55 protein-coding genes and 1 tRNA gene (1 of these 56 only partly in view) are annotated in these 56,283 nt (G+C 70.5%); 41 read left to right on the top strand and 15 right to left on the bottom strand.

The features are described from left to right. Nucleotides 1–73: 73 nt before the first annotated feature. Nucleotides 74–991, bottom strand: a complete 918-nt coding sequence (locus GGE06_RS16925) for a hypothetical protein (RefSeq protein WP_184931172.1) — start codon at nt 989–991, stop codon at nt 74–76. 545 nt (nt 992–1,536) lie between these two features. On the opposite strand from GGE06_RS16925, the gene GGE06_RS16920 reads away from it, so the two are divergent. From GGE06_RS16920 to GGE06_RS16910, 3 genes are all read left to right on the top strand, one after another. Next, on the top strand, nt 1,537–1,833 hold the full coding sequence (locus GGE06_RS16920; RefSeq protein ID WP_184931171.1) for a hypothetical protein: 297 nt from the start codon (nt 1,537–1,539) through the stop codon (nt 1,831–1,833). After that, complete coding sequence (locus GGE06_RS16915) at nt 1,833–2,924, top strand: LPO_1073/Vpar_1526 family protein (protein WP_184931170.1); 1,092 nt, start codon at nt 1,833–1,835, stop codon at nt 2,922–2,924. Before GGE06_RS16920 ends, GGE06_RS16915 begins: the two co-directional genes overlap by 1 nt. 168 nt (nt 2,925–3,092) lie before the next feature. After that, nucleotides 3,093–3,626, top strand: a complete 534-nt coding sequence (locus GGE06_RS16910) for an NUDIX hydrolase (RefSeq protein WP_184931169.1) — start codon at nt 3,093–3,095, stop codon at nt 3,624–3,626. On the opposite strand, the gene GGE06_RS16905 is transcribed toward GGE06_RS16910, so the two are convergent. Next, a complete protein-coding gene (locus tag GGE06_RS16905) occupies nt 3,604–4,950 on the bottom strand; it encodes an NsdA family TPR-like regulatory protein (RefSeq protein ID WP_184931168.1) in 1,347 nt (448 codons plus the stop codon). The genes GGE06_RS16910 and GGE06_RS16905 overlap by 23 nt on opposite strands. Nucleotides 4,951–5,072: 122 nt before the next feature. On the opposite strand from GGE06_RS16905, the gene GGE06_RS16900 reads away from it, so the two are divergent. The 6 genes from GGE06_RS16900 (at nt 5,073) to GGE06_RS16875 (ending at nt 8,912) form a co-directional block, all read left to right on the top strand. Further along, nucleotides 5,073–5,273, top strand: a complete 201-nt coding sequence (locus GGE06_RS16900; protein WP_184931167.1) for a hypothetical protein — start codon at nt 5,073–5,075, stop codon at nt 5,271–5,273. Continuing rightward, nucleotides 5,273–5,602: a hypothetical protein gene (locus GGE06_RS16895; RefSeq protein ID WP_184931166.1), complete on the top strand. Its 330-nt coding sequence runs from the start codon at nt 5,273–5,275 to the stop codon at nt 5,600–5,602. The genes GGE06_RS16900 and GGE06_RS16895 overlap by 1 nt, the downstream gene beginning before the upstream one ends. 193 nt (nt 5,603–5,795) lie before the next feature. Continuing rightward, nucleotides 5,796–6,920, top strand: a complete 1,125-nt coding sequence (locus tag GGE06_RS16890; protein ID WP_184931165.1) for a radical SAM protein — start codon at nt 5,796–5,798, stop codon at nt 6,918–6,920. Next, nucleotides 6,917–7,081, top strand: a complete 165-nt coding sequence (locus tag GGE06_RS16885; RefSeq protein ID WP_184931164.1) for a hypothetical protein — start codon at nt 6,917–6,919, stop codon at nt 7,079–7,081. Before GGE06_RS16890 ends, GGE06_RS16885 begins: the two co-directional genes overlap by 4 nt. An 88-nt stretch (nt 7,082–7,169) precedes the next feature. Then, nucleotides 7,170–8,036 carry a GNAT family N-acetyltransferase gene (locus tag GGE06_RS16880; RefSeq protein WP_184931163.1) on the top strand — a complete coding sequence of 289 codons (867 nt, stop codon included), beginning with the start codon at nt 7,170–7,172 and terminating at the stop codon, nt 8,034–8,036. A gap of 144 nt (nt 8,037–8,180) precedes the next feature. Next, a complete protein-coding gene (locus GGE06_RS16875) occupies nt 8,181–8,912 on the top strand; it encodes a hypothetical protein (protein WP_184931162.1) in 732 nt (243 codons plus the stop codon). 1,444 nt (nt 8,913–10,356) lie between these two features. Here the strand turns inward: GGE06_RS16875 and GGE06_RS16870 are convergent. Continuing rightward, nucleotides 10,357–10,944: a GntR family transcriptional regulator gene (locus tag GGE06_RS16870; protein ID WP_184931161.1), complete on the bottom strand. Its 588-nt coding sequence runs from the start codon at nt 10,942–10,944 to the stop codon at nt 10,357–10,359. A 174-nt stretch (nt 10,945–11,118) separates the two neighbouring features. Here GGE06_RS16870 and GGE06_RS16865 point away from each other — a divergent pair, with 174 nt between their 5' ends. The 9 genes from GGE06_RS16865 to GGE06_RS16825 all read left to right on the top strand — a co-directional run bounded on the left by GGE06_RS16865 (nt 11,119) and on the right by GGE06_RS16825 (nt 18,259). Continuing rightward, complete coding sequence (locus GGE06_RS16865; RefSeq protein WP_184931160.1) at nt 11,119–11,526, top strand: SCO3933 family regulatory protein; 408 nt, start codon at nt 11,119–11,121, stop codon at nt 11,524–11,526. Next, nucleotides 11,526–11,771: a hypothetical protein gene (locus GGE06_RS16860; protein ID WP_184931159.1), complete on the top strand. Its 246-nt coding sequence runs from the start codon at nt 11,526–11,528 to the stop codon at nt 11,769–11,771. Before GGE06_RS16865 ends, GGE06_RS16860 begins: the two co-directional genes overlap by 1 nt. Further along, on the top strand, nt 11,768–12,172 hold the full coding sequence (locus GGE06_RS16855) for a hypothetical protein (protein ID WP_184931158.1): 405 nt from the start codon (nt 11,768–11,770) through the stop codon (nt 12,170–12,172). Before GGE06_RS16860 ends, GGE06_RS16855 begins: the two co-directional genes overlap by 4 nt. Next, nucleotides 12,169–13,575: an FtsK/SpoIIIE domain-containing protein gene (locus GGE06_RS16850; RefSeq protein ID WP_184931157.1), complete on the top strand. Its 1,407-nt coding sequence runs from the start codon at nt 12,169–12,171 to the stop codon at nt 13,573–13,575. The genes GGE06_RS16855 and GGE06_RS16850 overlap by 4 nt, the downstream gene beginning before the upstream one ends. Nucleotides 13,576–13,626: 51 nt before the next feature. After that, nucleotides 13,627–14,388: a DUF2637 domain-containing protein gene (locus GGE06_RS16845; RefSeq protein ID WP_184931156.1), complete on the top strand. Its 762-nt coding sequence runs from the start codon at nt 13,627–13,629 to the stop codon at nt 14,386–14,388. A 137-nt stretch (nt 14,389–14,525) separates the two neighbouring features. After that, nucleotides 14,526–15,995, top strand: a complete 1,470-nt coding sequence (locus GGE06_RS16840) for a replication initiator (protein ID WP_184931155.1) — start codon at nt 14,526–14,528, stop codon at nt 15,993–15,995. A 20-nt stretch (nt 15,996–16,015) separates the two neighbouring features. Beyond that, nucleotides 16,016–16,189, top strand: a complete 174-nt coding sequence (locus tag GGE06_RS16835; RefSeq protein ID WP_184931243.1) for a helix-turn-helix transcriptional regulator — start codon at nt 16,016–16,018, stop codon at nt 16,187–16,189. Next, nucleotides 16,183–17,577, top strand: a complete 1,395-nt coding sequence (locus GGE06_RS16830) for a tyrosine-type recombinase/integrase (RefSeq protein ID WP_184931154.1) — start codon at nt 16,183–16,185, stop codon at nt 17,575–17,577. The genes GGE06_RS16835 and GGE06_RS16830 overlap by 7 nt, the downstream gene beginning before the upstream one ends. 97 nt (nt 17,578–17,674) lie before the next feature. After that, nucleotides 17,675–18,259, top strand: coding sequence for a hypothetical protein (locus GGE06_RS16825; RefSeq protein ID WP_184931153.1), 585 nt, complete (start codon nt 17,675–17,677; stop codon nt 18,257–18,259). 198 nt (nt 18,260–18,457) lie between these two features. On the opposite strand, the gene GGE06_RS16820 is transcribed toward GGE06_RS16825, so the two are convergent. After that, nucleotides 18,458–18,547: transfer RNA gene (locus GGE06_RS16820), tRNA-Ser, on the bottom strand. Between the two features lie 162 nt (nt 18,548–18,709). Between GGE06_RS16820 and GGE06_RS16815 the strand changes: the two genes are divergently transcribed. After that, entirely contained in the window at nt 18,710–19,555 is an 846-nt protein-coding gene (locus GGE06_RS16815; protein ID WP_184931152.1) for an MHYT domain-containing protein, read from the top strand. 44 nt (nt 19,556–19,599) lie between these two features. On the opposite strand, the gene GGE06_RS16810 is transcribed toward GGE06_RS16815, so the two are convergent. Further along, entirely contained in the window at nt 19,600–21,030 is a 1,431-nt protein-coding gene (locus tag GGE06_RS16810; protein ID WP_116159892.1) for a S1C family serine protease, read from the bottom strand. Nucleotides 21,031–21,227: 197 nt separating this feature from the next. Here GGE06_RS16810 and GGE06_RS16805 point away from each other — a divergent pair, with 197 nt between their 5' ends. From GGE06_RS16805 to GGE06_RS16795, 3 genes are all read left to right on the top strand, one after another. Next, nucleotides 21,228–22,049, top strand: coding sequence for a glycerophosphodiester phosphodiesterase (locus GGE06_RS16805; protein WP_184931151.1), 822 nt, complete (start codon nt 21,228–21,230; stop codon nt 22,047–22,049). 59 nt (nt 22,050–22,108) lie between these two features. After that, nucleotides 22,109–22,756, top strand: a complete 648-nt coding sequence (locus GGE06_RS16800; protein WP_221518128.1) for an ATP-binding protein — start codon at nt 22,109–22,111, stop codon at nt 22,754–22,756. 432 nt (nt 22,757–23,188) lie between these two features. Beyond that, nucleotides 23,189–24,166 (top strand): DUF5926 family protein, encoded by a 978-nt coding sequence (locus GGE06_RS16795; RefSeq protein WP_116159895.1) that lies wholly within the window; start codon nt 23,189–23,191, stop codon nt 24,164–24,166. A 221-nt stretch (nt 24,167–24,387) separates the two neighbouring features. Here GGE06_RS16795 and GGE06_RS16790 read toward each other — a convergent pair whose 3' ends face one another. Next, nucleotides 24,388–24,978, bottom strand: coding sequence for a hypothetical protein (locus tag GGE06_RS16790; RefSeq protein WP_184931150.1), 591 nt, complete (start codon nt 24,976–24,978; stop codon nt 24,388–24,390). 134 nt (nt 24,979–25,112) lie between these two features. Then, complete coding sequence (locus tag GGE06_RS16785) at nt 25,113–25,904, bottom strand: bifunctional DNA primase/polymerase (protein WP_116159896.1); 792 nt, start codon at nt 25,902–25,904, stop codon at nt 25,113–25,115. Nucleotides 25,905–26,408: 504 nt separating this feature from the next. On the opposite strand from GGE06_RS16785, the gene GGE06_RS16780 reads away from it, so the two are divergent. Both GGE06_RS16780 and GGE06_RS16775 read left to right on the top strand, forming a co-directional pair. Continuing rightward, nucleotides 26,409–27,878, top strand: coding sequence for a PP2C family protein-serine/threonine phosphatase (locus GGE06_RS16780; protein WP_184931149.1), 1,470 nt, complete (start codon nt 26,409–26,411; stop codon nt 27,876–27,878). Between the two features lie 130 nt (nt 27,879–28,008). After that, the gene (locus GGE06_RS16775; RefSeq protein WP_116159898.1) at nt 28,009–29,475 is read left to right on the top strand and encodes an aminopeptidase P family protein; all 1,467 of its coding nucleotides are present in this window, start codon (nt 28,009–28,011) and stop codon (nt 29,473–29,475) included. A 67-nt stretch (nt 29,476–29,542) separates the two neighbouring features. Here the strand turns inward: GGE06_RS16775 and GGE06_RS16770 are convergent, their stop codons facing one another. Further along, nucleotides 29,543–30,001: an ATP-binding protein gene (locus GGE06_RS16770; RefSeq protein WP_116159899.1), complete on the bottom strand. Its 459-nt coding sequence runs from the start codon at nt 29,999–30,001 to the stop codon at nt 29,543–29,545. 226 nt (nt 30,002–30,227) lie between these two features. On the opposite strand from GGE06_RS16770, the gene GGE06_RS16765 reads away from it, so the two are divergent. The 9 genes from GGE06_RS16765 to GGE06_RS16725 all read left to right on the top strand — a co-directional run bounded on the left by GGE06_RS16765 (nt 30,228) and on the right by GGE06_RS16725 (nt 39,975). Beyond that, on the top strand, nt 30,228–31,010 hold the full coding sequence (locus tag GGE06_RS16765; RefSeq protein ID WP_184931148.1) for a hypothetical protein: 783 nt from the start codon (nt 30,228–30,230) through the stop codon (nt 31,008–31,010). 120 nt (nt 31,011–31,130) lie between these two features. Beyond that, complete coding sequence (locus GGE06_RS16760; protein WP_184931147.1) at nt 31,131–31,883, top strand: YcnI family copper-binding membrane protein; 753 nt, start codon at nt 31,131–31,133, stop codon at nt 31,881–31,883. A gap of 42 nt (nt 31,884–31,925) precedes the next feature. Beyond that, nucleotides 31,926–32,645, top strand: coding sequence for an SCO family protein (locus GGE06_RS16755; protein WP_181924569.1), 720 nt, complete (start codon nt 31,926–31,928; stop codon nt 32,643–32,645). Continuing rightward, a complete protein-coding gene (locus GGE06_RS16750; protein WP_116159902.1) occupies nt 32,642–33,094 on the top strand; it encodes a copper chaperone PCu(A)C in 453 nt (150 codons plus the stop codon). The genes GGE06_RS16755 and GGE06_RS16750 overlap by 4 nt, the downstream gene beginning before the upstream one ends. A gap of 24 nt (nt 33,095–33,118) precedes the next feature. Then, nucleotides 33,119–35,056, top strand: coding sequence for a copper resistance CopC/CopD family protein (locus GGE06_RS16745; protein WP_184931146.1), 1,938 nt, complete (start codon nt 33,119–33,121; stop codon nt 35,054–35,056). Between the two features lie 5 nt (nt 35,057–35,061). After that, on the top strand, nt 35,062–36,327 hold the full coding sequence (efeB, locus tag GGE06_RS16740; RefSeq protein WP_116159904.1) for an iron uptake transporter deferrochelatase/peroxidase subunit: 1,266 nt from the start codon (nt 35,062–35,064) through the stop codon (nt 36,325–36,327). Between the two features lie 132 nt (nt 36,328–36,459). Next, on the top strand, nt 36,460–37,395 hold the full coding sequence (pheA, locus tag GGE06_RS16735; RefSeq protein WP_116159905.1) for a prephenate dehydratase: 936 nt from the start codon (nt 36,460–36,462) through the stop codon (nt 37,393–37,395). Nucleotides 37,396–37,882: 487 nt separating this feature from the next. Then, on the top strand, nt 37,883–39,172 hold the full coding sequence (gene serS, locus GGE06_RS16730; RefSeq protein ID WP_116159906.1) for a serine--tRNA ligase: 1,290 nt from the start codon (nt 37,883–37,885) through the stop codon (nt 39,170–39,172). Then, a complete protein-coding gene (locus GGE06_RS16725; protein WP_116159907.1) occupies nt 39,169–39,975 on the top strand; it encodes an HAD family hydrolase in 807 nt (268 codons plus the stop codon). Before serS ends, GGE06_RS16725 begins: the two co-directional genes overlap by 4 nt. A 132-nt stretch (nt 39,976–40,107) precedes the next feature. Here the strand turns inward: GGE06_RS16725 and GGE06_RS16720 are convergent, their stop codons facing one another. Continuing rightward, nucleotides 40,108–40,782 carry a rhomboid-like protein gene (locus GGE06_RS16720; protein ID WP_116159908.1) on the bottom strand — a complete coding sequence of 225 codons (675 nt, stop codon included), beginning with the start codon at nt 40,780–40,782 and terminating at the stop codon, nt 40,108–40,110. Nucleotides 40,783–40,817: 35 nt separating this feature from the next. Continuing rightward, nucleotides 40,818–42,221 (bottom strand): dihydrolipoyl dehydrogenase, encoded by a 1,404-nt coding sequence (gene lpdA, locus GGE06_RS16715; protein WP_116159909.1) that lies wholly within the window; start codon nt 42,219–42,221, stop codon nt 40,818–40,820. A gap of 135 nt (nt 42,222–42,356) precedes the next feature. On the opposite strand from lpdA, the gene GGE06_RS16710 reads away from it, so the two are divergent. Beyond that, nucleotides 42,357–43,037 carry a FadR/GntR family transcriptional regulator gene (locus GGE06_RS16710; protein ID WP_116159910.1) on the top strand — a complete coding sequence of 227 codons (681 nt, stop codon included), beginning with the start codon at nt 42,357–42,359 and terminating at the stop codon, nt 43,035–43,037. A gap of 242 nt (nt 43,038–43,279) precedes the next feature. Next, complete coding sequence (locus GGE06_RS16705; RefSeq protein WP_116159911.1) at nt 43,280–44,509, top strand: CynX/NimT family MFS transporter; 1,230 nt, start codon at nt 43,280–43,282, stop codon at nt 44,507–44,509. 15 nt (nt 44,510–44,524) lie between these two features. Here GGE06_RS16705 and GGE06_RS16700 read toward each other — a convergent pair whose 3' ends face one another. The 4 genes from GGE06_RS16700 to GGE06_RS16685 are packed head-to-tail and all read right to left on the bottom strand — an operon-like array spanning nt 44,525 to nt 48,012. Then, nucleotides 44,525–45,244: an ABC transporter permease gene (locus GGE06_RS16700; protein ID WP_184931145.1), complete on the bottom strand. Its 720-nt coding sequence runs from the start codon at nt 45,242–45,244 to the stop codon at nt 44,525–44,527. 16 nt (nt 45,245–45,260) lie between these two features. Continuing rightward, entirely contained in the window at nt 45,261–46,172 is a 912-nt protein-coding gene (locus GGE06_RS16695) for an ABC transporter ATP-binding protein (protein WP_116159913.1), read from the bottom strand. Beyond that, nucleotides 46,169–47,059: an ABC transporter permease gene (locus GGE06_RS16690; RefSeq protein ID WP_116159914.1), complete on the bottom strand. Its 891-nt coding sequence runs from the start codon at nt 47,057–47,059 to the stop codon at nt 46,169–46,171. The genes GGE06_RS16695 and GGE06_RS16690 overlap by 4 nt, the downstream gene beginning before the upstream one ends. Then, nucleotides 47,056–48,012, bottom strand: coding sequence for an ABC transporter ATP-binding protein (locus GGE06_RS16685; protein ID WP_184931242.1), 957 nt, complete (start codon nt 48,010–48,012; stop codon nt 47,056–47,058). The genes GGE06_RS16690 and GGE06_RS16685 overlap by 4 nt, the downstream gene beginning before the upstream one ends. 263 nt (nt 48,013–48,275) lie before the next feature. On the opposite strand from GGE06_RS16685, the gene GGE06_RS16680 reads away from it, so the two are divergent. From GGE06_RS16680 to GGE06_RS16655, 6 genes are all read left to right on the top strand, one after another. Continuing rightward, the gene (locus GGE06_RS16680; RefSeq protein ID WP_116159916.1) at nt 48,276–49,121 is read left to right on the top strand and encodes a M24 family metallopeptidase; all 846 of its coding nucleotides are present in this window, start codon (nt 48,276–48,278) and stop codon (nt 49,119–49,121) included. After that, nucleotides 49,121–50,914: an SDR family oxidoreductase gene (locus GGE06_RS16675; RefSeq protein ID WP_116159917.1), complete on the top strand. Its 1,794-nt coding sequence runs from the start codon at nt 49,121–49,123 to the stop codon at nt 50,912–50,914. Before GGE06_RS16680 ends, GGE06_RS16675 begins: the two co-directional genes overlap by 1 nt. Nucleotides 50,915–50,971: 57 nt before the next feature. After that, on the top strand, nt 50,972–51,937 hold the full coding sequence (locus tag GGE06_RS16670; RefSeq protein WP_116165415.1) for a MerR family transcriptional regulator: 966 nt from the start codon (nt 50,972–50,974) through the stop codon (nt 51,935–51,937). 100 nt (nt 51,938–52,037) lie between these two features. Continuing rightward, nucleotides 52,038–52,580 carry an RNA 2'-phosphotransferase gene (locus GGE06_RS16665; protein WP_116159918.1) on the top strand — a complete coding sequence of 181 codons (543 nt, stop codon included), beginning with the start codon at nt 52,038–52,040 and terminating at the stop codon, nt 52,578–52,580. Between the two features lie 40 nt (nt 52,581–52,620). Then, entirely contained in the window at nt 52,621–53,073 is a 453-nt protein-coding gene (locus GGE06_RS16660) for a hypothetical protein (RefSeq protein ID WP_116159919.1), read from the top strand. A gap of 80 nt (nt 53,074–53,153) precedes the next feature. Beyond that, entirely contained in the window at nt 53,154–54,731 is a 1,578-nt protein-coding gene (locus GGE06_RS16655) for an aldehyde dehydrogenase family protein (RefSeq protein WP_116159920.1), read from the top strand. A 105-nt stretch (nt 54,732–54,836) separates the two neighbouring features. Here the strand turns inward: GGE06_RS16655 and GGE06_RS43430 are convergent, their stop codons facing one another. Further along, nucleotides 54,837–56,283, bottom strand: partial view of a M28 family peptidase gene (locus GGE06_RS43430; RefSeq protein WP_184931144.1) — the 3' portion only. It continues 965 nt past the right edge of the window; the window shows 1,447 of its 2,412 coding nt (coding positions 966–2,412); its start codon lies off the right edge, out of view; the stop codon is at nt 54,837–54,839.

The raw sequence follows: 56,283 nt of genomic DNA, 5'->3' as shown, positions 1-56,283 counted from the left end.
GTGCTCTCCAACGTGGTCCACACCTGGTCCACCGGCTCCAGCGCTACGCCAACAAGGAACAACCGGGTACGTGTCACTTGAACACGGGGCCCGCCGGCCATGGTGTCAGCGATGGCTCCAGCCGTTGAGGCTTCTCTAGGGCTTCGATACGAGAGTTCGCTAGCGGGGTGCAGTAGCTAATTACCCCCTTCGAGATTTCAATAAGAAGGGAAGCAATAATTCTCACATCGTAGAGCGAGTGGACATCCATCTGAATCTCACCATCGGCGTCAATATCATAGATGGAAACATCAACATCTGCACGAAATTCAACAACTGCATCCAGGGTGAGATCTCTAAGCACTCCGGATTCGCCTTCACCACACTCTTCGTCGAGATCAGATGCGGTTCCGATATCCGTCACACTAAGAACCTCGTGCAGATGGCGGAGCGTGACACCGTGAACCTGGAATTGAGCCCCTTGGAGGTCTTCCAAAAGGAAGCTCGGATCCGCATCGAAATGACCGAGATCAATATCTGGCTCCACCCAGCCGTCATAGGTGTTCGCCCGCAGGTCGGAGATCAATTTGGTAAAGTGCAGCGCAATCCTACGAGACAACCCTTCAGGTCCACTCACGAACCGAAAGAGGGTCTTATTTAGGTCATGAATGTTCAGCATGCGCGGTGGATTCACGCGCAGCTCTCTGCATGCCGCCACAACATCCCGATCGCTGCTGAGGAGGACAACGCTCTCAAAGTTTCCCCCGGCCTTGCGCAGAACGTCCCTCAACCAAGCAGAATCAGACGCGCCGGTCTTGACTCCATCCTTGCGGCGTCCCGGCCCAGTTTGAAGTATCTGATCACGCAGCCCTTCGATCGCTGAGTCACCAGTGAGTTTGACGAGAGTGATGCCTGGAACAGCAGCAAGATTCCCAAGGAACTCCTGAGAAATCCCCTCGCCACCCCCCGGGGGCAAAGTTGGCATTTTTGCTTTAAGGCGCCCTTTCTGCATGGTGCGAAATATAGAAGGGACTGTCACACGAAAAGCCTCAACCTCTCGGGACAGATGTTCAGCCCACTCCCATGCCACAGGCTCAGGCACCCACGTCTCAATGCCAACACGGGTAGCCAGATCAGCCAATCGGTGCAGAAGATCTAGGTTGGGTAGCCCCTTACCGAAAGCATTCGCATCAAGAACGATCGCTCGAAGAGAGCCAGGGCTCAACTCTACCGCTGCCGAAGAATTCATTTGCGCATTATTACAGGTAGACGGCGCTCAAGGTGCGCCCTTCTGAAAGTTGGCCTCGGAGGTTCCCCCATCTGCGAATATGGCGGACGACCTCTCAAGCACACTGGCCGCCTTCCCCGCCACAGGGCCGGCACGCCGTGAAACCCTCTCTAGTCCCCAAAGCCACGGGCCCCAGTCGACTTGGTCGTCGCATGCAAGCACCTCACCGACTTGGGGTAACCCAAGAAGGACCGACGCTGAGTGCCAGCCGAGCCCACCTCTTCCATCAAACAGCTGACAAACCACGGGAGCACATGGAGACTTGAAGCATGACGATCACTCAACGGCGGATGCTTTGGGGCGGAACTGCCATTATCGGTATCGGAATCATCGGCCTCAGCGTGTGGCTCGGGTTCGAAAAAGCCTCGATGCTAGGCAGCGTAGTCGGCGCCATCTTCGGCCTTATTGCCGCTGCCATAGGATTTCACCAGCTATTCAGTGCGCGTGGAATTAATGCGCAGAGCGGCCCCACTCGACAGTCGCAGCAAAGCGGTGCGAGTTCCGTAAACATCCAAGCCGGGTCCGACCTTACGATCGGCAATGACAATAGATTTGGCAGTCCGTGATGAGGAAGTGGCTCACTCAGCGGCAATCAAGCGGAGATAAATCGATCAACTTTCAGGCTGGCGGGGGGATCCATCTCGGGATTGGATATCGGGACGCGAAGGACATCGCAAGGGAAACAGCCATGGAGGTGTTTGAAAAGAACTTCACCAGGCTCGCCAATGAGGCTTGGAGAACTGCCCAACTTCGTGCGGGAGAGTTCACCGATCACTTCATTGAAGGGATCTACGGCTGGGACGATCCTCCCCTTGGTCAACTAAATGACCCTGGAATACAGTCTGCGCTGTTCTCCGCCCAGTCAGGTTATGCCAAAAGCGGGGATCCTGAACTTGGCGATGTTTTGATCGAGCTGCTTTCAGAGCGACTGAAATATAGCCAACAGAGAAGCACCGCGCAACTAGCCATCTCCAAGGCGGTAGAACTGGCGGAGAGCCTTTCTGGGCCGCACCTAGCTCTTCTCTCTTGCAATCTCCTGATGAAGCAAATCACGCCAGCACAGGTGAGCAGCGTCAACGAAGTCGCATCAGCAATCGCTGGGATGCTGAGACCATTCACCGACGGCATCGCGTCAATCATGCCATCGGATCTGGATTACCTTGCAGGCTTGGGTTGCCTCATCCCTACCATGGGAACTCTGACGCTGGGCAAGTACACCGGAATGAACCTTCCCGGGCTCTTTAATCGGGGATTCACGAACAAGGAGATGATCGATGCCCACCTTTTGATAGGCACCCCTATCGCTAAATTGAAAGAACCAGACGAGTACCGTTACTCGGTAAACGCCATCACTAGGGTAGACCTCCTAAATCTCCTCGAAGTCCACGGAATGCAAGACCTCGAAGAGACAGCGATGCGTGCACTCATGGGACCAGTTCTCACGGAACACGAGATCGAAAAAATTCTCTCCGCCGAGTCGGCAGAGCTAGCCAATAGCCTTGACCTATGTAACGCTTTGGGCATCCCGGGCTATCTCAACACTGCAATAGGCTCGGCCATCGGCCACGCGAACATGCGGCGAGCAGTTCCAGAATTCGACTTGCCCTTCGAATCTCTCTTGAAGGAGATCCCAAGGGTCAGACCACGTTTCGCCTGATGCTCCGAGGATGTCCGCCAAGCCCAGGCCGGTGTCGAACCGATTCAGCCCCTCGGCCCAGAGAGTAACCATATTAGGCAGCAAATCGGCCCCGTTGACTGCCAGATGACAGTCACAGGGCCCCGCCTGCTCTGCGATGCTTGAGGTCGATCGAGAGGGGCCGTAGCGATGCAGTGGAAGATCCACGGGGAACGTCCGATCTACGAGAACAGCTGGGTGAACCTGTGGCTCACCGACGTCGAGACGCCGGACGGGAACCGCTGGGAGCACCACGTCGTCAAGCTGCGGCACCTGGCCGTGGCCGCCGTGGTCAACGAGCGGCGCGAGGTCCTGATGATGTGGCGGCACCGCTTCATCACGGATGCCTGGGCGTGGGAGCTACCCATGGGCCTGGTCGAGGAGGGCGAGACGCCGGCCGATGCTGCGGCCCGTGAGGTACTGGAGGAGACCGGCTGGCGCCCCGGCCCGGTCAAGCCGCTGATCTACGCCGAGCCGGCCAACGGCATCACCGACTCCCAGCACCACGTCTTCCGGGCCGACGGGGCGACGTACGAGGGTCCGCCGACCGAGAAGAACGAGTCGGACCGGATCGAGTGGATCCCGCTGGCCGACGTGCGGGGCATGATCGACCGGCGCGAGATCGTCAGCAGCGGTTCCCTGGTCGGGCTGCTCTACGTGCTCATGGACGAGGCGATCCGCTGACCTGACGGGGCAGCACTTCCCGGAGCCGGGACTCGAACGCCACCGCGGCCGGTTCCCGACGGAAGGGCTCCAGCTGCTCGTAGAACTCCCGAAGGTGGCCGGCGACTCGTTGCGAGCTGACGGCCGCCGCCGGGGCCAGAGCATCCATGGCGGTGTGGCACGCCTCGTCGAGTTTGCCGCGCTGGAGCTGGGTGCGGGCGAGCCAGAAGGCATGGAAGGCCCGGCCTCGGTGGTTCGACTGATGTTCTCGACGAAGAGCATCCGCGATGAGGGGCTCGGCCAGGGCGGCTTCGCCCAAACGGCCGTGCGCGATGCCGGTGTCCACGATCAACTTCGGCTCGTCGAAATAGGCGACCCAGGCCGGATCCGGATCGCCGGTGCTGATCCGGCCGAACTGGGTGTGGGCTTCCGAGATCGCGGTGTGGGTCGCGCCATGGTTGCCGAGGGTGGCGTGGGCGAAGGCTTCGCGCATCGCGAGCATGGCCAGCACGCGCGGTGTCGTCCCCGCGGCCGTTCGGGCCTGGTCCTGGGCGGCCGTGACGAGTGCGAGGGCGTCGCCGGGCTTATCCTGGTAGGTGGCCTGGAGGCTCATGCAGGCGAGGACGTTGGCCATGAACTGGCGGTCGTCGATGGCCTTGGCCAAGCCGAGGGATTCGGTGAAGTAGGCACGTGCCTGGTTGTACTGGCGGGCGTCGAAGTAAGTCCATCCGGTGAGCCGGGCCAGCTCGGCCGCAATGCTGTGCAGACCGTCCCGCAGAGGAGCCGGCCGCTGCTCCTTGAGGAGATCGACGACGTAGCGGAGCTGGCCGACGACCGCCGGCCGTAAGGTCTCGCCGCCGTGCTCGTCGTCCCGGCGCCAGTAGTCCGCGATCGACGAGTGCAATGCGTCCAGCGTCGACGGGCTGAGATCGCGCTCGGCCGCCAGGGCGAGGATGCTGTCGACGTCCGCCCCCGGTAGTCCGGCGGCCAGCGACTCGACGGCTGAGGCCGGTACCTCGGCCGGTTCGCGGGGCATGGCCGTCAGGCTGGGCGGCGTCTCCCAGGAACGACGGGCAAGGCCGAGCATGTGCCCGGGGATGCGCAGTCCGTCCGAGATCCGTTCGATCACGTCCATGTGCAGCAACTGCCGCCGTCCGGCGATCACCTCGCCCACGCGGCTCGGGGTCAAGTCGCAGCGGCGCGCAATCATCGACGGATAGATGCCTGCTCGTGCCTTGACCAGCTGAAAGATGCGGCCGAAGTCTCTGGCCTGGCATGCCTCGATCATCACTGGGTCCGTGAGCAGGCTGACCGGGAGTTCCTTCGAGCGAGATGGCTCGGGCATCGGGCACGCTCCGGCATGAGGACTACGGATCGCTGCACTTGGTCAACCGAGGGTGATGTTACCCAAGTTGGGTAATCCGCTTGGCCTTTCTGACCGGCCCCGCGAATCGCGATGCTCCTGACATGGCGAACGGACAGGACGACGTACGGATGACGTTGCGGGTCTCCCGCGACTCCGGCCAGACGTGGGGACCTCTCACGGAGGTACGCGTGGGCGAGGACCCGGTGGTCCCGGAGAACCCGGGCCGCTACCCGCCGTGCGTCTGCCCCCGGTGCTCGCAGCAGGCCCGGAATGCCGTCGCGTCCTTCCGGATGGTGTCGTGATGCGTTGCGCGCGCTGGCGCCGGGTGCCCCTCGACCTGGCACGGGAAGCGCGGGAGAAGTCTGCCGCCCCGTACATCGACAGGGCCGTGCAGTGCCAGCTGTCCGCGCACGACGAAGGTGAGCACTTCGGTCTCCTCGCCGACGCCGGCGCGTACGGGACCGCGCTGTGGCTCCGCTGGCACGGGACGGACGAGACGCAGCTCGTCGTACTCCCTGACTGCCCGGTGGCCGCCCCGGGATCCGACGGTGAGGGCTGCTGTCTGTTCGCCAACCACGCCAAGCAGCACACCTGGGAAGACGACCTGGAGGAGGTCTCGTGCATCAGCTGATCGCGAGCCCGCACAAGACCCGGCTCCCTCGCTCGCCTCGCAACGAACAGTGCGGGGACTGCGGTGGCAGCGGCGCCAACTCGTCCGGAAAGACCTGCGGTACCTGCAACGGGCTCGGCGAGATCCACTGCCGAGCCGACCGCCAGGGGCCCCGTTCGCTGTCCCGCTCCGTGATCCGGAAGGAGGGCCACCGATGGCCCACGCTCTGATCGCCTCCCCGTTCCTCGACGGGCACCTTCTCCTCAAGCCGGGAGCAAGGGCCGGCGCCCGCATCTCCGCCGACCACTTCGAGGGTCTGCGCCAGGCCGCCATCGACGGTGAGTCGCTTCCCGCCTGGGCGGTGCAGACCGCCTCCGACGTATGGAGTCTGGACCTGGGCGGCCAGACCGCGCAGAGCACCGTGCTGGTACGCGAGCCGTCCCCGTACGGCTACTGCCGGGCCTCCTGGGAGATCAACCTCGGCTGCAACTTCGGCTGCAAGCACTGCTACCTCGGCGAGCGGCCCTTCTCCGGCCTCGGCTGGGAGGACAAGGTGCGGCTGCTGGACATCATGCGCGAGGCCGGTGTCCTCTGGCTCCAGATCACCGGCGGCGAGCCCACCATGGATCCCCACTTCCAGGGCGCCTACCGGTACGCCTGGCAGGCCGGGATGATGCTCACCATCTCCACCAACGGCTCGCTGCTCTGGCGGCCGGACCTCCTCAAGCTCTTCCGGGACTGCCCGCCCTACCGGCTGGTGGTCAGCATGTACGGGGCGAGCGAGGAGTCCTTCGACACGCTCACTCAGCGCCGCGGGGCGTGGAAGGCGTTCCGGCGCGGCATGGACGCCGCCCGTGAGGCGGGCCTGCCGCTGCGGATCAACGTCGTGGTGACCGAGGACAACGCCTCCGAAGCCGACAAGATGGCCGCCCTCGCCGACGAGTGGAACGTCGAGAACCACGCGTACACGAACATGACGCCCACGATCTACGGCGGCGGCGAGCCGCTGCTCGCCCAGTCCGCCGCCCACCTGCGGCAGCGCAAGCCGTTCGCCGGCTGCAACGCGGGACACACCTTCTTCCACGCCGACCCGCACGCCAAGGTCTCGATCTGCAAGGTCGGCCGCGACGACCAGATCGACCTCATGGCCGAAGGCATCGACGGCCTCACCCGGCTCGGCGCCATCGCCGACCGCCTCATGCTTCGCACCGGTGGGTGCGAGGGCTGCGCCCTGTCCGGCACCTGCCGGGTCTGCCGCCCCCTGGCCAAGCACTACCAGGAGGCGAAGGCGCCGCTGCACAGCTACTGCCAGCACGGAGACAAGGAGAACGCCTCATGACCCCGCCCGTACCGGTGACCATCCTCCCCGGCCCGCCGGCCTCGGCCCGCCGCACGGCCCCGCCCGTCGCAACCGCGTCGATCACCGCCGTCCAGGACCTCGACGTGATCGTGGAGAGCGCGGAGTGCTCCTGCGACGCCGGAGACGACAACCCCCACTGACCGACACGATCCGGTCAACTCCGTTCAGGCCCCGGCGTACTCGCGTCGGGGCCTGAGCCCTGCCCGTCCCACCGCTAGGGTGCCGCTCATGTTCTTCCGCTGGGACTGGCTCCGGCCCCAACTGGCCGCACCGATCGTGCCGACTCTCGGTCCCGTCCACCCCGCCGCCCTGACTGTCGGCATCTTCGAGGACACCCTGCGAGCGGCCGACACCGGGGGCTTCCTGCCCTACGACAAGGACCGGCGCTGGGGCGGCGAGAAGGACGAGAAAGTCCTCCGCGAAGCCGTGGTCCACCAATCCGAGCACACCCTCATTCCCACCCTGACCCGACGCGGACGCGGCACCGTCAAGGTCTTCGCCTACGGGCTCCGCGACAGCGTCGTGGATGAGGCCGCCGAGCTGGCCGCCAAGCTCGCCGCCGCGCACGACGTGGTCAACGCCCGGGTCGTACGCCCCCTCGGCCCCGAGACCACGCACCCGCGCGGTACCCGCATCCAGCTGAAGGACTTCGCTGCCGGCCCCTGCCACGATCCCGGCGGTCCGGTCCGCCCCGTGACCGACTGGCTGGCCACTGTGCAGAACACCTTCGCCCCGTTCGCCGAGGCCATGGCGGGCGATGGCCTGGCCTTCCTCCACACGCAGATGCAGACCGGCCAGTGCGGCCCGGTCCTCGCCGCCGCCATCGAAAACCGCATCGTGGGCGCGATCGGCCCCATGGAAGTACGCCCCGACGCAATCGGCCGCCCCCAGCTCATGCCCCAGTACTTCGCTGTCCTGCCCGAGGCCCGAGGCCAGGGACTAGGTCGCGTCTTGTGGCGGGCCGCGATGCACTGGGGCCAGGCCCACGGCGCCGCCTACCAGCTCCTCCAGACCGAGGTCGACGGCCCCTCTGACCGGCTGTGCCAGGCCGAAGGACTGACCTCCCTCGGCTTCACCCACACCACAGCGGCGTAACCGCCGGTTCCAGGACGCCGCGCGGTCACAACCTGTCCAGTGCCTTTCGGGTGATCCACTCATCACCGCGCCTCGTCACCATCGATCCGTGTGTTGTAGGCGTACGTGATGTACGTCGTCGCGGCCTGAGGGATGATCTCCGTCATGACGAACGGGGCGGCCGGGGCAGGCTCAGGCAGCGACGAGGCCGACGCCTGGCGCGCACGATTGGGCTGGGCGTTCGGCCTCATAGCCGACGATCCCGCTGAGCGACAGGCGGCACTCGCGCATCTGGATGGGGCCCGGAGGAATGCCTGGGCTGCTCTCGACCGATCGAACGAGCTGTGGCATCTCACGAGGCCGCTGGGGCCGGAGGAGCAGTATCAGGAGCCGGCCTTCAAGCGGGCGCGCGAGGTGTACGCAGACATGTGTAGCCATTCCCTGCCCGAAGGACTGTGGGTGGGCGAGGGCGCCCGCGGGCCGAGTCTGCCCTATGCGCTTCTCTTCCTGGAGTGGGAAGCGCGGTTCCCCCGCGAGTGGACAGAGCATGCAAAGGCGTGGGGCACTAAACAGTCGCTCATCCGCCGCATGGCCGTTGCCGACCATGATCAGCCGACCAGGGCGAAGCTCATCGACCTCGTCGAGATCGTCGTCCAGCGGGCCTATCGCTGCAAGGACCGCGAGTACGTTCGCGTCGCACGAGCAGTCGACGGTGAGGATCTCCGCCACAGGCTCGGCACGGCCGCCGCCTCGGACAACCCATGGGCACGCCTTCACGCTGGCTATGTCCTCTGGCTTCTCGATCGCCCTGAGGTGCCGAACACGCGCCACGTTTGGCGAACGTGGGTCGCGGAAGCGTCCGGAAGGCAGCGTGGCTTCTCCGGTCCCTGCGGATAGTTCCGGGCTCCGACACGCACCCGTCCCCCCGTGCTCCCGGCGCCCGCCCTGAGTGTCGGAGTCTTCACGCGCCAACCACCGCCCACGCTCTGGCCGTTCGCTCATGCAGGCGCGGGTTTCCACGCGGCCAGCCGGAGCGGCTTTGGCCGGTGTCCTGTTCGGGTTGGGGTCGGGCATGTTCAGGGGGCCGTACGCTGGCCCGGCAACTCGGGCAGGCTTTGCCCCTGCCCGGAATTTGAACGAGTGGCCCCCTGGACTTGCCCGACGCGGGCCCCGGCCCGAACAGGTGGGTAAAGCCGTGGAGGCCGGCCGCCCCAGCCACAGCTGGTTGAACGGCAATCCACGGTGATCGGTGCGGACTTGGCATGCGTCCCGCTCCTCCTGGCCGCGCTCGCCGTCGGGCGGCTGGCAGGGTTCTTCGCGGGTCTGGCCGCCCGCTTCTCGGGCTTTTGCGGCGCGAGCGGGCGGGGGCCGTCGCAGGCGGTGGCGGAGACATGGAGCCAGCGGCGGCCTGGGGCCGCCGCGCCGCGCGGCCCGCGCCAGCGGGCCACCTTGATCCAGTAAAGAAACTTTGGACAGCTCACCCCTTCGGCGACTTCGGCCGGTAGGGAGTGGCTGTTTGCCATGCTTCGCCCCGATCAGCTCGTAATCAGTCGCTTCATGCCGGTCTGCTCGCGGGATCGCTGAAAGATATCCACAGGCTGACCGTTGCATCGTTATGGCCTGCGAAAAAGTCGACGGCCCACCTGGCGAAATGTGGCTCAGGTCACAACGTGGCGGTGTCACACCGGTAGGGCTTTTCGGCACCTGTCCCCAGTGCAGGGAGCGATTCGTCGCGGCGAAGGTGTCGGCTTTCGATGGCCTGCTGTCGCATGCCATGGAGGGTCCGGAGGCGCTAGACGCGGAAGAGGTGAGAGGTGATCGGCGTCACATTCACTCGGGGTCACACACACCCCGGGAAACCGACCTCTATAGGCGATCCCTGAAACCGGGGCGGCGAAATATAGCCGACGATCGCCGGTTAGCCAAACCGGCGATTCTCCAGACCCTTGATGTGCGAGCCGGACGGCTGGAAGGACAAGCGGCATGAGGACACAGAAGAGGTCCACGCCCGTACGGCGGGACGTGAAGGAAGGTTTCTGCCCACCCGGCGGGAGCGTTGGGCCATGGCCCTCGCACCTGTCCGGTCCGGCCGGTAAACCTGGCTCAACGGCCGCGGTGACGGCTTGCGGCACGGCACGGGCAAGCCCTGATCCGCCGGCGGATCACCGCTGGGCAAACCTCCGGCGGTTGGCCGGCCTCGACACGCAACAACGGCACGACGACGAACGGGTGGAAATGAACGAGCGGGAGCAGCAGGAACTGGCCGGGTATCTGGCTCGGTTGGGCGAGCAAACGGAGCGCTTGGCCCAGTTGGCGGAAGAGGTGGCGAGCGTGCTGGGCGTTATGACGGGTCCGGCTTCTGCACTGCCTCAAGAACCTGCCGGAAAAGCTGCTCAAGCTGGCCGACCTGCTGCGTGAGAGTTTCCACCTGGCGGGCCAGGGCGTTGAACTCCGGGCTGGCGTCCGGGCGGGTCAGCGTTCCCGGCTCGCCGGTGGCCGGCGGTTCCGCTCGCTGCGTGGTCGGCTCGGCCTCGCCGGTGTCCGACTCGCGCCTGAACAGGTCTCGCAGTGAGGGCGGGCTTCCGGGACGGGCCCACACTTCTTTGCGGCCGATCGGCGTTGTGTACCAGGCCGGCGGGGTGTAGCCGCTGGCGGGCTCGCCCGGGCGTTCGGCGTCGCCGGCCTCTTCGGCCTGGGGTGAGAGGACGAAACTGCCCCGGCCCTGCACGGTGTGGATCAGGCCCTCGTCCCGCAGGACGCGCAGTGCGCTGCGGGCGGTCATGTTGGCGACCTCGAAGCGCTCTTGCAGTTCGCGGTGGGAGGGGAGCTGCTGGCCGGGCTTCAGGACACCCCGCTCGATCTCGTCGCGCAGCACGTCCGCCATCCGCCGGTAGGGCGGTCGCGTGTCGCTGGAGGGCCGTTTCGTCATGGTCCCAGGGTAGCGGCCCCTAGCCCAGCTACCCCGTGTTCTGCCAAGTGAAGCCAACCCACCTAGCTATACATAGCTAGGTCGCTCACTTCTATTAACTTGACCCGGCTAGCTGGGCGAGATACTTTCTGCCTCGTCGGGCTCACCAGGGCCCCGAATCACAGGAGTGAACGCATGGCTCGTATCCCGGTCCTCGTCAAGCCGACCGACATCTACATCACCGGTACCGGCGACACCCCGAAGATCAAGAACCCGGAGACGGGGGAGATCGCGACCGACCGCGACACGGGGGAGGTCCTCCACACGGTCACGGTGATGCAGATGTCGGAGGGTCGTGCCGAGATCCTCAAGATCACCGTGCCGGTGTCCGGTGTCCCCGCGGGTCTGGTGCCGGGCGTCATGGTTCGTCCGGTGGACCTGATCGCCACCCCGTGGGCCCGCATCTTCAACGGGAGCCTCTCCGACGGCGTCGCCTACCGGGTCTCGCGCCTGGAGCTGGTCCAGGCCCCCGCCATGGCCGCGCCTGCCGCTCCGGTCGAGACGGTCTCCGAGTCGGCCGCTGCGGTCAAGAAGGTCGCGTAATGGGCGCCACTGCCGGGCGGGGTTCGACCACTCCGCCCGGCGGCGGCGACGGGCCCTCGTCCCTCTCCGCTGACGTGCTGGCTGTCTTCACGGCCCACGGGATCGAACTGGACCCGATCGCCCGGATGCACGTCTCCCGCGCGGTCCATGAGGCCCGGATGTCGGTCTACGGCTACGGGATCTGCGCGGACATCAAGGCGTCCATCGAGGACATGAACGAGCAACGGAAGGGGAGGGCACGATGACTCCGGAAGAGATCAACAACGGCCCCGCTCGGGAGGCCGGTACCCCGGAGGTTCCCGGTTACCCGGTCCTTCTCCCCGAGGAGGGAGACCCCCGGTTCAGCGAGCGGCTGCTGATGGACGTGCACGCTGTGCTGCGGGCGCACGGGTATCCCGAGCTCGGCGATGAGCAGGACCTGGAGCACCTGGAGCTGACGCTCCACTGGTTCCTGTACTCCGAACAGATCAGCGAGCGCACTCGCGCACTGTGGGACCTGCTGCGGTCCGCGTCCGACGGGGCGGGTCTGCCACTGGGATCCAAGCGGCGGGCACTGGCCACCGCACTTCTGGCACGGCTTGAGGCCGGACAGGACATCAGGGTGTCCATCGAGGACGTGAAGAAGAATTCGGGGAGGGTTCGATGAACGTGGAACAGGTCTTCGGCTTGCTGCCGGTGGTGATGGTGGTCTGCGTCGTGCTGCTGACGGCGTGGGCGATGGTCAAGACGGTCCGCTACATGCGGGCGGACAAGGAGATGCGCCGGAGCATCCGGCAGGCCGTGAAGATCCGGATGACGTGGACGCGGCTGGCGAAGATGGCCGGCCTGTCGGTCACCGACCGCACCCCGCCCTGGCTGTCCTCCCTCACCACGGGCACGAACGCTCCGGAGCCCAAGCCGCGCGAACTGGTCCCGGTGATCAAGACGCAGCCGGACCAGTACGGAGTGATCGTCCACGTCAAGCTGCTGCCGAAGGTCGGGATCAAGGAACTCCAGGACAAGGCCCGGTTCCTGGCCGATGCCTGGGGCTGCGTCCGGGTCGCCGTCGAGGCGGGCAAGCCGGGCCTGGCGACTCTGCGGGCGATCCGTCGCGACCCGTTGACCGGCCACATCCAGTACGTGCCGACCGGTGAGCCGCCCGCCGACTTGACGGTGTGGCCGGTCGGCCGGGACGAGTACGGCGCCCCGGTCCACATCGAGCTCAAGAACAAGTCGGGGGCGGTGGTCGCGGGTGGTGTCGGCGGCGGCAAGTCCAACCTGCTCACCGCGCTGGTCTCCTACTTCGGGCCGTCCCCGGCCGTGCAGTTCGCGGTGATCGACGGCAAGGTGTCCGACGCCGCCCACGGTGACTACGCAGACGTACTGCCCCGTGTGTTCGCGCACGCCGGTCATGACCTGCGGGAGGCCAACGCGCTGCTGCGGCGGCTGGTCAAGCTGCTGCACGACCGCGCCACGATGGCCCGGACGGTGCTGGGCACGTCGAACATGTGGAACGTCGGCCCCAGCGAACAGTGGCCACTGGTGTTCGCCGTCATCGACGAGTCGCACACCTTCTTCCACGACCACAAGGGCAGCGACAAGGAGACCCGCGCACTGGCCGCCCTCGCGGCGGAGAACATCCGCCTGACGGGTCTGCTCGTCAAGGGCGGCCGGTCGGTCGGGATCTACACGGTGCCGGCCACCCAGAAGGCGACCGGCGACGCCATCCCCACCTCGATCCGGGACGTGTGCAGCGCCGCCCTGTCCTTCTACCAGCGCACCACCGAAGCATCCGTCGCCGCGCTCGGGGACGACATCCGCAACTGGCCAGACATGGACCCGATCAACCTCCAGGGATCCCAGTACGTAGGCGTCGCCTCCATGGCCGCCGAAGGACGCCCCGGCTTCGTCCGCGTCCGCACCCCCTACCTCGACCCCGCCCACGCCGCCGCCGTCGCCAAGCTCACCGCCCACCTCACCCAGGACCCGACCGAACTGCTGGCCAACCTGACCCCGCCCAGCCTGCGCAAGGACGAGCCTCCGGAGGACGACGCCCCCGCCGCAGCCTGAACCCTGGACTCCAATCCGTACCCAACTCCCTCGGAAAGGAGGTGAATAACGTTGACGGAAGACCGGACGACGCAGCGCACCATCACCGTTGTGATGATCTTGATCGCCGCCCTGGCGTTCGTGTTCTCCTTCGGGAACGTCTGGGCCCTGGCCCTGCGTCTCGGAGTCCCGGCCCCCATCGCTCCGCTGATCGCGCCCATGGTGGACCTGTCGGTGGTCGGGCTCCTGGTCGCACTGCGCTCCCTGTCCCTGCGCAGAGTCCCGGCCGGCGAGCTGCGCTCGGCGACTCGCCTCATGCACCTGTCCGGCCTGCTGACTCTCGCCCTCAACACCGCGCACCCGATCCTGGCCGGACACTACGGACGGGCCGCCCTTGACAGCGTGGCCCCGCTCCTCCTGCTCGGCTGGGGCGCGGTGGGCCCTACCCTGCTGCGGCACTTCCACTCCGTCACTCCCACCGCCCCGAGTCCCGCGCCGGTCCCGGTGGCTGAAACGGTCACGGCACCGGAGCCTGAGCCGGACATCCAGCCGGTCCTGGCCGTGGCGGAACCCGTCGTGGAACCCATCGCCGAACCCCCGGCCCCCCTCGCCGTCCCGGCCCCGGTCGCTATTACCGCACCGGCCCCCATGGTGAAACCCGCACCGGCTCAGGCGGCCCCTGCCGTGCCGGAGCCGCTGATGAACGCGGCCCGCACCATCGCCGCATCCCACCTGGCCGCACACGGCGAACCCATCACCGCAGTCCAGCTCCGCACCCGGCTCGGCATCGCCCTGCCGCTCGCCACCGCCGCACACGCGGCCCTGTCGGCCTGACCCTCCGCGGGCCTCCCGGCACCTTCCCCACCCCTGGCCCACCTGGGCCTGACCCGTCATGCCCTCGGGCAGCACCACCGCCCCTCGCCCGGTGCTGCCCGAGGGCCCTTCCACCAGCGGAAAGGATCCTCCTGCCGATGCCCCGCGACCTCGACCTGCGGCACGTGATCAGCCCCGCTGTCCGGGACCTGATCGAACTGGCCAACCTGGGCGACTTCGACCGCACCCGCGAGCAGATCACCCGCCTGCGCGGCTGCGCCCGACCGATCAACCTCGTCGGCCACACCACCACCCGCGACCACACCACCGGCGAAACGATCCGCTCGTACTCCACCAGCGACGAACCGACCGGACGGCTCCTGACCCCCTGCGGAAACCGCCGCTCCTCCCGCTGCCCCGCCTGCTCCCGCACCTACGCCGCCGACACCTACCACCTCGTCCGCGCCGGACTCTGCGGCGGCAAGAACGTCCCCGAAACCGTCCGCACGCACCCCAGGGTGTTCCTCACCCTCACCGCCCCCTCCTTCGGCCCCGTCCACAACCGGACCACCGACAAGGACGGCAAGTCCCGCGCCTGCCGCTGCGGCACCCACCACCCCGAGGGAGCCCCCGAACTCGGCACCCCGCTGACCCCCAAGGCGTACGACTACACCGGCGCCGTGCTGTGGAACGCCCACGCCGGAGCCCTGTGGGCACGCTTCACCCTCAACCTCCGCCGCGCCCTGGCCGCCCACTTCCGCCTCACCCAGAAGGACATGAAGCAGCTCCTGCGCGTCTCCTTCGCCAAGGTCGCCGAGTACCAGCAGCGCGGCTTGGTCCACTTCCACGCCGTCGTCCGCTTCGACGGCCCCGACGGCCACAACAGCGCCCCGCCGGCCTGGGCAGGCGTGGACGACCTGCGCACCGCCATCGCCACCGTGATCAAGAGCACCACCCTCACCGTGGCCTCCGACACCGTCGGCGACCAGGAGATCAAGTGGGGCAAGAAGTTCAGGGCCGACGAGATCACCGCCCTGGGCGACGGCGAACTCACCGACGCCGCCGTGGCCGGGTACGTCGCCAAGTACGCCACCAAGAGCGCCGAGGACTCCGGCACCGTGGACCGGTCCCTGATCTGCCGGACCTGCTCCGGCCGGGGCACGGTCGGCGGACGGGTGAAGGACCTCTGCCCTGACTGCGATGGCACCCGCCAGGCCGAATCCCTCCGGGACCTGCCCGTGCACCGGCACGTCCGGCAGATGATCCGCACCGCCTGGGACCTGGGCGGCCTGCCCGAGTTCGCGGACCTCAAGCTCTGCAAGTGGGCCCACATGCTCGGCTTCCGCGGCCACTTCTCCACCAAGTCCCGCGCCTACTCCACCACCCTCGGCGCCCTGCGCGACGTCCGCCGCGCCTGGCGGCTCGCCCAGGCCGACGCCGCCCGCGTCCGCGCCGGCCACCCCGTACCCGCCCCGAACACCGTGCTCGTCACCGAGTCCTCCTGGGCCTACCTCGCCTCCGGCTACCGCCCCGGCGAAGAACTCCTCGCCAACCAGACCCGCCACGACATCAACCAGGCCCGCGACGACAAGGAACGGGCCAAGACCGAAGGGGAGGTCTGGCAGTGACCGCCGCACCGACCACCCGCATGCTGACCCTGGGGGAGACCCTGGCAGAGCTGCGCATGTCCCGGGCCGCCTTCTACCGGCTCCGCGCACGTGGAAGCGCGCCCCGCTGCCTCAAGCTCCCCAACGGTCAGCTCCGCATCCGCCGGGCCGACCTCGACGCCTGGTTCAAGGGCTGCGAGGTGTCCGCGTGCTGACGTACGACGTGAAGATCTGGAGCATCCGCAAGCGCCCTGACCGCGCTGCCGCCTACCAGCTGCGCTGGCGGGTTGGTGCCCAGCCGTTCTCCAAGAGCTACAAGCTCAAGGCCCAGGCCGATGGTCGGCGTTCCGAGTTGATGGCCGCGCTGCGCAATCGCGAGCAGTTCGACACCGAGACCGGCCTGCCGGCCTCGGAGGTGCTGGCGGCCCAGTCCCCGACTTGGCTCGCCCACGCTCGGGAGTACGTGGCGATGAAGTGGCCCAACGCCTCGGCCAAGCACCGTGCGAGCATCGCGGACGCCTTGGCCACGGTCACCCCTCGCCTGGTCAAGGACAACCGTGGGGCACCCGCCCCCCGGGTCCTCCGCGCCGCGCTCTACTCCTGGGCCTTCCGCCTCGTCCTCGACCAGGACGGCGAGCTCGTGGCCCGCGTCGACGCCGAGGAAGCGCCGGAACCCATCGTGGCGGCCCTCGACTGGATCGGACGCAAGTCCGTGGACATCTCGGCCTTGAACACACCGGCGGTCGTCCGGTCCGCCCTGGATGCGCTGGCCCGCAAGATGGACGGCACCGCTGCGGCGGACAACACGGTGAACCGCAAGGTGCCCGTGTTCAGTAACTGCCTTCGCTATGCCGTCGAGTTGGAACGCCTGCCGTCGCTGCCACTGGCCAAGGTGGACTGGACTCCGCCCGAGACGGACGACGAGATCGATTTCCGATACGTGCCTGGCCCGGCTCTCGCCAGGAAGCTGATCGATGCCGTAGGAGCACAAGGTGATCGTGGACGGCACCTCAAGGCGTTCTTCGGGTGCATCTACTACGCGGCAACCCGCCCCGGCGAGGCCGTGACGCTCCGGGCGTCCGACTTCACCCTGCCCGAGGAGGGCTGGGGCCAAGTCGTCCTGTCGTCCAGCTCGGCGCGTGTCGGCTCCGGCTGGACCGATTCGGGCGAGTCGTATGACTCCCGCGGCCTCAAGAAGCGCGCCCGGCGCGCGACCCGCGAGGTGCCCATTCCCCCGGTCCTCGTCCGCCTGATCCGTGACCACATCAAGGAGTTCGGTACGGCCGAGGACGGACGACTCTTCCGAGCTGTCCGCAGCGGCGGCCTGCTCAGCAAGGAGTACGGCGACATCTGGAAGGCCGCCCGGGAAGCCGTCCTCACCGAGCGAGAAGCCAAGACGCCTCTCGCCGAGGTCCCGTACGGACTCCGCGCCGCCTGCGTCTCCCTCTGGCTGGAGTCCGGCGTCTCCCCGGCCGAGGTCGCCCGCCGCGCCGGCCACAGCATCGCCGTGCTGTTCCGCTTCTACGCGAAGGCAATCCGCCGCAACCAGCACCACGCAAACCAGCAGATCGAGCGGGCCCTCGCAGAGGCCGACGACCAGTAGTCCAACCAAACAATCAAGGGGTGTCCCATACGGGGCACCCCTTCTGACTTTCCGGAAACCAGATCCACTCGGCGGCGCCTGCCTCCATCCTGCGTTCATGGACCAAGGACTAGTAGCACTGATCACCGCAGGGGTTGGCCTCGTGGGTGCGATCAGCGGCGCCGCCGTCGGTGGCATCGCTGCGGCAAGGGGCGCCCGCCTCGGGGCAGAGACGACGGCACGGGCCACCGCCAGGCAGGTACATGATCAAGGAACGATCAACCACGAGCATTGGCTTCGTGGGCAACGTCTGGAGTCATGTCGTGCCTTACTAGCCGCGTACGACAGGTATGCGATCGCTGCGTCAAACATAAGCCGGGCATTGGAGGGCGAGAGCACAGCCTCAGGCGAGATGGGAAGTGCCATCGGGCAAGCGGTCTCCGATATCAGGAACACCTACTTCCAGTTGCGGCTGTTGGTCTCTGAGGACGTCCTACAGCCTGCCCGCGCTCTCCGGCTCCAAGTGGAGGACCACAAGGAGTGCTTGGACCGCTGGATGGACGCATTCCTGGCCACAGACAGCCAGAGGGTGGCTGCTGAGCAAGCAGACGAGGGGCGGCTCCGCGAGCAGCTTGGTCACGTCCATGGCGAGTTGGTGGAAGCGGCACGACGTGCGGTAGCCGAGCGACCAGCGACCATCTGACCGCCCACATTCCCCAGGGTGACCCCGCGCCGATATACGTGCAGGTCAACGCACTGCGGCCCGGTGGACCGTGGTCCACGCCTGGTCCACACACGGTGATCCAAAGCGGCACACAGGCGATCCAGGGTGAGACAGGACCCATGCCGAAGGGGTGCCCCTCAATCGGGACACCCCTTCTGATCAGCACGTTCTCTGACCTGGCGGTGGGTGTGGGATTTGAACCCACGGTGACATCGCTGCCACGACGGTTTTCAAGACCGTTCCCTTAGGCCGCTCGGGCAACCCACCTTCGCCCCGGCCCACCTGGGGCGGAGCGGGCTACAGCGTACCGGCTGAGGAGGCGGGGCCGCGATGAGCGAGGTGTGGGGGTGATCCAGAACCGGGTTAAAGTCCCTTGTTCACAAGATCTCCACATATGGGTCGCTTGGGCGATTCGCGAAGGGCTGCAGGGTGCACGGCACGATCGACGGCTTCAGTTACGGCATGGTCACCCCCTTGATGGGGTACGTGATGGCCTGCCTCGGAAGCGCACTGGGACTCCGCTGCACGGTCAGGTCCCTCCGTACCGAGCAGCGGCGCAAGCCCGGTTGGCTGGCGCTCGGAGCGGCCTCCATCGGCTGCGGCATCTGGACCATGCACTTCATCGCCATGCTCGGCTTCCAGGTGCGGGAGACCTCGATCGCGTACGACGCCGGACTGACCTTCCTCAGCCTGCTCGTGGCCGTGGTCGTCGTGGGCATCGGCGTCTTCATCGTCGGCTACCGCGGCACCCGGCCCGCCCCGCTGCTGCTCGCGGGCGCGCTCACCGGGCTCGGGGTCGCCGGCATGCACTACCTCGGCATGGCGGCGATGCGGATGGGCGGCCGACTGCTGTACGACCCGGCCGTCGTCGCCCTGTCCGTGGTCATCGCCGTCGTCGCGGCGACCGCCGCGCTGTGGGCCGCGGTCTCGATCCGCGGCTTCCTCGCCAGCCTGGGCGCGAGTGTCGTCATGGGCGTCGCCGTGACCGGCATGCACTACACCGGCATGGCCGCCCTCAGCGTGCGCGTGGACCACGCCACGCACGCGGCCGTGGGCTCGTCGCTCCCCGACGTGCTGCCGATGCTGGTCGGCCCGCTGATCTTCCTGGTCCTCGCCGCGGCCGTCGTGATGCTCGACCCCATGCTGATCATGGGCGAGGACGAGCCGGCGTACGCCCCCCGGATCGACATCGGCGAGATCGGGGGAGCCGGAGGGTTCGGCGGCGCCGGGTCCGCGGCGACGAGCGCGTGGCCGGCGGACGACCGGCGGGTGTGACGGCACGGGGGGTGCACCGGACGGCCGGTGCACCCCCGCTCCGGTCAGCTGTCGCCGGTGCGCTCGCCGAGGGTCACCGTGGCCGTGGCGGTCTTGCCGTCGCGCTCGTAGGTGATCTTCACCGCGTCGCCCGGCTTGTACGTCCAGATCTCACTGATCAGGGTCGGGCCGCTGTCGATCGGGTGGTCGCCGAAGGCCGTGATCACGTCGCCGGCCTTCAGGCCCGCCTTCGCCGCCGGGCCGTTGGGCGTGACCGACGGCGTGCCGCCGGAGCCCTGGCCGGCGATCGTCGCGCCCTGGCCCTTCTCGTTCATGTTCACGGTCGCGCCGATCACCGGGTACACCGGCTTGCCCGTCTTGATCAGCTGCTGGGCCACGTTCTTCGCCTGGTTGACCGGGATCGCGAAGCCGAGGCCGATCGAGCCCGCCTGCGACTGGCCGAAACCGCCGCCGCTGGTCGACTGGATGGCCGAGTTGATGCCGATCACCGCGCCGCTCGCGTCGAGCAGCGGCCCGCCGGAGTTGCCCGGGTTGATCGAGGCGTCCGTCTGCAGCGCGCTCATGTACGAGTTGCTGCCGCCGGAACCGTCGCCCGAGGCCACCGGGCGGTTCTTGGCGCTGACGATGCCGGTCGTCACCGTGTTCGACAGGCCGAAGGGGGCGCCGATCGCGATGGTCGAGTCGCCGACCGCCACCTTGTCGGAGTCCCCGAGCGGCAGCGGCGTCAGCCCCTTCGGGGCGGCCTTCAGCTTGATGACCGCCACGTCGTAGCCCTGTGCCCGGCCGACGACCTCCGCGTCGTACGTCTTGCCGTCCGAGAACGTCACGGACAGCGTGCCGCCGTCCGCCGCCGACGCCACCACGTGGTTGTTGGTGACGATGTGGCCTTCCTGGTCGTAGACGAAGCCCGTGCCCGTACCGCCCTCGCCGTCCTGGCCGCCGGACTTCGCCTGGATGGTGACCACGCTCGGCAGGGCCTTCGCCGCGACCGCGGCGACCGTCCCCGGGTCGCGCTTGAACGAGGCCGGGGCCTGGCCCGAGGAGACCGTCGTCGAGCTGAAGCCGTTGTCGCCGCGCTCGGCCGCCCAGTAGCCGATGCCGCCGCCGATGCCGCCCGCGACGAGCGACGCGACGAGCACCGCCGCGACGAGGCCGCCGATCCGCCGGCGCGGGGCCTCGGGAGCGGGGGGCACGGGCGGGTGCGGGGCGCCCCAGGCCGGGACGGCCGGCGGGGGCGGCGGCCAGCCACCGGCGGGCGCGGCGGCCGCGGGGGCGGGCGCGGGCGCGGCGGCGGGCGTCTGGTCAGGGGCGGGGGACGGGACCGGGGCCTGGACCGCCGTCGGCTCGTCCTCCTGCGGGGCGGCGGCCTGCGGGGCCGGCTCCGCCGCGGGCTTCTCCATGGACGGCGGCGTCGGAGGGGTGGACGGCGCAGCCGGGTCCGCCGGAACCGGCGTGCCCTCGTTCTCGGTGCTCACAGCTCGCTCTCCTCGTTGACTGCGCGGGGTCTGGTGTACGTGCTCGTACGGGCTCCAGGGTGCTGCACCAGCTTTTCCCACAGGACGTCAGGCCGCTGTAAGGCGGAGCTGTGCATTGGCACCCCATCCTTTATATAAGGACAGAACGGACAGCCTCCGAGGTGCCCGCGCCGCCCCGCCAATGGCACCATGACGCGGTGACTCACGCACGGCAGCACCCGAACCGCGTCCCCCTCCAGGTCGTCGCCCACCGAGGCGCGTCCGAGGACGCACCGGAACACACCCTGGCCGCCTATGTGAAGGCCATCGAGGACGGCGCCGACGCCCTGGAGTGCGACGTCCGGCTCACCGCCGACGGCCATCTCGTCTGCGTCCACGACCGGCGCGTCGACCGCACGTCGAACGGCCGCGGCGCCGTGTCCGCGCTCGAACTCGCCGACCTCGCGGCCCTCGACTTCGGGACCTGGAAGGGCCGGGACGACTCCGGCGAGAGCCCCGACTGGCGGGACTCCGGACTCACGTCCGTCCTCACCCTGGAGCGGCTCCTGGAGCTGGTCTCCGACGCGGGGCGCCGGATCGAGCTGGCCATCGAGACGAAGCACCCGACCCGCTGGGCCGGGCAGGTGGAGGAGCGGCTGCTCCAGCTCCTGAAGCGTTTCGGCCTGGACGCGCCCGCGTCCGCCGCCGAGTCCCCCGTACGCGTCATGAGCTTCTCGGCGCGGTCCCTGCACCGGATCGCGGCCGCGGCGCCGACGCTGCCCACCGTCTCGCTCGCCCAGTTCGTCTCGCCGCGCCTGCGCGACGGACGGCTTCCCGCGGGCGCGCGCATCGCGGGTCCGTCGATCCGGATCGTCCGGCACCATCCCGCGGTGATCCTGCGGCTGCAGAAGGCCGGGCACCAGGTCCACGTGTGGACGGTGGACGAGGCGGAGGACGTCGAGCTCTGCGAGCGGCTCGGCGTGGACGCGATCATCACCAACCGCCCGAAGCAGGTACTGGCCCAGCTGGGCCGCGACTGAGCTCCGGGGCGCCTCTCGCGTCACTGGTTTCCCGTCCGTCACAGGGGACAACACGCCTCATGGGGTGTGCACCGGCGCGTTCCGTGCGTACGCGATCGTCACGAGTGCCTCATCCCACACGGATTGGCCGGTTTCCGGTCCAGGCCATTGGGGCATCCACACCGTGGCGTGGGGCAAAGGAGGTCTCGGGGGTGGCGTTGGTGGTGGCACAGGAGGTGCCCACGTCGTCGAGCATGGCCGTACCCCATGGCCCTGCGGGCGTGGGTGAGGCGCGACACCGGATGCGGGACGAGCTGTACCGCAGCGGGGTGGCCGAATCGGTCGTCGACGACGCGGTGCTGATCCTTTCCGAGCTGCTCAGCAATGCCTGTCGGTACGGCAGGCCGCTGGGGCACGCGGAGCGGGGCGAGGGCGATGTGCGGGCGGCCTGGCGGGTCGACCCGGCGGGCGGCCTGCGGGTCGAGGTGACCGACGGCGGCGGCCCGACCAGGCCCGTCCCGTCGACGCCCTCGGTCACGGCGCGGGGCGGCCGCGGGCTGAACATCATCGGCGCGCTGGCCCAGGACTGGGGCGTACGGGACAGCGCGACCGGCGAGGTCACGGTCTGGGTGGTGGTCACCGAAGGCCACCGCCGCGAGGACTTCGCGACCCGCGTCGGCGGCGGTTCGAGCTTCGACTTCCTGGACGCGTACGACGACCTGGACTGACGGGCCCTCACGGACGGCGGGGAGCAACGGGGCACCGGGGGGCGGCGGGACACCGGGAGGCGACGGACGCCGGGAGGCGACGGACGCCGGGAGGCGACGGACGCCGGGAGGCGACGGACGCCGGGAGGCGACGGACGCGGGGAGACGACGGACGCCGGGAGGCGACGGACGCCGGGAGGCGACGGACGCGGGCTGCGCGGCCTGCGCCTCCGCACGACGGGAGCGGGCGCACCGCGGCTCCGGCCCTACCGGCCCCGCACCGCGGGCGCAGCCGTGTCGCAGGCGCAGCCGGAGCCGCGCCCCTCCCCGTACCACCCGGCGCGGCCGTACCGCACGCCCGTGGCCTCGCGCGCCCCGCCTGAACCGTGGCGGGCGCCGGTGCGGCTAGGCTCGCGCCCGATACAGCAGCCGCGATCGGGAGAAAGCCACACCATGGCCAAGAAGCGCCCCCAGACGAAGGCCGGCAAGGCCGGCCAGGCACAGGTCACGAGCGGGGAGATCCCGGTCGTCGGCGCGCGCGAGCCGTGCCCGTGCGGTTCGGGCCGCCGCTACAAGGCGTGTCACGGCCGGGCCGCCGCGCACGCCGTGACCGAGCTCGTCCAGCGCCCCTTCGAGGGTCTGCCCGGCGAGTGCGACTGGGTCGCGCTGCGCGAGCTGGTGCCGGCCGCGACCGTGCCGCTCACCCTGAAGGGCGGGCTCCCCGAGGGCGTTCCGTCGGTGACGCTCGCGACCGTGCTGCCGATGGCGTGGCCGGCGCTCCGCCGCGACGACGGCTCCGTCCTGCTGGCCCTGCAGAACGACTCCACCTCCGGCGACCTGGCCCGCGACCTCGCCGACACCCTCCAGCGCGCCCTGGAGGCGGAGCCGGGCACCCCGGTCCCCGCGCGCCGCGTGCCGGCCGAGGGCCCGCGCCTGCAGGAGCTGCTCGACGCGGACGCGCCGTTCGTCCCGGAGGTCCACTCGGGCTTCGAGTTCTGGATCCCGCAGTCCGCGGACGGCGCGGACCCGGAGGTCTCGGCCTCCCTCGAGCGGGCCAACGCGGCCGCGATCCCGACCGTGAAGCTCGCGAGCGTCGACTCCGCGTACTGGTGCGAGGTTCCGGACAAGAACCACCTGCGCTGGGTCATGCCGCACGAGGAGGAGAAGCTCCTCGACGCGCTGGCCCGCCTCCAGGCCGGCGAGGGCACCTCGCTCGGCGCCGACACCCGGCTCGTCGGCTCCTTCCGGGCCCACGGTCTGATGGTGCCGGTGTGGGACCTGCCGTCCTCCATGACCGCCGAGGACTGCGAGAAGCCGGCGGCCGAGTTCGCCGAGCGGCTCGCCGCGGCGCTCGCCTCGGACGCTCCGCTGACGGCGGAGGAGCGCCGGGCGCGCGGCGGTCTCACGAACCGTCAGGTGACTCTCAGCTGATACCCCAGGTGGTATCGGTCACTGACAGACCGACCGGTCGGTGACTTCCGCCACAAAGCGGGTCCTCGACCTGACAATTCCCTGTCCGAATAACCGAGATCGAATTTGCGAACAGCAGATCTCTTGTTACCGTTCTTGAAGCCCGGTCGCTGGTGCATCCCCCGTCGCCAGCGACCGGGCCTTTCCATGTCCGCTTCCGGCAGGCCCGGGGCGTCCGACGTTCAACTTCCCTCGCCGTCCGCCGTGTTGCTTCCCGCGCGGAGCAGCAGCGGAGTGGCGTCACCCTCACCCGCTCCCGTGAATTCCGCGACCGCCGTATACGCCGCGGCCGCACCCCGCCCGCGCTCCCTCGGCGTTTCGCAGGTTCCCGGTTCGTCCTGCGCCGGGACGGGACAGTCCACTTGCACGGTGCGCCCGCCGGGGCCCATGAGGACAAGAAACGCGTCGAGCTGTCGGCCGGTGGCGTTCCGGTAGTAGGTCCGCGCCCAGACGTCGGGTCCCTCGCTCAGGACGCAGGTCTGCGCCTCGGCTCCTTCGGGGGAGGCGAGTTCCGGTCCGCAGCGCGTGACGCGTTCGGGGGAGACGGAAGGCGTGGCGGAAGGCGCGGGGGTCGCCGGAGCGGCGGAGGCGGGGGTACGGGGTCCCAGGCCGAGCCCGCTCAGCAGGTCCCCGGCCTTCGCGTCGCCCCCGGCACTCGCCCCGGACGGCCGCACGGGCTCCCCCGTCGGCCCCGCCATGGCGACGAGGGGCAGCAGGACGGCGACCGTGACGGCGGTCCCGAGTCCGACCACGCGGGGGTTCACCGGGCTCATGGGGGTGAACATAGCCGCGGGATCCGGGCGCCCGGCGGGCCGCGCGCCCGTTTCCCCTACAAGTCGGACGAGGACACACCCGTTCGGGTGAAGCGGTGCGTCCGGCCGACCTCAGTACCGGCGTCCGGCCGACCTCAGTACTTCAGCCGGCTCCCGCCGCCCGGCGTGCTCGTGCTCGCCTCGACCAGGGCGTCGACCACCGCCTCGACGTCGGGCAGCCAGGGCCGGGCCGAGCCGGCAGTGGGGCCTCCCCTGCTCGAACGAAGTTGAGAGCTTGGGGAAGGCGCCCGCTCCCAGCGGACCTGTCCGGTGCCCGCGACCGACGGCGGCAGGAGCAGGTAGCCGCCCTCGCCGTGGAACCGCAGCGAGCTGGGCACACTGTCCTTCGCGTAGAGGAGCTCGCCGAGACGTTCGAGGCCGTACGGGGCGACGAGGATCGACCACCGGGTCGGGGTCGCCACCACCGGGCCGAGCCGCATGCCCGCCGCGTCGAGCGCCGCGAGCGCCCGCGCGCCCGCCACCGCGGGGAGGCTGACCGCGCAGGGCGCGCGGCCGCCGGTGGCGAGGACCACCGGGGCGTCAGGGCGCCGGGTCCACCACCAGCGGACCATGCGCTCGTCCGTGGTGGCCGCGAGCAGTCCGGGTTCGTAGGGGTGCGCGCCGGGCACCACGCAGTCGGGGTCGGGACAGGAACAGGCCGCTCCCGTGGCCGCAGGGGTCGCCGCTCCCGGGCCTGCGCCCGTGGCCGTACGGGTCCTCGCGCCCGTGCTCGCGCCCGTACGGGTCGTCGTCGTCGCTCTCAGGCTCGCGCCCGGCAGGACGGGCCAGTTCCACTCGACCGCGAAGGCGACCGCGGCGTCGAGCCGGGCGGTCCTCTCCTTGCGCCGGAACCGGAGCCTGCGTCGCCTTCCGAGGATCTCGCGCATGAGCGCTCGTTCCTTTCCGTTGAACGCCGAATCCACATCACACCATGTGCAGAACACTTCACCGTGCGTATCAGCGCGCGCCGGGTCGGCGGGGTGCCGGCCCTCGAAGGAGCGGGGCGGACCGGGCCGGTGCCGGGTGGATCCCGGAGGAACCGGGTGGAGCCAGGTCAGAGCCGGAGCGGGTCAGAACACGTTCCCCGCCACTCGGTGACGGGTTGCGGCCTGCGGCGGGAAAGACGCCGGGGTTCCGCGTCACGTTCCGGGGCGGTGTCAACTACCCCTGCCTGTCACCGATTACGTACCCAGCACGCTTGGAATGACGCGCTTTCAAACGACGCCAGTCGACCGCAAAAGGTGCACACCGGGGGCAATTTTCAGCCAACTTCCCGCGTACTTCAACCCTCTCGCACGACCTCACGGACACCACAAGTCCCGTGGGGACAATGCTGGACATCGTTCCTCTTGTGCGTGTACATGTGGATGCATCGAGCGGCTCAGATTGACATGGGGGTTTGCGATGCTTTGGCGTCAAACGCACCGGTCGGAAAGCCGACCGTCATGAGCGCCCCACACATGCCGAAAGTGGCCGGAATCGATTCCACGGTTCCCGGGTCCCCGCACACTACGTCGCCCCTCCCGGGGGTACCCGCGGCGGCCGGGCCCGCCGACGCGGCCCTCCCCCCGGGAGCGCTGATCCAGGACCGGCTGGCCTCCTGGGTCTCCGACCTCACCACCCTCCACGAACTCACCGAGCGCCTCATCAGGACCTCCTCCCTCGACGAGGCCCTCCGCGAGGTCCTCGGCGCCGGCGCCGCGCTCGTCGGCGCCCGCCGCGGCATGGCCGTCCTCGAACCGGCCGACGGCCGCGGCCCCACCAGCACCATCGGCCTCGGCCTCGCCCACTCCGACCTCGGCACCATCGAGACCGTGCCGCGCGGCGCCACCAGCTACGGCCGCCTCCTCGACGGCCTCCCCGATCCCGGGCACCCCGAGCGCGTCCCCGACCCGATCGCCATCCGCGACGTCCGTACGGAGGAGGGCCTCGACCCGCGCCACCGCGAGGTCGCCGCCCGCCTCGGCTACGCCGCCAGCTACGCCCTGCCCCTCGCCACCGAGGACGCCGGCCGGCTCGGCGCGGTCGTCTGGCTCTACGACGAGCCCGCCGAACCCGGCGACCGGCAGCGCCACCTCATCGGGCTGTACGGCCGCTTCGCCACCGAGCACCTCGCCCGGCTCCTCCAGGTCGAGCGCGCCCGCGTCCAGGTCGCCACCGTCGCCGAGGAGCTGCTCCCCAGCCGGCTCCCCCGCGTCCCCGGCGTCCAGCTCGCCGCCCGTCACCGCACCGGACCGCTCGGCGGCGGCGACTGGTACGACGCGCTGCCGCTGCCCGACGGCGCCCTCGGACTGGCCGTCGGCTCCGTCTCCGGCACCGGACCCAGCGCCCTCGCCGCCATGGGCCGGCTGCGCGCCTCCCTCCGGGCGTACGCGGTGATGGAGGGCGAGGACCCCGTCGCCGTCCTCTCCGACCTGGAGCTGCTGCTGCGGATCACCGAGCCCGCGCGCTCGGCGACCGCCCTCTTCGCGTACGCCGAGCCCGCGCAGCGCCGGATCGTCCTCGCCGGGGCCGGGCACTGCCCGCCGCTGGTCGTCGGCGACCGCCGCACCGAGTTCGTCGAGACCTCGCTGTCGGCCCCGCTCGGGATGCTCTCCTGCTGGGAGGCGCCGAGCGTGGAGCTGTCCCCCGCGCCCGGAGAAACGGTGCTTCTCTACACGGACGGGCTGCTGCGGCGTACCGGCGACGCCATGGACCGGGCCTTCGCCCGGCTCCACGCGGCCGCCGCGAGCGTGCCGAGGGCGGACCGGGGCGACCCGGGCGCCGTCGCCGACCACGTCCTGCGGACCCTGCTCCCCGAGGGCCTGGACCCGGTGGTGGACGGGGAGGACGTGGTCCTGCTCGCCGCGCGCTTCGAGTGAGCCGCGCCGTCGCGTGACCTCCGATGACCGGAGTGTGAGATTCCGGTAATGGGTCTTCCGGCCCTGGGCCCCCTTCCGTACGACCGTACGATGGTGGGGGTTCAGTGTCGTACCAAGAGGAGGCAGACCCGTGGCCGAGGAGCTCACCCCGGAGACCCCGGAAGAGACCGAGACCGAAGAGCAGGCGATCAAGCAGCGGAAGAACGGCCTCTACCCGGGCGTGTCCGACGAGCTCGCCGAGAACATGAAGTCCGGCTGGGCCGACACCGAGCTGCACGGCCTGGAGCCGATCGCCCAGGCAGGCCACACCGCCGCCCGCCGCGCCGCGCTCTCCGCCCGCTTCCCGGGCGAGCGCCTCGTGATCCCCGCCGGGAACCTGAAGACCCGGTCGAACGACACCGAGTACGCCTTCCGCGCCTCCACCGAGTACGCGTACCTCACCGGCGACCAGACCCAGGACGGCGTCCTCGTCCTGGAGCCCACCGCCGACGGCCACGAGGCCACGATCTACCTGCTGCCGCGCTCCAACCGCGAGAACGGCGAGTTCTGGCTCGACGGCCAGGGCGAGCTGTGGGTCGGCCGCCGCCACTCCCTCGCCGAGGCCGAGCAGCTCCTCGGCGTCCCGGCGAAGGACGTCCGCGAGCTCGCCGCCGCCCTCAAGGAGGCCACCGGCCCCGTCCGCGCCGTCCGCGGCCACGACGCCGGCATCGAGGCCGCGCTGACCGACAAGGTCACCGCCGAGCGCGACGAGGAACTGCGGGTCTTCCTCTCCGAGGCCCGCCTCGTGAAGGACGCCTTCGAGGTCGCCGAGCTGGAGAAGGCCTGCGCCTCCACCGCCCGCGGCTTCGAGGACGTCGTCAAGGTCCTCGACAAGGCCGAGGCCACCAGCGAGCGCTACATCGAGGGCACGTTCTTCCTGCGCGCCCGCGTCGAGGGCAACGACATCGGCTACGGCTCCATCTGCGCCGCCGGCCCGCACGCCACCACCCTGCACTGGGTCCGCAACGACGGCGACGTCCGCTCCGGCGACCTGCTGCTGCTCGACGCCGGCGTGGAGACCACCGAGCTCTACACCGCCGACATCACCCGCACCCTGCCGATCAACGGCCGGTACACCGAGCTCCAGCGCAAGATCTACGACGCCGTGTACGAGGCGCAGGAGGCCGGCATCGCCGCGGTGAAGCCCGGCGCCGCCTACCGCGACTTCCACGACGCCGCCCAGCGCGTCCTCGCCGAGAAGCTCGTCGAGTGGGGCCTCGTCGAGGGCCCGGTCGAGCGCGTCCTGGAGCTCGGCCTCCAGCGCCGCTGGACCCTGCACGGCACCGGCCACATGCTCGGCATGGACGTCCACGACTGCGCCGCCGCGCGCACCGAGATGTACGTGGACACCACCCTGGAGCCGGGCATGTGCCTGACCGTCGAGCCCGGTCTGTACTTCCAGGCCGACGACCTGACCGTGCCGGAGGAGTACCGCGGCATCGGCGTCCGGATCGAGGACGACATCCTCGTCACCGAGGACGGCAACCGGAACCTCTCGGAGGCGCTGCCGCGCCGCGCCGACGAGGTCGAGGCGTGGATGGCCGCGCTCAAGGGCTGATCTCCGCGTACGTTGGAACCGAAGGGCCCCCGCCGACCGACCGGCGGGGGCCCTTCCCCGTGCGCCGCTATGCGAGAAGCAGCGACGGGCTGTCCCGCCACTTCAGGATCTTGTCGAAGCTGACCACGGCGCCGCCCCGGCCCGAGCGGTTGCCGAACTGGACGTGATCGGCCAGCTCCTCGATCAGGCGCAGCCCCCGGCCGTGCTCGGCGTCGTCCGAGGGGGCGGCCCGGCCGGCGCTTCCCGGGAAGCCCGGGCCCGAGTCGGCCACCTCGATGCGGCAGGTCTCGCCGTCCAGGTACGCCGTCACCCGGTACGCCCCGCCCGGCTCCGCGCGCCCTTCCCCGGGACCGGCCGCGCCGCCGTGCTCGACGGCGTTGGCACACGCCTCGGTCAGTGCGACCGACAACTCGTACGACACGTCGGGATCGACACCCGCCGTCTCCATCGTGCCCAGCAGAAGCCTCCGTGCGAGCGGCACGCTCGCGGCCTCGCGCCGCAGATGGAGTGACCACCAGATGCTCATGCTCCAGCCTCCCGGCAGCGGCTCGACATACCGATACCTATTGCCGGGGCGGACGCTCCGTAAGCGCGAGGAGGCGTCAAGAGCGCTCGTTCGGCGGATGCACCTGGCGGGTGCACCGGTGTATGTCAGGTTGACGGTCGGCGTATCTCGCCGCGAAGACCCCCAAGAACGACCTTCCGGACCTGCCGCATGGCGGTGCCGCGCGTGGTGCGATGATGGGCCCGCCATGACTGCCCCCGCGCTCGCTCCACGGCTGCTGAGGGCCGCGGTGTTCACCGCGGTCTGCGTCGTGCTGTCCGCGCTGGGACACGCCCTCGCCGCCTGCGCCGGCATCGCCCTGTGGACCCTCGTCGCCGGATTCCTCTACGTCTTCGGGGTCGCCGTGCTCCTGGCCGGGCGCGAACGCTCCCTCGGCCTCGTCGTCGGCGCCCTCGCCGGCGGGCAGCTCGGCCTGCACGTGCTCTTCGGGCTCGGACAGCGGCAGCTCGCCCTGAGCGACCAGGCCGACGACGCCCTGATCCGGACGGCCGCCCGGCTGGTCTGCGGAGCGGGCGCCGCCTCGCTCACCCCCGCCGACGCCACCCGGATCATCACCGACGCCGGGCTCGACCCGGCGACCGCGCACGCCCACATGGGACACATGGTCGGCGGGGCGGCCACGCCCGCCGGAGAGCTGCTGCCCGGTCTGCCCATGCTCCTCGGCCACCTCCTGGCCGCCCTGGCCACGGGCTGGCTGCTGCGCCGCGGCGACCGCGCCCTCGGCCGGCTCGTGGAGCTCTCCGAGCAGGGCGCGACGGAGCTCGCCGAATGCGCCGTGGTGCGCTCCCTGCGGACCGCGCTCTCCTTCGTACGGGCCCTGCTCGCCGGGCTTCCGGCCGCGCCGGGCACGGGACCGCGGCGGAGCCTCCGCACCGCCTTCGACTCCTCGCCGCCGCCGGTGGCCGAGGCACTCCAGCACACGGTGATCAGGCGCGGCCCCCCGGCCGCCCACTGCGTCCTCGCAGCCTGACGCGGACCGCTCGACGCTCGACGTCAGCGGGCCGCGCCCGTCCGCACGCCCGCGCGGGACCCCTGTCCCCGGGCGCGCCGGACTCCCGCATCCTTCTTCCGAGCTGGAGTGTCCTCTGCCATGAACGTTTCCCGCACCGTCCTCGCCGGCGGCATCGCCCTCTCCTCCGTCGTGCTGCTCTCCGGCACCGCCTTCGCGCACGTCAGCGTGCAGCCGCAGGGAGAGGCGGCCAAGGGCGGCTACGCGACCGTCAACCTCAAGGTCCCGAACGAGCGCGACAACGCCTCCACCGTGAAGGTCGAGGTCAACTTCCCGCTCGACCACCCGCTGGCCTCCGTCATGCCGCAGCCCGTCCCCGGCTGGAAGGCCGTGGTGACCAAGAGCAAGCTCGACAAGCCGCTGGAGATGCACGGCAAGAAGATCAACGAGGCCGTCTCCAAGGTCACCTGGACCGCCGACGGCTCGAAGATCGGCCCCGGTGAGTTCCAGCAGTTCCCGCTCTCCCTCGGCCAGCTGCCGGAGGACACCGACGAGCTGGTCCTCAAGGCGATCCAGACGTACGACAACAAGGAGGTCGTGCGCTGGATCGAGGAGCAGAAGGAGGGCGCGGAGGAGCCGGAGAACCCGGCGCCCGTCCTGAAGCTCTCCGCCGCCTCCGCCGACGAGGACCACCACGGCGGCGCCGCTCCGTCCGCCTCCGCCGGGGCGGACGAGAAGGCCGGTCACGACGCCAAGACGGCCGACCACGAGGAGACCGCCGCCGCGTCCTCCTCCTCCGACACCACGGCCCGTGTCCTGGGCGTCGTCGGCATCCTCGTCGGCATCGCCGGCGTCGCCTTCGGCCTCCTCGCCGGCCGCCGCCGCTCGGCCTGACGGCCGCGCCCTCACCCTCGCTCGTCATCCGAAAGAAGCACCATGTCTGAAGAGAAGACGCCCGGGGCGGCATCGGCCCGTCCCGGGCGGCGCACGCCGCTGGTGATCGCGGCCGTCGCGATCGTCGCCGCGCTCGGCATCACCGCCGCCGTCGGCCTCGGCGGCAACGACGACAAGCCCGCCGGCTCCGGCTCCTCGGTCGCCGTCGTCTCCGGCGGCTCCGACTCCACGAAGGCCGCCACCGTCCTCGACCGGCCCTTCACCAAGCCCGCGCTCGTCCTCACCGACACCAAGGGCCAGAAGTACGACCTGCGGGAGCGCACCAAGGGCAAGCCGACGCTCATCTACTTCGGCTACACGCACTGCCCCGACGTCTGCCCCCTGACGATGAGCAACATCGCCATCGCCAAGAAGAAGCTCCCCAAGGCCGACCAGGACAAGCTCCAGGTCGTCTTCGTCACCACCGACCCCGAGCGGGACACCTCCGCCGAGCTCGCCAAGTGGCTGCCCGCCGCCGGCGACCCCTCCTTCACCGGTCTCACCGGCGACTTCTCCGCCATCCAGGCGGGGGCCCGGCAGATCGGCATCGGCATCGACCCGCCGACGAAGGACAAGGACGGCAACGTCGTCTCCATGCACGGCGCCCAGGTGATCGCCTTCTCGCCCACCACCGACCAGGGCTACGTCCTGTACGGCGAGGACGCGAGCGTCGACGACTACGCCAAGGACCTGCCGAAGATCATCAAGGGGGAGAACCCGTGACCCGCCGCACCACCGCCCTGTCCGCCGCCGTGGCCCTCGCCGCCGCGCTCGCGCTGACCGGGTGCTCGTCCTCCGACAGCAAGCCCGACCTGGAGGTCAGCGGCGCGTACATGCCCCAGCCGGTGATGGACATGGCCGGCGGCTTCCTCACGATCAAGAACGGCAGTGACACGGCGGACAAGCTGACCTCCGTCACCAGCCCGATCTCGGACGACGTCACCATCCACGAGTCGAAGAACCAGAAGATGCAGGAGGTGAAGTCCTTCGACATCCCCGCCAACGGCGAGCTGAAGCTCGAACGCGGCGGCAGCCACATCATGTTCATGGAGCTGAAGAAGACGCCCAAGCAGGGCGACACGGTCAGCATCGAGCTGCACTTCGAGAAGTCCGACCCGATCAAGGTCGACGTCCCCGTCGAAGCAGCCAACCACAACCCGCAGCAGCACTGAGCTCGTTGACGGAGTGACTCAGAGATGACAACCACCGCCCCGCGCCTCGGCAACGCCCTGGCCCGGCTGCTGATCCTCGCGGCCGCGCTGCTCGGCACGCTGCTCGCCGGCGCCGCGCCCGCCTCCGCGCACGCGGCGCTCACCGGCAGCGACCCGAAGGACGGGGCGGTGGTCGCCACCGCCCCCAAGGAGGTCAACCTGACCTTCTCCGAACAGGTCGCCATGAGCGCCGACTCCATCCGGGTCCTCGACCCGGCGGGCCGCCGGGCCGACACCGGCGAGATCCGCAACCTGTGCAGCGGCTCCGTCGTCCGGTACGGGGTGGGGCTCCGCGCCGGACTGCCCGACGGCACGTACACCGTGGCCTGGCAGGCCGTCTCGTCCGACAGCCACCCCGTCGCCGGCGCCTTCACCTTCTCCATCGGAGCCCCCTCCACGACCTCCGTCGCCCTGCCCGACCAGGCGGTCGGCGGCGGCCTCGTCGGCGCCCTCTACGGGATCGCCCGCTACCTCTCGTACGCCGGGTTCGCCGTCCTCGTCGGCGGCGGCGCCTTCGTCCTGGTCTGCTGGCCGCGCGGCGCGAGCGTCCGCCCCGTCCAGCAGACGGTGGTCCGGGGCTGGCTGACCCTCACCGGCGCCACGCTCGCGATGCTGCTCCTGCGCAGCCCGTACACCGGCTCCGGGAAGCTCGCCGACGCCTTCGACCTGGCGGGCCTGCGGGCCGTCCTGGAGACGAAGACCGGCGCCGCGCTCACCTCCCGGCTGCTGCTCCTCGGCGCGGCCGCGCTCTTCGTGGCCGTCCTCTTCGGCGCCTACGCCCGCCGCACCGACCCCAAGGAGAAGAAGGACCTCTCCTTCGGTCTCGGCATCGGCGGCACCGTCGTCGCCGCCGGCATCGCCGGGACCTGGGCCCTCGCCGAGCACGCCTCGACCGGTCTCCAGCCCGGCATCGCCATGCCCGTCGACATCCTGCACCTCCTCGCCGTCGCCGCCTGGCTCGGCGGCCTCACCGTGCTCCTCGTCGCCCTCTACCGGGCGCCGTCCGTCGAGCGCTCCGCCGTCGAGCGCTTCTCCAAGGTGGCCTTCGGCTCCGTGGCCGTCCTCGCCGCCACCGGGCTCTACCAGTCCTGGCGCCAGGTCGGCTCCTGGTCCGCGCTGACCGGCACCCGGTACGGCCAGCTGCTCCTGGTCAAGATCGGCCTCATGACGGTCCTCATCGGCATCGCCTGGATCTCCCGCCGCTGGACCCGGCGCCTGGCGGACCCGTCGCCGCGGGAGTCGGCAGCGGGAGCGGAGGAGCCGGAGACCGAGACCGAGACCGAGACTGTGGACGAGCCGGATACCGAGACCGGGGCCGCGGACGAGCCGGCCGGCGACGCCGATCCCGAGCGGGCCGCGCAGCTCGCCCGGCAGCGGGCCGCCGTCGCCACCGCGCGGCGCAAGCGGGAGCGGGACGCCGACCCCGAGCGGACCGGTCTGCGCCGCTCGGTGCTGACCGAGGCCGCCGTCGCCGTCGTCCTCCTCGCCGTGACCACGGTCCTCACCTCCACCGAGCCCGGCCGCACGGAGGAAGAGGCCGGGCGGACCACCGCCGCCTCCGGCCCGGCCGCCGTGCCCGACCGGCCCGTCGACATCCGGCTGCCCTTCGACACCGGCGGCGTCGACGGCAAGGGCGTCGTCCGTCTCAGCCTCGACCCCGGCCGCACCGGTGCCAACGCGCTGCACATCTTCGTCGAGCGCCCCAACGGCAAGCCGCTGGACGTCCCCGAGATCAAGCTCGCCCTCACCCTGGAGGCGAAGAACGTGGGCCCGCTGCCCGTCGCCCCCGACCGGATCCAGACCGGACACTGGAGCGCCGGCGGCGTCCAGATCCCGATGCCCGGCGAATGGAAGATCCAGGTGACCGTCCGTACCTCCGAGATCGACCAGACCACCATCGACAAGAACGTGAAGATCGGCTGAGCCCAGTGACCGACAGCGACAACCTCGATCTCTCCCGGCGGCGCCTGCTCGGCGTCGCCGGCGCGGCGGGCGCGGCCGGCCTCGTCGCCGGCGCGGCCGGCGGCGTCGGGATCTCCGCAGCCCTGTCCGGCGACGACACCGCCGCCGGGACCGGCTCCGGCGGCTCCCCCGCCCTGACCACCGTCGGCTCGACCGCGGTGATGTTTCACGGGAAACATCAGGCCGGCATCACCACCCCCCTCCAGTCCCGCGGGCATCTGATCGCCTTCGACCTCGCCCCGGGCGCCGGCCGCAAGGAGGCCGCCGCCCTGCTGCGCCGCTGGTCGGCCACGGCGAAGGCGCTGATGTCGGGCAAGGCCCCGGCCGAGGACACCGGCATCGCGCTCGACGCGGGCCCGTCCTCCCTCACCGTCACCTTCGGTTTCGGCCGGACCTTCTTCGACCGCACCGGGCTCACCTCGCGCCGCCCCGCCGAGCTGGACCCGCTGCCCGCCTTCTCCGCCGACGCCCTGGACCCCCGGCGCTCGGAGGGCGACCTGTGGGTGCAGATCGGCGCGGACGACGCGCTCGTCGCCTTCCATGCGCTGCGCGCCGTCCAGAAGGACGCCGGGGACGCGGCCCGGGTGCGCTGGCAGATGAACGGCTTCAACCGCTCGGCCGGCGCCACCGCCAAGCCGATGACCGCCCGGAACCTGATGGGCCAGGTCGACGGCACGGGCAATCCCAAGCCCACGGACCCCGACTTCGACCGGCGGATCTTCGTCCCGGCCGGCGGCGGGCAGGAGTGGATGGCCGGCGGTTCGTACGCGGTGGTGCGCCGGATCCGGATGCTGCTCGACGACTGGGAGAAGCTGCCGCTGGACCGGCAGGAGAAGGTGATCGGGCGCCGGAAGTCCGACGGGGCCCCGCTCACCGGCGGCTCCGAGACCACCGAGCTCGACCTGGACAAGCTCGGGCCGGACGGCAAGCCGGTGATCCCCGACAACGCCCACTCCCGGATCTCCGCCCCCGAACAGAACGGCGGGGCGGCGATGCTGCGCAGGCCGTTCTCCTTCCACGACGGGATCGGACCGGACGGCACGCCGGACGCGGGCCTCCTCTTCGTCTGCTGGCAGGCGGACCCGCTCCGGGGCTTCGTCCCGGTGCAGCGCAAGCTCGACCGGGGCGACGCGCTGTCCGCGTTCATCCGCCACGAGGCGAGCGGCCTCTTCGCCGTCCCGGGCGGCCCCACCGAGGGCGAGTACGTGGGCCAGCGCCTCCTGGAGGCCTGACCGCGTCGGCCGGAGCGGGCGCCGGACCGGTCCGGGCGGGCGCCGAACCGGTCCGGGCGGGCCGCCGTCCGAGGGGTGAAAGGCCTCGCTCGGGCGGCCGCCCGCAGCGGCGGCGACCATTAGGGTGACGGTATGTCCGCCACCCGGTACACCTATCTCGGCCCCGAAGGCACCTTCACTGAGGCGGCGCTGCGCACGCTGCCCGAGGCCGCGACGCGGGAACTCGTCCCGATGGTCTCGGTCCCGGCCGCCCTCGACGCCGTACGGAACGGGGAGGCGGCCGCCGCGCTCGTCCCGATCGAGAACTCGGTCGAGGGCGGGGTGACCGCGACCCTGGACGAGCTGGCCTCCGGCGAGCCGCTGATGATCTACCGCGAGGTGCTCCTCCCGATCGCCTTCGCGCTGCTCGTCCGGCCCGGGACGAAGCTCTCGGAGATCAAGACGGTCACGGGCCACCCGGTGGCCCAGCCGCAGGTCCGGAACTGGCTGCGGGCGCACCTGCCCGACGCGGTGTGGGAGTCGGCGGCCTCGAACGCGGACGGGGCCCGGCTGGTGCAGGAGGGCCGGTTCGACGCCGCCTTCGCGGGGGAGTTCGCGGCGGCGACGTACGGCCTGGAGGCGCTGGTCACGGAGATCCACGACGCGGAGAACGCCGAGACCCGGTTCGTGCTGGTGGGCCGGCCCGCCCGGCCGGCGGCCCCGACGGGCGCGGACAAGACCTCGGTGGTGCTGTGGCTGGGTGACGATCATCCGGGTGCCCTCCTCGAACTGCTCCAGGAGTTCGCGGTGCGCGGGGTGAACCTGATGCTGATCCAGTCCCGGCCCACGGGGGCGGGGATCGGGAACTACTGCTTCGCCGTGGACGCCGAGGGCCATATCTCGGACCGGCGGGTGGGCGAGGCGCTGATGGGCCTCAAGCGGATCTGCCCCAAGGTGCGGTTCCTCGGCTCGTACCCCCGGGCGGGTGTCGCGGTCGAGGACGTGTCGGCGCTGCGGCGCGGGACTTCGGACCTGGAGTTCATGGAGGCCTCCGACTGGCTGGCGAGGGCCCAGGACGGTCGGGCCTGAGTCGATGGTGGCCGAATGCTCCCGGCGGTGTGAGCGTTCGTCCACAGGTACGAACCACTAGTCCTACCTGCATACTTTTCAGTTACCCACAGAGGTTATCCACAGGGGTCGGGTGAGACCTGGGGACAAGTCGACACCTCGTCGAGACAAGGTCGACAAATCGCCCCACTCACCCCCCGACATCACGTGCGTCATCCACAGCGCCCCACCGGCACACTCGTCAGCAACCCTCTGGGGACCCACCCGTTGGAGCGAGTAATTCCCACCCAAATGAGTGCGTGAATGGTGTTTGATCACGGAATTCCCAGGCGCGATGAGGGAAATCCACGCGCCCTTCCCCGTAGTCCACAGATCTTCCGCACAGCCTGTGGATAAGTGAATGAGCCGGGCCCCCGGCCGACATTTCCACAACTCTCAATTCGGGCGAATCAACACGCGCCCCCTTATCCGGTGGGGGCACGCGAACGCGCACCGGTAGCCTGGTGGGGTGATTGACCTTCGCCTGCTCCGTGAGGACCCCGACCGTGTTCGCGCCTCCCAGCGCGCCCGTGGAGAGGACGTCGCGCTCGTCGACGCCCTGCTCTCCGCCGATGAGCGGCGCAGGTCGTCCGGCGTCCGCTTCGACGAGCTCCGATCCGAGCAGAAGGCGCTCGGCAAGCTGATCCCCAAGGCCACCCCCGAGGAGCGCGCCCAGCTCCTGCAGAAGGCCGAGCAGCTCAAGACCGACGTCAAGGCCGCCGAGGCCGAGCAGAACGAGGCCGACGAGACGGCCAGGCAGCTGCTGCTCCAGCTCGGGAACATCGTCCACACGGACGTCCCGGTCGGCGGCGAGGAGGACTTCGTCGTCCTCGAGACGCACGGCACCATCCGCGACTTCGCGGCCGAGGGCTTCGAGCCCAAGGACCACCTGGAGCTGGGCGAGGCGCTCGGCGCCATCGACGTCGAGCGGGGCGCCAAGGTCTCCGGCTCGCGCTTCTACTACCTGACCGGCGTCGGCGCCCTCCTGGAGCTCGCCCTGGTCAACGCCGCGATCGCCCAGGCCACCGAGGCCGGCTTCATCCCCATGCTGACCCCCGCGCTGGTCCGCCCGCGCGCCATGGAGGGCACCGGCTTCCTCGGCCAGGCCGCGGAGAACGTGTACCACCTGGAGAAGGACGACTACTACCTCGTCGGCACCTCCGAGGTCCCGCTCGCCGCGTACCACATGGACGAGATCATCGAGGCCGACAAGCTGCCGCTGCGGTACGCGGGCTTCTCGCCCTGCTTCCGCCGCGAGGCCGGCACGTACGGCAAGGACACCCGGGGCATCTTCCGCGTCCACCAGTTCGACAAGGTCGAGATGTTCTCGTACGTCGCGCCGGAGGACGCGGAGAACGAGCACAAGCGGCTCCTGGAGTGGGAGAAGCAGTGGCTGACCTCCCTGGAGCTGCCGTTCCAGGTCATCGACGTCGCCACCGGTGACCTCGGCGCCTCCGCCTCCCGCAAGTTCGACTGCGAGGCGTGGATCCCGACCCAGGGCAAGTACCGCGAGCTGACCTCCGCCTCGAACTGCGACAGCTTCCAGGCCCGCCGCCTCTCCGTCCGCATGCGCGACGACAAGGACGGCAAGAAGGTCGTCCAGCCGCTGGCCACCCTGAACGGCACGCTGTGCGCCGTACCGCGCACGATCGTGGCGATCCTGGAGAACCACCAGCTGCCCGACGGTTCGGTGCGGGTGCCCGAGGTGCTCCGCCCGTACCTCGGCGGCCGCGAGGTCCTGGAGCCGATCGCCAAGTGAGCCCCTTCCCCTACCGCCTGGTCGCGACGGACCTCGACGGAACGCTGCTGCGGGACGACGAGTCCGTCTCGGACCGCACACGGGACGCGCTCGCCGCCGTGACGGCGGCGGGTGCCGCGCACATCGTGGTCACCGGCCGGGCGGTGCCCTGGACCCGGCACGTCCTCGACGACCTCGGCTACCAGGGGATCGCGGTGTGCGGGCAGGGCGCGCAGGTCTACCACGCCGGTGAGCACCGGCTGCTGACCTCGCTGACCCTGGACCGGCAGCTCGCGGCGCTCGCCCTCTCCAAGATCGAGGCGGAGGTGGGCCCGCTCGCGGTGGCCGCCAGCCGTGACGGTCTGGACGGCGACGTCCTGATGGGCCCCGGCTACCGGCCGCTGGGAAGGCCGATTCCGTACGTGGCGTACGAGGACCCGGCGGAGCTGTGGTCGGCGCCGCTGACCAAGCTGTACATCCAGCATCCGACGCTGACCGACGACGAGCTGACCCGGATCGCGCGGGGCACGGTCGGCGGGCTCGTGGACGTCGTCATGGCGGGCCCGGGCATCGTGGAGATCCTCCCGCTCGGCCTGAGCAAGGCGACCGGTCTGTCGCTCGCGGCGCGCCGGCTCGGCGTGAAGGCCGCGGAGACGATCGCCTTCGGCGACATGCCGAACGACATCCCGATGTTCGGCTGGGCGGCGCACGGCGTGGCCATGGGCAACGCGCACGAGGAGCTGCGGGCGGTGGCGGACGAGGTGACCGCCTCGAACGAGGAGGACGGCATCGCGCTCGTCCTGGAGCGCCTGCTCTCGGCCTGACCGGCCGGCTTCCGCACGAAGGCCCGCTCCCCCGAGGGGAGCGGGCCTTCACGGTTCACGGCCCGCGCGGACCGGGGTCCACGCGCTCGAAGCGGCCGCACCCGGGGGGATCCCCCGTGTCCCCCCGTGCAACTAGTGTGCGCCGGGCGGGCGTTCGACGGCGACTGGTTTTCCCGGGGGCGGCGCCCCGCGGGTCAGCGGGTAGCAGCCGAGGCCGATCGCCAGCGAGATCGCGTGGCCGAGGTCGGTGTAGGTGCGGTCGGCGGCGAGCGGTACGAGGAAGAACGCCGTCACCACGGCGAGGTAGAGCCAGCGCCAGGGCGTGGGCAGCCGGTAGGTCAGGATGCCGGCCGATGCGGCGAGGCCGTAGCTGACGCCGATGTCGACGACGTGCGCCATGCTGCGCGGCACGTCGTGGAGCTGGATGGCCGCCAGGACCACCTGCTGGCTGATGAGCGTGGCCGCGACGTGGGCGCCGGCGACGGTGAGGAACCATTTCGGGGTGCCCAGCCAGCGTTCCACGGGGGCGTGGAAGACCTCGAAGAGCACCGCGTACAGCAGGAAGTCGGCCGGGTTCTCGATCCAGAACGCACTGCCGAGCAGCGCCCGCATCGGGTGGTGTGCGAGCTGGTACAGATTGCTGCTGTTGCGGTGCAGGAGATAGGTCTCCAGGCCGTGCGGGGAGAGCGCGATGACGAGGCTGGTGATCGCGATGACCGCCAGCCACACATGCGTACCGGGTGACGAACGCACCCACGACCTGATCGGCCGGGACGGTTCGCCACCCGGTGAGGTTTCGCTCGGCACCTTTCAGTGCCTATCACCCGGAGCTTGGAGAAACCTCAGAAATTGATCATGTGTCCGGCAATACCGTGGATCGCTTCCTTCACGGCCTCGCCGAGCGTCGGGTGCGCGTGCACGTTCCGGGCGACCTCGTGGACCGTGAGGTCCCACTGCTGGGCCAGCGTCAGCTCGGGCAGCAGCTCGGTGACGTCGGGGCCGATCAGGTGGGCGCCGACGATCTCGCCGTACTTCGCGTCGGCGACGATCTTCACGAAGCCGGTCGAGTCGCCGAGGCCGTGCGCCTTGCCGTTCGCCATGAACGGGAACTTGGCGACCTTGACGTCGTAGCCCTTCTCGCGCGCCTGGGCCTCCGTGTAGCCGAAGCTGGCGATCTGCGGCTGGCAGTAGGTCGCGCGCGGGATCATCGGGTAGTCGAGCTCCATCGTCTCGGCGTCCGCGATGGTCTCGGCGGCGATGACGCCCATGGCCTCGGCGGTGTGCGCGAGCATCAGCTTCGCGGTGACGTCACCGATGGCGTAGATGTGCGGCACGGAGGTGCGGCAGCGGCCGTCGACGTCGATGGCGCCGCGCTCGGTCAGGGCGACGCCGGTGCTCTCCAGGCCGTAGTGGGAGACGTTCGGCGCGAAGCCGATGGCCTGCAGGACCTTGTCGGCCTCCAGGACCTTCTGGACGCCGTCCTTGCCGGTGACGGTGACGCGGACCTGCGGGCCGGACTCGTCGATGGCCTCGACGCGGGTCGAGGTGAGGACGTCGATGCCGAGCTTGCGGTACTGCTTCGCGAGCTCCTTGGACACCTCCTCGTCCTCCAGCGGGGCCATCCGGTCGAGGAACTCGACGATGGTGACCTTGGTGCCGTAGTTGTTCAGGACGTACGCGAACTCGATGCCGATCGCGCCGGCGCCGGCGATGATGATCGACTGCGGGGCGTCCTCGGCGAGGATCTGCTGCTCGTACGAGACGACGCGGTCGCTGAGGGCGGTGCCGGGCAGCAGGCGCGGGGAGGCGCCGGTGGCGATGATGCAGTTGTCGAACGTGATCGTCTGCGTGGTGCCGTCGGACTTCGCCACCTGGAGGGTGTTCGCGTCGAGGAAGGTGCCCCGGCCGTCGAACTCGGTGATCCCGTTCTTCTTCATCAGGAAGTGGACGCCCTTGACGCGGCCGTCCGCGACCGTGCGGCTGCGGCTGAACGCCTCGCGGTAGTCGAAGGTGACCGTGCCGTCGACCTTGATGCCGAAGGTCTTGGCCTCGTGGTTGAAGATGTGGGCGAGCTCGGCGTTGCGCAGCAGCGCCTTGGTGGGGATGCAGCCGACGTTCAGGCAGACACCGCCCCAGTACTTCTCCTCGACGACCGCGACCCGCTTGCCCAGCTGGGCGGCGCGGATGGCGGCGACGTAGCCGCCGGGGCCAGCTCCGAGTACGACGACGTCGAAGCGGTCTGACATGACTGACTCCCGAGGGTGGTGAGGGTGTTCGGCACACGTACGAGCCCACAGTAGTCCGGTCGCTGCGGCCCGGTCGGGGACGCGAGGGAGGTCACTTGTAGGATGACTGGGCAACCGGGCGAATAGAGGATTTCGATGGCACTGAAGGCGGCGGGGCGGACCTCGCTGGTGGACTCCGTGGTGGAACAGCTGCGCACGCAGCTCACCGACGGGGAGTGGGCGGTCGGCGACCGCATCCCGACCGAGCACGAGCTCGCGCAGCAGCTCGGCGTCGGCCGCAACACCGTCCGCGAGGCCGTGCGGGTCCTGGTCCACGCGGGCCTCCTGGAGTCCCGCCAGGGCAACGGCACCTTCGTCAGGTCGACCGCCGACCCGGCCGCGGTGCTCCGCGGGGTCCGGCACGCGGGCGCGGCCGACGTCCTCGAACTGCGGATCGCCCTGGAGGCCGAGGCCGCCCGGCTCGCGGCCGCCCGGCGCGACGCCGACGACCTGCGGCGGCTGCGGGACGCCCTGACCACCCTGCGGGAGGAGGGCGACCGGGACGCGGACGCGGACCTCGCCTTCCACCTCGCGCTCGTCGGCGCGACGCACAACGCGGCCTTCGTCGAGGTGTACCGCTTCTTCTCCGCGCAGGTGCACGAGGTCCTCGTGGAGGCCCTCGGCGACCGCGAGATGCCCCCGGTCGACATCGACGCCCACGAGGCCCTGGTGACGGCCGTCGAGTCCGGCGACCAGGACGCCGCGGAACGTGAGGCCCGCGAACTGCTGCGGGTCCCGATGGAGGCGGTCACCGCGCTGACGGAGCAGGCCGAGTGAGCCGGGGGACGCGCACGGACGCGGACTCCGGAGCGGGTGCGGGTACGGCCTCGGGCCTTGGCACGGGTACGGGTTCCGGGGCCGGTACGGGCCCGGCGGCGCGGGGCTCGGGGGCACTTACGGACGCCGGGGCGCGGGGCTCGGGGGCACTTACGGACGCCGGGGCGCGGGGCTCGGGGGCACTTACGGACGCCGGGGCGCGGGGCTCGGGGGCGCGTACTGACGCGGGTTCCGGGGCGCGGGTGGGCTCGGGCCGGGCGGCGGGGGGCTCCGGGGCGCACCCGCGGCGCGCTCTGTTCGCGCGCCCCGCCGTGCTCCTCGTCGGGATCGTGTTGGCATCGCTCAACATGCGGGTCGCGTTGGCGAGTGTGGCGCCGCTGGTCGGGGAGATATCCGACGCCTTCGGGCTCTCGTCGACCGCGACTTCGCTCGTGACCTCGGTGCCGGTGCTCTTCCTCGGCCTCGGCGCCCTGGTGGCGCCCTGGCTCGGACGCCGGTTCGGCGCCGAGCGCGTGCTGTTCGCGGCGCTGCTGCTGCTCGGCGTCGGCATCCTCGCGCGCGTCCTGCCGTCCGTGTACGCGCTGTACGGCGGCGGGATCCTGGTCGGCACCGCGATCGCCCTGCTCAACGTGCTGATGCCGGGCCTGATCAAGCGCGACTTCCCGGACCGGGCCGCGTCGATGACCTCGGTCTACACGGGCGCGATGATCGCCGGCGCCACGGCCGCCGCGGCCGCCGCGGTCCCGCTGGAGAAGGCCCTGGGCGGCGGCTGGGAGGCCTCCCTGGGCTTCTGGTCGCTGCTCGCCGCCGTCGCGGCCCTCGCCTGGCTCCCGCAGGTGCTGATCGCCCGTGGGCGGTCGGGACACGGCGTACGGGCCGTGCCGGCCGGCGGCGCCCGCCCGGTGAGCGTCTGGCGCTCGGCGCTCGCCTGGCAGGTCACCCTCTTCATGGGACTGCAGTCGCTGTGGTCGTACGTGCTGATCGCCTGGATGCCGACGATCTTCACCGACCACGGGATGAGCCGCTCCACCGCCGGCGTGGTCTTCGCCTTCAACAACCTGATCCAGGTCGCCGGCGCCTTCGCGGTGCCGCTGCTCGCCGGCCGGATGCGCAGTCAGCGTCCGCTGATCGTGCTGGTCACGACGTTGGTCGCGGCCGGCTACGCAGGACTGATGGTGGCGCCCGTGGAGGGTGCCTGGCTCTGGTCGGCGGTCCTCGGTGTCGGTCAGGGCGGCGCCGTCGGCCTCGCCCTGACACTGATCGTGCTGCGCTCCGGGGACGCGCTGACCGCGGCCGGGCTGTCCGGGATGGCCCAGACGGTCGGCTATCTGATGGCCGCCGCCGGGCCGCTGGCGGCCGGCGCCCTCCACCAGGCCACCGGCTCCTGGACCCTGCCGATCGCGCTGGTCCTCGCCGTCTGCGCGGCGGCCGCGGGCGTCGGACTGCTCGCCGCCCGGGACCGCACGGTCTGACGCCCCCGGGGGCTCCTACTCCTCGCCGGCCAGCTTCAGCGTGCGCAGCTTGCGGCCGGCGAACCAGGTGGCGCCGAGGGTGACGGCGACGAGCAGCACCGTCGCCGTCGGCAGGGCCACCTCGGACTTCACCAGGCCGTCGCCGGTGACCTTCTCGGCCAGCGCGAGCGCCCACTGCTGGACGCTGAGGGTGCGGGCGCCGGAGATCAGGGAGCCGAAGAGCGCCTCCCACACCAGGGCGTAGACCAGGCCGATCACCACGGCGTGCCGGCTGACCGTGCCGAGCAGCAGGAAGAGCGCGCTGTAGGCGATGGAGGCGACGAGCGCGGCGACCGTGTAGGCGACGGCGACCTGCTGCCCGTTCCCGTTCAGGATGAAGCCGGCGATCAGCGTCGGCACGGCCGAGAAGACCATGGTGACGGCGATGGCCACGATCAGCTTGGTGGTGATGATCGTCGACCGCTTCACCGGCTTGGAGAGCAGGTAGACGATGGAGCCGTCGTCGATCTCCGGGCCGATCGCGCCCGTGCCGGCGATGACGCCGATCAGCGGGACCATCGTGGCGAGCGCGAAGCCGCCGAGGAGGTCGGCCGCGACCTGGTCGTCCGCGCCGTTGAGCATGCGGACGGCCGCGGCGATGACCAGGAGCAGGGCGGGCAGGAGGAAGAGGATCGCCGCACGGCGGCGGCCGAGGAGGGCCCGGTAGGTGAGCCGGGCGACAGTGGGGTCGTACATCGGGGTCGTACTCCTTTCAGGCCGCGACGAGATACGAGAAGACGGATTCGAGGGACTCGTCGGAGGGCGAGACCGTGAGCAGCCGGATGCCGCGCTCCCGCGCGACCTTCGGCAGCAGCTCGGTGAACCGTCCGAAGTCGACGGCCTGGATCCGCAGTCCGCCGTCCACCGCGTCGATCTCGATGCCGGCCGTGGACGGGTCGGCGATCAGCGCGGCGGCGAGCGCCCGGTCGTCGCTGGAGCGGACGAGGTAGCGGTGCGGCCGGTCGGTCATCAGCCGGCGGATCTTGCGGAAGTCGCCGGAGGCCGCGTGCCGTCCGGCCACGATCACCTCGATGTGGGAGGCGAGCTGCTCGACCTCCTCCAGGATGTGCGAGGAGAACAGGACCGTGCGGCCGTCCGCGCCCATCCGCCGCAGCAGGTCCATCAGCTGCATGCGCTGGCGCGGGTCCATGCCGTTGAACGGCTCGTCGAGCAGCAGCACGGACGGCTCGTGGACGAGGGCCGAGGCCATCTTCACGCGCTGCCGCATGCCCTTGCTGTACGTGGCGATCTTCCGGTCCTGCGCGTACTCCATCTCGACCGTCGCCAGGGCCCGCTGGGCCTCCGCGGCGCCGAGGCCCTGGAGTTCGGCGTTGGCCACGACGAACTCGCGGCCGGTGAGGAAGTCGTACATCGCCTCCCGCTCGGGGACGACGCCGATGGAGCGGTAGACCGACTCGTTGCGCCAGACCGGCTGGCCGTCGAGGGTCACGCTGCCGGTGGACGGGTCGAGGAAGCCGCCCATCATGTTGATGAGGGTGGACTTCCCGGCGCCGTTGGGGCCGAGGAGGCCGGTGACGCCGGGGCCGATCGACATCGTGATGTCGTTGACCGCCACCACGTTTCCGAACCAGCGCGAGACGTGGTCGATGTGCAGGGTGCTCACAGTCCGACCTTTCGGTAGCGGCGCATCAGGATGCCGTAGCAGGCGGCTACGAGGCCGAGGACGACCAGCAGGTAGACCGCGCCGGTGCCCGCACCGACCTGCATCTCGCCGGGGAAGGAGGCCGGAGCGCCGAGGAACGCGTTCTGCAGGCCGATGACGAGGGTGAGGGGGGAGAACAGGCCGAGCCAGATGATGGAGCCGGTGTTCTCGGTGGTGTACGAGATGCCCTGGAGGGTGGTGACCGCACCGTACGAGATGGTGAGGACGGCGATGACGGCGGCGACGCCGAAGCCGCGGCGCGGGGTGAGCGCGGCCATGACCAGGCCGACGCCGGCGAAGAGCACCGACAGGACGGCGACGGAGACGAGGCCCTGCCCGAACAGCTTGGCCTGCTCGGCGAAGTCCATCTTGGCCAGCATCGAGCCGATCCACATGATGACCAGCGGCGTGGCGGTGAGGACGAAGAGCGCCGAGGCCATCGCCCCGTACTTGGCGAGCACGTAGTCCACCCGCTCGATGGGGCGGGAGAAGTACAGCGGGACCGTGCGGAACCTCAGGTCGCGGGAGACCGACTGGGGCGCCTGGGAGGCCAGGAAGACGGCGATGACGAGCTGGAGGTAGACCGCGTACTGGGTGTACTCCATGAAGAGCTTGTCCGCCTTGGTGTACACCGAGATCGCGACGATGATCAGCGCGGGCGCGCACATCACCGCGAAGAGCAGCATCGGCAGCACCTTCGACTTGGCGCTGCGGCCGAGGCCGTACGCCCCGCGCAGGGACTGCGAGAAGAGCGCGCGGCGCGCGTACGCCCGGCCGAGGCGCGGGCCGTCGTAGGACCGGTAGCCGATGTTGTGGATCTGGGTCGTTTCGGGGGCCTGGGAGCTCATCGAGCCGGCACCTCCTCCTGGTCCGTCGCCTTGAAGACCTCGGCGATGTGGTGGCGGCGCTGCTCCATGCGGACGAGACCGAGGCCGAGGCCGGCGACGGTGTCCCGCACGAGGTCGTACGTCTCCTCGCCCGGGGCCTCCAGGAGCAGGACGTGGCCGGCGCCCGGCAGGCCGTCCTCCACGCCCGCGTGGATCGTCACACCGGCGGCGGCGAGGGCGGCGCGGAGCGAGGCCGCGCCGTCGGGGTGGGCGTCGGAGTCGGTGACCTCGACCGCGAGCGTCGTGGTGGTCCGGGTGAAGTCGCTGGTGGAGCTGGACCGCAGCAGCCGGCCGCCGTCGATGACGACGACGTGGTCGCAGGTGCGCTCCAGCTCGCCCAGGAGGTGCGAGGTGACGAGGACGGAGATGCCGAAGTCGGTCCAGACCCGGCGGATCAGTCCGAGCATCTCGTCCCGGCCGACCGGGTCGAGGCCGTTGGTCGGCTCGTCGAGGAGGACCAGCTTCGGGTCGTGGACCAGCGCCTGGGCCAGCTTCACCCGCTGCTTCATGCCCGTCGAGTAGCCGCCTATCGGGCGGTAGCGCTCCTCGTACAGGCCGACGTGGCGCAGGGTGTCGGCGGTCCGCTCCCGGGCGGCGGTCGCGGGCAGCCCGGACATCCGCGCCATGTGGACGACGAACTCGGTGGCCGAGACGTCCGGCGGGAGGCAGTCGTGCTCGGGCATGTACCCCACGCGCTCGCGGATCTCCGGGCCGTGGGTCCGGACGTCGAGGCCAAGGACCTGCGCGCTGCCCTCCGTGGCGGGGGAGAGTCCGAGCAGGATCTTGATCATCGTGGACTTGCCGGCTCCGTTGGCACCCACCAGTCCGGTCACACCGGGCCCGATGTCCAGGGAGAGCCGGTCGAGAGCGGTCACCCTGGGGAACCGCTTGCTGAGGCTTTCGGTGGCGATCACAGTCACGCTTCGACGGTAGTGGCGTGCGCCACAGGAGTCGTCAGACCAACGGCCCGATCCTTCTCCCACTTCAGGAGTACAAGCCCGTAAGGGCATCACGACGAAAGTCTTTTTCCCCGGGCCGTCGGTCGGTCCCTCCGCCGGACTTTTCCACAGGCCGCCGTCCGACCCCTTGACTCAGCCTCCGGGCATTGTCACATTCATCGGTGTCAAGTTACGGACGCGTAGCGCAGCCGGGCGCTCACACACGGACGGCGGGTGGCATGGCCTCAGCAGTGACAGGCGAACTCTCCGCGGAGCTGCGGGGGTTCAGGGAAGTACAGCGGCTCTCCTACGAGTGCGCGGAGGCCGTCGCGGCCCAGCTCAAGCCGGGCGTGACCGAGCGCGAGGCCGCCCGGATGCAGCGGGAGTGGCTCTACGAGCGGGGCGTGAAGGACTGGTTCCACCGGCCCTTCGCCTGGTTCGGGGACCGCACGGCGTTCGTGGACTTCAGGATCCCGCTGCAGTTCTTCCCCACCGACCGGCGCCTGGAGGCGGGGATGCCGTTCATCCTCGACATGGCGCCGGTCTACAAGGGCTACACGGCCGACATCGGCTACAGCGGCTGCCTGGGCCTCAACCCCCTGCACGACAAGCTGCTCGCCGACCTGGAGGCCCACCGCGAGCTGATCCTGCGCGAGGTGCGCGAGCGCCGCACGCTGCGCGAGATCTACGAGGACGTGGACCGGCTCATGGTCCGCCAGGGGTACGCGAACAGGCACCGGGCCTATCCCTTCGGCGTCATCGCCCACAAGATCGACCGGGTGAAGGAGCGCCGCTGGGCGCCGACGCTCTTCGGCTTCGGCACCCAGTCGCTCAAGGGCCTCGCGAGCGACGCCGTGCACGGCCACCGGGACGGCTGGTCGCCGCTCTGGTCGCCGTACAAGTTCTCCGACCACCCGCCCGTGCCCGGGCTCTGGGCGGTCGAACCGCACCTCGGATTCCGGGGGACGGGCGCGAAGTTCGAGGAGATCCTGGTCGTCACCGACTCCCGGGACCCCGAGCAGAGCGCTTTCTGGCTGGACGACGATCTGCCGCACGTGCGGCGCTGGAACGAGGGAGCGGTCTGATGGCGGGGCTGAACGGAGCGCGGGAGCGCTGGGTGCGGACGGGCGGGATCGAGCTGTGCGTCGCCGAGCTCGGCGACGCGGACCGGCCGACCGTCCTGCTCGTGCACGGGTACCCGGACTCCAAGGAGGTGTGGTCGGAGGTCGCGGGCCGGCTGGCCGAGGAGTTCCACGTGGTGCTCTACGACGTCCGGGGCCACGGCCGGTCGACGGCGCCGGTCCCGCTGCGCGGCGGCTTCACCCTGGAGAAGCTCACGGACGACTTCCTCGCGGTCGCCGACGCCGTCAGCCCGGACCGCCCGGTCCACCTGGTCGGCCACGACTGGGGCTCGGTGCAGTCCTGGGAGTTCGCCACCGTGCGGCGCACCGAGGGCAGGATCGCCTCCTTCACCTCGATGTCGGGGCCCTCGCTCGACCACTTCGGGCACTGGATCAAGCAGCGGATGACCCGGCCCACCCCGCGCCGCGTCGGTCAGCTCCTCGGCCAGGGCGCCAAGTCCTGGTACGTGTACATGCTGCACACGCCCGTGCTGCCGGAGCTCGCCTGGCGCGGGCCGCTCGGCAAGCGCTGGCCGAAGGTCCTGGAGCGGATGGAGAAGGTCCCCGCCGGGGAGTACCCGACGCCCTCCCTGCCGAACGACGCGGCGCACGGCGCCTGGCTCTACCGGGACAACGTCAGGGCCCGGCTCGGCAGGCCGCGACCCGACGCGTACGCGCACGCGCCCGTGCAGCTGATCACGCCGACCGGGGACGCCTTCCTCTCCGAGCGGCTCTACGACGACCTGGGCAGCTGGGTGCCGGACCTGACCCGGCGCACCCTGCCCGCCAAGCACTGGGTGCCGCGCACCCGTCCCGACCAGCTGTCCTCCTGGATCGCCGATTTCGTGCGGGCCAACGAGGACGCGGCGACCAAGGCGCCGAAGCCCGTCGCGGAGGCCGCGGCGAAGGGCGGGGTGAAGCCGGAGTACGCGGAGCGGTTCGGCGGGCAGCTCGTCCTGGTCACCGGGGCGGCCAGCGGCATCGGGCGGGCGACCGCCTTCGCGTTCGCGGAGGCCGGCGCCCGGGTGGTGGCCGTGGACCGGGACACCGAGGGGGCGGCCCGCACGGCCGAGATGGCGCGTCTGATCGGCGCCCCCGAGGCCTGGGGCGAGACGGTCGACGTCGCCGACGAGCAGGCGATGGAGCAGCTGGCGGCGAAGGTGGCGGCCGAGTACGGCGTCGTCGACGTCCTCGTCAACAACGCGGGCATCGGGCTCACCGGCTCCTTCTTCGAGACCTCCGCGGAGGAGTGGAAGCGGGTCCTGGACGTCAACCTGTGGGGCGTCATCCACGGCTGCCGTGTCTTCGGGGCGCAGATGACCGCGCGCGGCCAGGGCGGCCACATCGTCAACACGGCCTCGGCGGCGGCCTTCCAGCCCTCCCGGGCGCTGCCCGCGTACAGCACGTCGAAGGCGGCGGTGCTGATGCTCAGCGAGTGCCTGCGCGCCGAGCTGGCCGACCAGGGCATCGGGGTCTCCGCGATATGCCCCGGCATCGTCAACACCAACATCACGGCGACCGCGCGGTTCGCCGGGATCACGGACGCGGCGGAGGAGAAGCGGCGGCAGCAGAAGGCCTCCCGGCTGTACGGCCTGCGGAACTACCCGCCGGAGAAGGTCGCGGACGCGATCCTGGGGGCGGTCCTGCACGACCGGGCCGTCGTCCCGGTGACGCCCGAGGCCCGGGGCGCGCACTTCCTGTCCCGGCTCAGCCCGAGGGCCCTGCGGGCCCTGGCCCGCTGGCAGCCGCCGGCGTAGCGGACCGGCGGTCGTACGATCCCTCCCAGGAGGGGCCTCGCGGTGGCGGGGTGGAGCATGCGGTCGGTGGGAGCGGGTTTGTCCGAGCAGTCAGCACAGCCGGAGTACCGGATCGAGGATCTCGCCCATCACAGCGGGGCCACGGTCCGGACGATCCGCGCCTACCAGGACCGCGGCCTGCTGCCCCGTCCGGAGCGGCGGGGCAGGTCGAACGTGTACGGGGACGCGCATCTCGCGCGGCTCCGGCAGATCGCCGACCTCCTCGACCGGGGCTACACCCTGGCCTCGATCAAGGAGCTCCTGGAGGCCTGGGACACCGGCCGGGGGCTCGGCGGGGTGCTCGGCCTGGTCGCGGAGGTCCACGGGCCGTGGACGGACGAGGAGGCGGACCGGATCTCCCGCGCGGAGCTGGACGCCCGCTTCGGGGGCACGCCGGACGAGGAGGCCATCCGGGAGGCCGTCGAGCTCGGCGTGCTGGAGCGGCTGCCGGGCCGGGAGGGCCGGGGCGAGGAGTACCTCGTGCCGAGTCCGCAAGAGCTGGCGGTGGCCGCCGAGTTGTACGCGGCGGGCGTGCCGCTCGCGGCGATCACCGGGCACCTGAGGGAACTTCGCGATCAGGTCGAGCACATCGCGTCCCGTTTCCTGGAGTTCACGACCGAGCACGTCTTCGCGCGCTATCTGGAGCACCGGCCGCCGACGGACGCGGACGCGGCCGAGGCGGCGACGATGGTGCGGCGGCTGAGGCCGCTCGCCCAGCAGACGGTGGACGCCGAACTGGCGCGGGCCATGCGCCTGCTGGCCACCCGCCACCTCCAGTTCCATCTGTCGCCGGAGCCACCCCTGGTGAGGGACGACCAGCCGCGTCCGGTGTCGCTTCCGGCCGGGACGATACGGGCCGTTCAGAGCCTGGTCGGCGCGGAGGGCATCGAGGCCTTCATCGCGGCGGCCACGGAACGAGAGGTCAACAAAAGAACATTGGACGCACTTGCCGCAAGACAGTACAAAGACGAGGAAATTGGTTAAATGCCTTGACCTGGCAGCCCCGTTGTCCACAGAATCTCCAATTCGCTTGTGGATAACTCCACTTGCTTGTGGATCAAACCTGAACGGGGAAGAAATCGAGATGGATGAACGACGCACCGTGAAGGTGTCGAAGTACCTCTCCAAGCATCTGCGTCACCAGCCCGAGCGCATCGGGCTCGTCCTCGACGCGCACGGCTGGACCGAGATCGACGACCTGCTCCGGGCCGCCGCCGAGCACGGCTTCCGGATCACCCGCGCCGAGCTCGACCACGTCGTGGCGACCAACGACAAGAAGCGCTTCGCGATCGAGGGCACCCGCATCCGCGCGAGCCAGGGCCACACCGTCACGGTCGACCTGGACCTGCCGGCCGCCGAACCGCCCGCGTACCTCTACCACGGCACGGTCGCGGACCGGCTCCCCGCGATCCGGGCGGAGGGGCTGCGGCCCATGGCCCGCCACCACGTCCACCTCTCCCCCGACCGGGAGACGGCGACCCGGGTCGGCGCGCGCCGGGGACGGCCCGTCGTGCTGAGCGTCGACGCCGGAGCCATGCGGCGGGCCGGGCACGTCTTCCACGTCAGCGCCAACGGGGTCTGGCTGACCGACGCCGTCCCGCCGGAGTTCCTCCGTTTCCCCTCCTGAGCCGGACGGCCCCCACGGGCCGTGCGGCATGATCGCTCCCATGGCTCACCCGCACCTGCCCACCACCGAAGCGGCCGTCACCGCGATCCGCGAGATCGCCCGGGAGTTCCACCTGGAGATGACGGTCGACGACTCCATCGGCGCGGACCAGACGTCCCGGCGCACCTCCTCCGGCGCGTTCGCCGTCCTCGACCCGGACGGATCGCTGCCGCACGAGGCCTACGTCGAGCTGGGCGGCTCCCCTTCGGTCACCGTCCAGGTCTTCCCCGAGGACGACGCCCGGATCACCGTGGACGGGATCGAGTTCGCGGACGTCCCCCGCGACGCCGTCCCCGCCTTCCTGCGCTCCGTCCACGGCGGACTCGCCCATGTGAAGGGCCGGTTCTTCCCGCCCGGCTGGTGGCTCGTCGTCCCGGTCCCCGGCGACGTGACATACAAGGAACTGGTGCCCGGCGCCTCGCTCACCCCCTGGATGAACAAGAGGGTCCGCTGATCCCCCCTCGATCCGGCCCGCTTGCGCAGGTCAGCGGCTACTCTGACCCACCGCATCCGACATGGTGAGAGGAATTCCAAGTGGTGGCTCCGACTGCGCTGAACTCGGTGATCGACGGCAAGGAGGTCCCCGGCGGCGGTGACACCTACGCCTCCCTCAACCCCGCGCGCCTGAGCGATGTCGTCGCCGAGGTCCGGCTGGCCGACTCGGCGACGTTCCAGGACGCCTGCGCGGCGGCGCGGCAGGCCCAGCGCGAGTGGGCGCGGGTCCCGGCCCCCGTGCGCGGCCAGGTCGTGGGCGCCTTCGGGCGCCTCGTCCAGGCCAACAAGGAGAGCCTGGCGCGCCTCGTCACCCGCGAGGTGGGCAAGACGTACGCCGAGGCGCTGGGCGAGGTCCAGGAGATCATCGACACCTGCGACTTCTTCCTCGGCGAGGGCCGCCGCCTGTACGGGCAGACGGTCCCCTCCGAGATGTCCGACAAGCAGCTGTTCACCTTCCGGATGCCGGTCGGCGTGTCCGTCATCGTGACGGCGGGCAACTTCCCGGTGGCGGTGCCGTCCTGGTACATCGCCCCGGCGCTGCTGTGCGGCAACGCGGTGGTGTGGAAGCCCGCCGAGTACGCGGCCGCGACCGCGCGCGCCCTCGCCGAGCTCGCCTGGCGCGCGGGCGTCCCGGCCGGCGTCCTGAACCTGGTCTACGCGGACGGCGAGACGACCTTCGAGGGCCTGGACGCCGCACTGGGCCGCGGTCTGGTCGACAAGGTCGGCTTCACGGGCTCGACGCTGGTCGGCCGCCGGATCGGCGAGCTGTGCGGCCGCCACCTCCAGACCCCGTGCCTGGAGCTGGGCGGCAAGAACCCGATGGTCCTCGCCCCCGACGCGGACCTGGACCTGGCCGTGCAGGCCGCGCTGTTCTCCGGCTACGGCACGGCGGGCCAGCGCTGCACCTCGCTGGGCACGGTCATCGCGCACGAGGACGTGCACGACGAGTTCGTCCGCAAGTTCGACGAGGCGGTGCGGGCCGCGGCGGTGGGCGAGCCGGCCGAGGGCGTCGTCTACGGCCCGCTGCTCGACGAGAAGTTCGCGCGCTCCTACGAGGAGGCGCTGAGCTGGATCGAGGAGCACCACACGGTGCTCGGTTCGAGCGCGATCGGCCGGATCACCGCCGAGTCGCCCCGCGAGGGCTTCGTCGGCGACCCCTCGGACGGCCTGTACTACCACCCGGTGCTCGTGGCCGGGGTTCGCCCGACGGACCGGATCTTCCTGGAGGAGACCTTCGGGCCGGTCGTCGGCGTGACCACGTACCGGACGCTCGACGAGGCGATCGAGCTCGCCAACACCCCGGGCTACGGCCTCTCCGCCGCCGTCTGGACGAGCGACCCGGCCACGGTGTTCCAGTTCCGACAGGGCATCGGCGCGGGCATGGTCAGCGTGAACAACTCCACCTCGGGCGCCGAGGCCCACCTCCCGTTCGGTGGCAACGGCAAGTCCGGCAACGGCAGCCGCCAGTCCGGCGTCTGGGTCCTTGACCAGTTCACCCGCTGGCAGTCGATGAACTGGGACTTCTCCGGTTCGCTGCAGAAGGCCCAGATGGACGTGGCGACCGTCGAGGCCGACCTCGACTACCGCCTGCCGGCCGACTGGACCGAGGGCGTCTGACACGGCCAACGGGGCAGTTCGCCGTGTTTCACGTGAAACACGGCGAACGGGTCCGGGCGGTGTTTCACGTGAAACACCGCCCGGACCCGCACTTCTGGCGATCCCTCAGGACCTGTACGTGTGCGTGACGACCGTCCTCGCGTGGCCCACCGTCCAGTCCGGCAGCGCCGCCAGGGCCCGCTCGGCGTCCTCGCCGGTCTTCAGGAAGACCTGATCGACCTGGATCTCGACGGGGCCCTTGCGGTCGACGGCCAGCGTGTGGCCGTCGAAGCGGCCGACGACGTCGATCACCGCCTCCTCGCTCTCGAAGGGCCGGCCGCCGATGGAGAGACCGGGGCCCGTCACCGTGACCCTGATCAGCTCCGCGCGGTTCGCGCCGATCGTGATCCGGACGGGCGCGGTCGCACCGGCAGTGTCGACGGAGACCTTCCCCTCGGGTACGGACACCTTCCGTGCGGCGAGCCCGCCGTCGCGGACCCGCAGACCCGTGTCACTGGCGACCCGGTCGACGACCCCGAGGCTCTCGGGCGTGAGGTAGTCGCGGCCTTCGAGCACGATCCGCGGGTCCTTGCCGTCGGTCTGCTCCTGGAACGCGCTGACCAGCTTCGGGTGCGCGCTGTCGTAGGGCTGGACGAGTCCGACCACCAGGAGAGCGCAGGCGGTGTACGCGAGCACGGCCAGGCCGGACCGGCGCGGCGGGCGGCCGGCGTGGGCGGCGAACGGCGCGAGGACCAGCGCCAGCGGGACGGCGACCAGGACGCACGCCACGGCGAGGGCCGCGTCCATGGGGATGGCGGTCGGCATCCGGCCCACCATCGGGACGGCCAGCTCGAACAGGTTCCGGGTGAACTGGGCGATCAGCACGAACGACACGAACGCGCCCACGAGCAGCGGCACCGCGCGCCAGCGGCCCGGAAGCACCAGGAAGCCGCCGATGGACAGGACGGACAGGACGGAGCCGATCCACAGCAGATAGCCGGGCCCGACGCCCAGCCAGGCGGTGAGCACGCCGAGCAATCCGACCGCCCAGGCGTTGCCGAGCAGGGCGGTACGGGCGTCCGGCCGCCCGGCACCGTCCGGAGAACGGCGGCGGCGCCGGCGCGCCAGGAGCAGCTGCGGGGCGAGCGCCCCGAGGACGGTGAGGGGCAGGGGCACCAGGTACATCAGCCAGGGGTGCGCGTACCAGGCGTGCGGACCGACCAGGGACTGGGCACCGCCCACCAGGACACCCGTGAGCACGGCCGCCGGGAGGCCGAGGAGCGCGGCCCCGGCGGTGGCCGCCACCCGGCCGGGACGGAGGTCCCAGACCTTGCGGGCCCGCCAGGTCAGCGCGGCCAGGACGAGGAGCAGGGCGAGGGTGCCGGACTTCACGAGCAGCGGGTCCAGGGTCACCCACCAGCGGGACAGCACGTCGAAGTAGTACGGGGCGGGCTTCCGGCCGGCCGGGGCGGCGGCCCCCGTGACGTCGGAGGCGAACCGGACGGTCAGGTCCGTGACCGCCTGCGCCGAACCGTCCCCGATCGCGGCGACCCGGTCGTTCGGCGTGTGGTAC

The sequence above is a fragment of the Streptomyces nymphaeiformis genome, from assembly GCF_014203895.1.
In the GTDB taxonomy this organism is placed as follows: domain Bacteria; phylum Actinomycetota; class Actinomycetes; order Streptomycetales; family Streptomycetaceae; genus Streptomyces; species Streptomyces nymphaeiformis.
This window is presented reverse-complemented; position numbering and strand designations above follow the sequence as displayed.

Excerpts from the sequence above, each read along its gene's own strand:
- GGE06_RS16670 (WP_116165415.1), top strand. The coding sequence starts at position 50,972 with ATGCGGTCGGTGGGAGCGGGTTTGTCCGAGCAGTCAGCACAGCCGGAG.
- GGE06_RS16800 (WP_221518128.1), top strand. The coding sequence starts at position 22,109 with ATGGGGTGTGCACCGGCGCGTTCCGTGCGTACGCGATCGTCACGAGTG.
- GGE06_RS16860 (WP_184931159.1), top strand. The coding sequence starts at position 11,526 with ATGGGCGCCACTGCCGGGCGGGGTTCGACCACTCCGCCCGGCGGCGGC.
- GGE06_RS16755 (WP_181924569.1), top strand. The coding sequence starts at position 31,926 with ATGTCTGAAGAGAAGACGCCCGGGGCGGCATCGGCCCGTCCCGGGCGG.
- GGE06_RS16870 (WP_184931161.1), bottom strand. The coding sequence starts at position 10,944 with ATGACGAAACGGCCCTCCAGCGACACGCGACCGCCCTACCGGCGGATG.
- GGE06_RS16850 (WP_184931157.1), top strand. The coding sequence starts at position 12,169 with ATGAACGTGGAACAGGTCTTCGGCTTGCTGCCGGTGGTGATGGTGGTC.
- GGE06_RS16920 (WP_184931171.1), top strand. The coding sequence starts at position 1,537 with ATGACGATCACTCAACGGCGGATGCTTTGGGGCGGAACTGCCATTATC.
- GGE06_RS16825 (WP_184931153.1), top strand. The coding sequence starts at position 17,675 with ATGGACCAAGGACTAGTAGCACTGATCACCGCAGGGGTTGGCCTCGTG.
- GGE06_RS16680 (WP_116159916.1), top strand. The coding sequence starts at position 48,276 with ATGGCCTCAGCAGTGACAGGCGAACTCTCCGCGGAGCTGCGGGGGTTC.
- GGE06_RS16710 (WP_116159910.1), top strand. The coding sequence starts at position 42,357 with ATGGCACTGAAGGCGGCGGGGCGGACCTCGCTGGTGGACTCCGTGGTG.
- GGE06_RS16835 (WP_184931243.1), top strand. The coding sequence starts at position 16,016 with ATGCTGACCCTGGGGGAGACCCTGGCAGAGCTGCGCATGTCCCGGGCC.
- GGE06_RS16690 (WP_116159914.1), bottom strand. The coding sequence starts at position 47,059 with ATGAGCTCCCAGGCCCCCGAAACGACCCAGATCCACAACATCGGCTAC.
- GGE06_RS16895 (WP_184931166.1), top strand. The coding sequence starts at position 5,273 with ATGCGTTGCGCGCGCTGGCGCCGGGTGCCCCTCGACCTGGCACGGGAA.
- pheA (WP_116159905.1), top strand. The coding sequence starts at position 36,460 with ATGTCCGCCACCCGGTACACCTATCTCGGCCCCGAAGGCACCTTCACT.
- lpdA (WP_116159909.1), bottom strand. The coding sequence starts at position 42,221 with ATGTCAGACCGCTTCGACGTCGTCGTACTCGGAGCTGGCCCCGGCGGC.
- GGE06_RS16785 (WP_116159896.1), bottom strand. The coding sequence starts at position 25,904 with ATGCGCGAGATCCTCGGAAGGCGACGCAGGCTCCGGTTCCGGCGCAAG.
- GGE06_RS16905 (WP_184931168.1), bottom strand. The coding sequence starts at position 4,950 with ATGCCCGAGCCATCTCGCTCGAAGGAACTCCCGGTCAGCCTGCTCACG.
- GGE06_RS16665 (WP_116159918.1), top strand. The coding sequence starts at position 52,038 with ATGGATGAACGACGCACCGTGAAGGTGTCGAAGTACCTCTCCAAGCAT.
- GGE06_RS16855 (WP_184931158.1), top strand. The coding sequence starts at position 11,768 with ATGACTCCGGAAGAGATCAACAACGGCCCCGCTCGGGAGGCCGGTACC.
- GGE06_RS16890 (WP_184931165.1), top strand. The coding sequence starts at position 5,796 with ATGGCCCACGCTCTGATCGCCTCCCCGTTCCTCGACGGGCACCTTCTC.
- GGE06_RS16925 (WP_184931172.1), bottom strand. The coding sequence starts at position 991 with ATGCAGAAAGGGCGCCTTAAAGCAAAAATGCCAACTTTGCCCCCGGGG.
- GGE06_RS16770 (WP_116159899.1), bottom strand. The coding sequence starts at position 30,001 with ATGAGCATCTGGTGGTCACTCCATCTGCGGCGCGAGGCCGCGAGCGTG.
- GGE06_RS16795 (WP_116159895.1), top strand. The coding sequence starts at position 23,189 with ATGGCCAAGAAGCGCCCCCAGACGAAGGCCGGCAAGGCCGGCCAGGCA.
- GGE06_RS16900 (WP_184931167.1), top strand. The coding sequence starts at position 5,073 with ATGGCGAACGGACAGGACGACGTACGGATGACGTTGCGGGTCTCCCGC.
- GGE06_RS16885 (WP_184931164.1), top strand. The coding sequence starts at position 6,917 with ATGACCCCGCCCGTACCGGTGACCATCCTCCCCGGCCCGCCGGCCTCG.
- GGE06_RS16745 (WP_184931146.1), top strand. The coding sequence starts at position 33,119 with ATGACAACCACCGCCCCGCGCCTCGGCAACGCCCTGGCCCGGCTGCTG.
- GGE06_RS16840 (WP_184931155.1), top strand. The coding sequence starts at position 14,526 with ATGCCCCGCGACCTCGACCTGCGGCACGTGATCAGCCCCGCTGTCCGG.
- GGE06_RS16915 (WP_184931170.1), top strand. The coding sequence starts at position 1,833 with ATGAGGAAGTGGCTCACTCAGCGGCAATCAAGCGGAGATAAATCGATC.
- GGE06_RS16760 (WP_184931147.1), top strand. The coding sequence starts at position 31,131 with ATGAACGTTTCCCGCACCGTCCTCGCCGGCGGCATCGCCCTCTCCTCC.
- GGE06_RS16675 (WP_116159917.1), top strand. The coding sequence starts at position 49,121 with ATGGCGGGGCTGAACGGAGCGCGGGAGCGCTGGGTGCGGACGGGCGGG.
- GGE06_RS16865 (WP_184931160.1), top strand. The coding sequence starts at position 11,119 with ATGGCTCGTATCCCGGTCCTCGTCAAGCCGACCGACATCTACATCACC.
- GGE06_RS16790 (WP_184931150.1), bottom strand. The coding sequence starts at position 24,978 with ATGAGCCCGGTGAACCCCCGCGTGGTCGGACTCGGGACCGCCGTCACG.
- GGE06_RS16880 (WP_184931163.1), top strand. The coding sequence starts at position 7,170 with ATGTTCTTCCGCTGGGACTGGCTCCGGCCCCAACTGGCCGCACCGATC.
- GGE06_RS16765 (WP_184931148.1), top strand. The coding sequence starts at position 30,228 with ATGACTGCCCCCGCGCTCGCTCCACGGCTGCTGAGGGCCGCGGTGTTC.
- GGE06_RS16875 (WP_184931162.1), top strand. The coding sequence starts at position 8,181 with ATGACGAACGGGGCGGCCGGGGCAGGCTCAGGCAGCGACGAGGCCGAC.
- GGE06_RS16700 (WP_184931145.1), bottom strand. The coding sequence starts at position 45,244 with ATGTACGACCCCACTGTCGCCCGGCTCACCTACCGGGCCCTCCTCGGC.
- GGE06_RS16780 (WP_184931149.1), top strand. The coding sequence starts at position 26,409 with ATGGGGGTTTGCGATGCTTTGGCGTCAAACGCACCGGTCGGAAAGCCG.
- GGE06_RS16910 (WP_184931169.1), top strand. The coding sequence starts at position 3,093 with ATGCAGTGGAAGATCCACGGGGAACGTCCGATCTACGAGAACAGCTGG.
- GGE06_RS16660 (WP_116159919.1), top strand. The coding sequence starts at position 52,621 with ATGGCTCACCCGCACCTGCCCACCACCGAAGCGGCCGTCACCGCGATC.